Source organism: Cellulomonas sp. NPDC055163, from assembly GCF_053607065.1.
Genome location: NZ_JBSGSU010000010.1, coordinates 115,344 through 167,474, shown reverse-complemented (window position 1 = coordinate 167,474; position 52,131 = coordinate 115,344). Strand labels below are relative to the sequence as shown.

Annotated in this window: 40 protein-coding genes and 1 tRNA gene (1 of these 41 cut by a window edge); 16 read left to right on the top strand and 25 right to left on the bottom strand. The window is 75.6% G+C overall.

Going from position 1 to position 52,131, the window contains the following annotated elements; all coding sequences use genetic code 11:
• The first annotated feature begins 255 nt into the window (after positions 1-255).
• The 7 genes from ACWFNE_RS18610 (at position 256) to ACWFNE_RS18580 (ending at position 9,091) form a co-directional block, all read left to right on the top strand.
• Positions 256-328, top strand: a tRNA-Arg gene (locus tag ACWFNE_RS18610).
• Between the two features lie 448 nt (positions 329-776).
• Positions 777-2,930: a DEAD/DEAH box helicase gene (locus ACWFNE_RS18605; RefSeq protein WP_452123906.1), complete on the top strand. Its 2,154-nt coding sequence runs from the start codon at positions 777-779 to the stop codon at positions 2,928-2,930.
• Between the two features lie 233 nt (positions 2,931-3,163).
• Positions 3,164-4,774: a beta-1,3-glucanase family protein gene (locus ACWFNE_RS18600; RefSeq protein ID WP_452123905.1), complete on the top strand. Its 1,611-nt coding sequence runs from the start codon at positions 3,164-3,166 to the stop codon at positions 4,772-4,774.
• Between the two features lie 180 nt (positions 4,775-4,954).
• The gene (locus ACWFNE_RS18595; RefSeq protein ID WP_452123904.1) at positions 4,955-6,643 is read left to right on the top strand and encodes a cation:proton antiporter domain-containing protein; all 1,689 of its coding nucleotides are present in this window, start codon (positions 4,955-4,957) and stop codon (positions 6,641-6,643) included.
• 110 nt (positions 6,644-6,753) lie between these two features.
• Positions 6,754-7,704, top strand: coding sequence for a DUF808 domain-containing protein (locus ACWFNE_RS18590; RefSeq protein WP_452123903.1), 951 nt, complete (start codon positions 6,754-6,756; stop codon positions 7,702-7,704).
• 85 nt (positions 7,705-7,789) lie between these two features.
• Entirely contained in the window at positions 7,790-8,224 is a 435-nt protein-coding gene (locus ACWFNE_RS18585) for a hypothetical protein (RefSeq protein WP_452123902.1), read from the top strand.
• A gap of 105 nt (positions 8,225-8,329) precedes the next feature.
• Positions 8,330-9,091, top strand: coding sequence for a deoxyribonuclease IV (locus ACWFNE_RS18580; RefSeq protein ID WP_452123901.1), 762 nt, complete (start codon positions 8,330-8,332; stop codon positions 9,089-9,091).
• Between the two features lie 154 nt (positions 9,092-9,245).
• On the opposite strand, the gene dinB is transcribed toward ACWFNE_RS18580, so the two are convergent.
• The 3 genes from dinB to ACWFNE_RS18565 form a co-directional block, all read right to left on the bottom strand.
• Entirely contained in the window at positions 9,246-10,505 is a 1,260-nt protein-coding gene (gene dinB / locus ACWFNE_RS18575; protein WP_452123900.1) for a DNA polymerase IV, read from the bottom strand.
• Positions 10,506-10,595: 90 nt separating this feature from the next.
• A complete protein-coding gene (locus ACWFNE_RS18570) occupies positions 10,596-11,096 on the bottom strand; it encodes a type IV pilin protein (protein ID WP_452123899.1) in 501 nt (166 codons plus the stop codon).
• Positions 11,097-11,279: 183 nt separating this feature from the next.
• On the bottom strand, positions 11,280-11,813 hold the full coding sequence (locus ACWFNE_RS18565) for a hypothetical protein (protein ID WP_452123898.1): 534 nt from the start codon (positions 11,811-11,813) through the stop codon (positions 11,280-11,282).
• Positions 11,814-12,037: 224 nt separating this feature from the next.
• On the opposite strand from ACWFNE_RS18565, the gene ACWFNE_RS18560 reads away from it, so the two are divergent.
• The 3 genes from ACWFNE_RS18560 (at position 12,038) to ACWFNE_RS18550 (ending at position 16,177) form a co-directional block, all read left to right on the top strand.
• On the top strand, positions 12,038-12,697 hold the full coding sequence (locus ACWFNE_RS18560; RefSeq protein WP_452123897.1) for a TetR/AcrR family transcriptional regulator: 660 nt from the start codon (positions 12,038-12,040) through the stop codon (positions 12,695-12,697).
• Between the two features lie 93 nt (positions 12,698-12,790).
• A complete protein-coding gene (locus ACWFNE_RS18555) occupies positions 12,791-15,388 on the top strand; it encodes an MMPL family transporter (RefSeq protein ID WP_452123896.1) in 2,598 nt (865 codons plus the stop codon).
• A 57-nt stretch (positions 15,389-15,445) separates the two neighbouring features.
• Positions 15,446-16,177: a hypothetical protein gene (locus tag ACWFNE_RS18550; RefSeq protein ID WP_452123895.1), complete on the top strand. Its 732-nt coding sequence runs from the start codon at positions 15,446-15,448 to the stop codon at positions 16,175-16,177.
• A 75-nt stretch (positions 16,178-16,252) separates the two neighbouring features.
• On the opposite strand, the gene ACWFNE_RS18545 is transcribed toward ACWFNE_RS18550, so the two are convergent.
• On the bottom strand, positions 16,253-18,982 hold the full coding sequence (locus ACWFNE_RS18545) for a glycoside hydrolase family 3 protein (protein ID WP_452123894.1): 2,730 nt from the start codon (positions 18,980-18,982) through the stop codon (positions 16,253-16,255).
• Positions 18,983-19,387: 405 nt separating this feature from the next.
• Between ACWFNE_RS18545 and ACWFNE_RS18540 the strand changes: the two genes are divergently transcribed.
• On the top strand, positions 19,388-20,536 hold the full coding sequence (locus tag ACWFNE_RS18540) for an MFS transporter (protein ID WP_452123893.1): 1,149 nt from the start codon (positions 19,388-19,390) through the stop codon (positions 20,534-20,536).
• Between the two features lie 13 nt (positions 20,537-20,549).
• Here ACWFNE_RS18540 and ACWFNE_RS18535 read toward each other — a convergent pair whose 3' ends face one another.
• The 4 genes from ACWFNE_RS18535 to ACWFNE_RS18520 all read right to left on the bottom strand — a co-directional run bounded on the left by ACWFNE_RS18535 (position 20,550) and on the right by ACWFNE_RS18520 (position 24,666).
• Positions 20,550-20,876, bottom strand: a complete 327-nt coding sequence (locus tag ACWFNE_RS18535; protein WP_452123892.1) for a hypothetical protein — start codon at positions 20,874-20,876, stop codon at positions 20,550-20,552.
• A gap of 33 nt (positions 20,877-20,909) precedes the next feature.
• Positions 20,910-22,436 carry a SulP family inorganic anion transporter gene (locus tag ACWFNE_RS18530; RefSeq protein ID WP_452123891.1) on the bottom strand — a complete coding sequence of 509 codons (1,527 nt, stop codon included), beginning with the start codon at positions 22,434-22,436 and terminating at the stop codon, positions 20,910-20,912.
• A 193-nt stretch (positions 22,437-22,629) separates the two neighbouring features.
• The gene (locus ACWFNE_RS18525) at positions 22,630-23,706 is read right to left on the bottom strand and encodes a right-handed parallel beta-helix repeat-containing protein (RefSeq protein ID WP_452123890.1); all 1,077 of its coding nucleotides are present in this window, start codon (positions 23,704-23,706) and stop codon (positions 22,630-22,632) included.
• Between the two features lie 237 nt (positions 23,707-23,943).
• Positions 23,944-24,666 (bottom strand): DUF4386 domain-containing protein, encoded by a 723-nt coding sequence (locus tag ACWFNE_RS18520; RefSeq protein WP_452123889.1) that lies wholly within the window; start codon positions 24,664-24,666, stop codon positions 23,944-23,946.
• A gap of 112 nt (positions 24,667-24,778) precedes the next feature.
• On the opposite strand from ACWFNE_RS18520, the gene ACWFNE_RS18515 reads away from it, so the two are divergent.
• The 3 genes from ACWFNE_RS18515 to ACWFNE_RS18505 all read left to right on the top strand — a co-directional run bounded on the left by ACWFNE_RS18515 (position 24,779) and on the right by ACWFNE_RS18505 (position 27,203).
• Complete coding sequence (locus ACWFNE_RS18515; protein ID WP_452123888.1) at positions 24,779-25,501, top strand: TetR/AcrR family transcriptional regulator; 723 nt, start codon at positions 24,779-24,781, stop codon at positions 25,499-25,501.
• Between the two features lie 129 nt (positions 25,502-25,630).
• Positions 25,631-26,617 carry a DMT family transporter gene (locus tag ACWFNE_RS18510; protein WP_452123887.1) on the top strand — a complete coding sequence of 329 codons (987 nt, stop codon included), beginning with the start codon at positions 25,631-25,633 and terminating at the stop codon, positions 26,615-26,617.
• A 4-nt stretch (positions 26,618-26,621) separates the two neighbouring features.
• Positions 26,622-27,203: an N-acetyltransferase family protein gene (locus ACWFNE_RS18505; RefSeq protein WP_452123886.1), complete on the top strand. Its 582-nt coding sequence runs from the start codon at positions 26,622-26,624 to the stop codon at positions 27,201-27,203.
• An 89-nt stretch (positions 27,204-27,292) separates the two neighbouring features.
• Here the strand turns inward: ACWFNE_RS18505 and ACWFNE_RS18500 are convergent, their stop codons facing one another.
• Entirely contained in the window at positions 27,293-29,116 is a 1,824-nt protein-coding gene (locus ACWFNE_RS18500; protein WP_452123885.1) for a D-alanyl-D-alanine carboxypeptidase family protein, read from the bottom strand.
• 191 nt (positions 29,117-29,307) lie between these two features.
• On the opposite strand from ACWFNE_RS18500, the gene ACWFNE_RS18495 reads away from it, so the two are divergent.
• Positions 29,308-32,463: a BTAD domain-containing putative transcriptional regulator gene (locus tag ACWFNE_RS18495; protein WP_452123884.1), complete on the top strand. Its 3,156-nt coding sequence runs from the start codon at positions 29,308-29,310 to the stop codon at positions 32,461-32,463.
• Here the strand turns inward: ACWFNE_RS18495 and ACWFNE_RS18490 are convergent.
• From ACWFNE_RS18490 to ACWFNE_RS18435, 12 genes are read right to left on the bottom strand one after another with little or no spacing between them, the layout of a single operon-like run.
• Entirely contained in the window at positions 32,384-33,616 is a 1,233-nt protein-coding gene (locus tag ACWFNE_RS18490; protein WP_452123883.1) for an NADase-type glycan-binding domain-containing protein, read from the bottom strand. The genes ACWFNE_RS18495 and ACWFNE_RS18490 overlap by 80 nt on opposite strands.
• Positions 33,610-34,197: a phage tail protein gene (locus ACWFNE_RS18485; RefSeq protein ID WP_452123882.1), complete on the bottom strand. Its 588-nt coding sequence runs from the start codon at positions 34,195-34,197 to the stop codon at positions 33,610-33,612. Before ACWFNE_RS18485 ends, ACWFNE_RS18490 begins: the two co-directional genes overlap by 7 nt.
• Position 34,198: 1 nt before the next feature.
• Positions 34,199-36,154: a putative baseplate assembly protein gene (locus tag ACWFNE_RS18480; RefSeq protein ID WP_452123881.1), complete on the bottom strand. Its 1,956-nt coding sequence runs from the start codon at positions 36,152-36,154 to the stop codon at positions 34,199-34,201.
• Positions 36,151-36,576: a GPW/gp25 family protein gene (locus ACWFNE_RS18475; protein ID WP_452123880.1), complete on the bottom strand. Its 426-nt coding sequence runs from the start codon at positions 36,574-36,576 to the stop codon at positions 36,151-36,153. Before ACWFNE_RS18475 ends, ACWFNE_RS18480 begins: the two co-directional genes overlap by 4 nt.
• A gap of 31 nt (positions 36,577-36,607) precedes the next feature.
• Positions 36,608-38,404, bottom strand: coding sequence for a VgrG-related protein (locus ACWFNE_RS18470; protein WP_452123879.1), 1,797 nt, complete (start codon positions 38,402-38,404; stop codon positions 36,608-36,610).
• Positions 38,391-39,221, bottom strand: a complete 831-nt coding sequence (locus tag ACWFNE_RS18465) for a CIS tube protein (protein ID WP_452123878.1) — start codon at positions 39,219-39,221, stop codon at positions 38,391-38,393. Before ACWFNE_RS18465 ends, ACWFNE_RS18470 begins: the two co-directional genes overlap by 14 nt.
• Before the next feature lie 7 nt (positions 39,222-39,228).
• A complete protein-coding gene (locus ACWFNE_RS18460) occupies positions 39,229-39,714 on the bottom strand; it encodes a phage tail protein (RefSeq protein ID WP_452123877.1) in 486 nt (161 codons plus the stop codon).
• A complete protein-coding gene (locus tag ACWFNE_RS18455) occupies positions 39,704-43,489 on the bottom strand; it encodes a hypothetical protein (protein ID WP_452123876.1) in 3,786 nt (1,261 codons plus the stop codon). The genes ACWFNE_RS18460 and ACWFNE_RS18455 overlap by 11 nt, the downstream gene beginning before the upstream one ends.
• A 4-nt stretch (positions 43,490-43,493) precedes the next feature.
• Positions 43,494-43,652, bottom strand: coding sequence for a DUF6760 family protein (locus ACWFNE_RS18450; RefSeq protein WP_412868893.1), 159 nt, complete (start codon positions 43,650-43,652; stop codon positions 43,494-43,496).
• Positions 43,649-44,101 (bottom strand): hypothetical protein, encoded by a 453-nt coding sequence (locus ACWFNE_RS18445; RefSeq protein WP_452123875.1) that lies wholly within the window; start codon positions 44,099-44,101, stop codon positions 43,649-43,651. Before ACWFNE_RS18445 ends, ACWFNE_RS18450 begins: the two co-directional genes overlap by 4 nt.
• Before the next feature lie 28 nt (positions 44,102-44,129).
• The gene (locus tag ACWFNE_RS18440) at positions 44,130-44,573 is read right to left on the bottom strand and encodes a phage tail protein (RefSeq protein ID WP_452123874.1); all 444 of its coding nucleotides are present in this window, start codon (positions 44,571-44,573) and stop codon (positions 44,130-44,132) included.
• Between the two features lie 44 nt (positions 44,574-44,617).
• Positions 44,618-46,201 carry a phage tail sheath family protein gene (locus ACWFNE_RS18435; RefSeq protein ID WP_452123873.1) on the bottom strand — a complete coding sequence of 528 codons (1,584 nt, stop codon included), beginning with the start codon at positions 46,199-46,201 and terminating at the stop codon, positions 44,618-44,620.
• 181 nt (positions 46,202-46,382) lie between these two features.
• Here ACWFNE_RS18435 and ACWFNE_RS18430 point away from each other — a divergent pair, with 181 nt between their 5' ends.
• A complete protein-coding gene (locus ACWFNE_RS18430) occupies positions 46,383-47,615 on the top strand; it encodes a globin domain-containing protein (RefSeq protein WP_452123872.1) in 1,233 nt (410 codons plus the stop codon).
• A gap of 27 nt (positions 47,616-47,642) precedes the next feature.
• Here ACWFNE_RS18430 and ACWFNE_RS18425 read toward each other — a convergent pair whose 3' ends face one another.
• From ACWFNE_RS18425 to ACWFNE_RS18410, 4 genes are all read right to left on the bottom strand, one after another.
• On the bottom strand, positions 47,643-48,389 hold the full coding sequence (locus ACWFNE_RS18425) for an eCIS core domain-containing protein (RefSeq protein ID WP_452123871.1): 747 nt from the start codon (positions 48,387-48,389) through the stop codon (positions 47,643-47,645).
• A gap of 142 nt (positions 48,390-48,531) precedes the next feature.
• On the bottom strand, positions 48,532-50,649 hold the full coding sequence (locus ACWFNE_RS18420; RefSeq protein ID WP_452123870.1) for an ATP-binding protein: 2,118 nt from the start codon (positions 50,647-50,649) through the stop codon (positions 48,532-48,534).
• Positions 50,646-51,362: a DUF4255 domain-containing protein gene (locus ACWFNE_RS18415; protein ID WP_452123869.1), complete on the bottom strand. Its 717-nt coding sequence runs from the start codon at positions 51,360-51,362 to the stop codon at positions 50,646-50,648. The genes ACWFNE_RS18420 and ACWFNE_RS18415 overlap by 4 nt, the downstream gene beginning before the upstream one ends.
• Before the next feature lie 265 nt (positions 51,363-51,627).
• Positions 51,628-52,131, bottom strand: partial view of a LuxR C-terminal-related transcriptional regulator gene (locus ACWFNE_RS18410; RefSeq protein ID WP_412868887.1) — the 3' portion only. Its footprint extends 120 nt past the window's final position; the window shows 504 of its 624 coding nt (coding positions 121-624); its start codon lies beyond the right edge, outside the window; the stop codon is at positions 51,628-51,630.

The window sequence follows — 52,131 nt, the reverse complement described above, 5'->3', positions numbered from 1 at the left end:
CCCTTGTAGTTCGTTCCTCCCCCCCCTCTCCCCCCCCCCCCCGCCCCTTCCCCTCCCCCCCCCCCCCCCCACGTCCGGGCTCCGCTCGCGCCGGTCCCCGATGTCCGTCTCTTCTGCGACGCAGTCCGAGCGACGCGGTCCGGCCCACGCTGTCCGGGCGAGCAGTTCGCGCGAACCCTCGGCGCTCGGCGCAGCACGTCGAGCCGGTAGGCTCGTCGGCGTCCCGCCGCGGCAGTCCGCGCGACGGAGGCCCCCGCGCCTGTAGCTCAGGGGATAGAGCACCGCTCTCCTAAAGCGGGTGTCGGCAGTTCGAATCTGCCCAGGCGCACCGACGGTGCAGAACGCGGCGGCTGGCTCGGCCGGCCGGAGCGTCACCGTCGCCGGGCGGCGCGCCGTCGCCGACCGGCCGCGACGTGTCCCACGTTGCCGATAGTCTGTCGGTGTACGTGGGCGGCCTAGCGGTCGACGCCGGTCGGCTCGCCCCGGACGGACGAACGACTCCCCGCGCCGATCCCGTCGAGCGCAGGTGGTCGTCGCCCGCGAGTCCCGGGCGTCGTGACGACACCCGGACCACCGCCGCCGGCCGCGTCCTGCGGACCTGTGTCGTGCACCCGACGTGCGCGTGCGGTCGGTCACGCGGCGGAACGGGGGCCGACCTGTCCCGGCCCGACCGGGCGGCGCGGAACCCTGCGTCGGCGACCGCCGTCGTCGCCGGAGGTGCAGGGCAGTGCAGTGCGGTGCAGTCGCCCGCACCGCGAACGCTTGAAGGAGGACATGTGGCCCGAGCAGGCCAGCGCCGGTCCGGTCGTGCGCGCCCCGAGCCGGCCGCGGCACCGCGTCGCCGTGGCGCCCAGCGCCCCACCGAGGAGGGCCTGATCCCGGTTCTCGCGGGGGTCGCCCGGGAGGTCGACAGCGCCGTGCAGCGGCCGCCGACCAGGCCCGCGATCCGCACGAAGTTCCAGGTCGTGGCGCTGTTGGTCCGCGAGGAGCGGACGCGGGTCAAGGGTGACTCCACGCTCGGCGAGGCGAAGCGGACCCAGGAGCTCAAGCGGCTCGACGGGGTCGCGACGATGCTCGCCAAGACCGCCGCCCGGGACACGTCGCTGCTCGCGCTGCTCGCTGAGGACGCCAAGGTCACCGAGGCGGCGCGCGCGTTCAAGGCGACGGTCCTGCGCGCCGGGGGGATCGAGCCGCCCGACGAGCCCGAGCCCACGCCACCGCCCGCGCCGGTCGCGGGTGCGGAGAACCGCGTCGTCCCGCGGTCGGTCATCTCGCGTCAGCTCGCGAACCCGTTCCTCGCGCCGGACTTCGAGGCCGCGGCGCAGCGGACGGCGGCCCGTCCCCGGCGGCTCGCCGGCTGGGAGCTGCTCGAGCCGCTGTTCCGGTCGTTCGCCGAGGCTGCCGCCGGCGCGCCCGCGTGCATGCCGCTGCCCGAGCCCCGCGCCGTGCGCGTCCCGCTGGGCCGGGAGCTCATGCCGCACCAGGCGCAGGTCGTCGCCGCCACCGCGCGTGGCCACCGCACGTTCCTGCTCGCCGACGAGCCCGGTCTGGGCAAGACCGCGCAGGCGCTGCTCGCCGCGCAGGCCGCCGACGCGTTCCCCCTGCTCGTCGTGGTCCCGAACGTCGTCAAGACGAACTGGGCGCACGAGGTGGGCATGTGGATGCCGCACCGGCGGGCCACCGTCGTGCACGGGGACGGCGAGCAGGTCGACGGGTTCGCGGACGTCGTCATCGTGAACTACGAGCTCCTGGACCGGCACGTCGGCTGGCTCGGTGACCTGGGCTTCCGCGGGATGGTCGTCGACGAGGCGCACTTCATCAAGAACAAGACGTCGCAGCGCTCGCGGCACGTGCTGTCCCTCTCGGAGCGGATCCGCGAGCGCGTCGCCCGCCCGCTGCTCATGGCGCTCACGGGCACGCCGCTCATCAACGACATCGAGGACTTCCGGGCGATCTGGCAGCTGCTCGGCTGGATCGACGACAAGCAGCCGCTCGGCGCGCTGATGACGGCGCTCGAGGAGACCGGGCTGACGCCGGCCGACCCCGGGTTCTACGCGGCGGCGCGCGAGAGCGTGATCGAGATGGGCATCGTGCGCCGGCGCAAGGCCGACGTCGTCGCCGACATCCCGGCCCGCCGCGTCGCGGACCTGCCCGTCGAGCTCGACGGCGCGGTCGGCCGCTCGATCCGCGTCGCGGAGGCCGCGCTGTCCCGCCGGCTCGTCGAGCGCTACCGGTCGGTCGTCGAGTCGCGCGCGGCGGAGGGCGTGCCCGACGGGATCGACCTCGAGCTCGCGCGCCGCGTGGCCGCGTCGGAGCTCAAGGACTCGAGCTCGAAGGCCGGCGGCGAGAACGTCTTCACGATGGTGCGCCGCATCGGGCAGGCGAAGGCGGGGCTGGCCAGCGACTACGCCGCGCAGCTCGCCCGCAACGTCGGCAAGGTCGTGTTCTTCGCCAAGCACGTCGACGTCATGGACCAGGCGGAGCAGACGTTCGCGGACCGCGGCATCCGCTACGCGTCGATCCGTGGGGACCAGACGCCCCGGGTGCGCGCGAAGAACATCAAGGCGTTCGTCGAGGACCCGGACGTGCAGATCGTCGTGTGCTCGTTGACGGCCGCGGGTGTCGGGCTCAACCTCCAGGTCGCGTCCAACCTCGTGCTCGCGGAGCTGTCCTGGACCGACGCGGAGCAGACGCAGGCCATCGACCGGATCCACCGCATCGGCCAGACCGAGCCGGTCACCGCGTGGCGGATCATCGCCGCGCAGACCATCGACGCGAAGATCGCCGAGCTCATCGACAGCAAGTCGGGGCTCGCGGCGCGGGCGCTCGACGGCGCGGGGGAGGACGACGGCTCGTCGTCCACGGACGTGCAGCTCGAGGCCCTGGTCGCGCTGCTCACGGACGCGCTCGAGGCGGAGGGCATGGGCTGAGTCCCGTGGCGGAGCGCCTGGCGCCGGACGCCGAGGCGATCGCCGGATAACACAAAACCGTCCCCACCTTCGGGCGATAGGCACTTACCGACCTGTATGTCAGTATCGGTGACCACGTGCCCGACGGCGTCGTCCGCACCGGACCACGCCGTCGCGCCAGGGTGCGCAGCGCCGCGTACCCGCACCCGCGTGCTGGACCGCGCGCGGGCTCACCAGGGGGCGAAGGGAAGACGATGCATCAACTTCGGAAGTGGCTGACCGTGCTGGTCGCGGGGGCCGTCTGCGTCATGGGGGCCGCGACGCCGGTCGCCGCGCTCGGGCCCGACCGGCTGCCGATCACGGTCGCGAACCAGTCCGGGCGGGGCGAGCAGGTGTTCGTGCACGTGCTCGGCACCAACCTTGCGACCGGCAAGCTCGGCTGGGTCGACGGCGGCGGCACGTTCCGCGCCTGGCCCGCGGGCAGCAACCCGCCCTCGCCCGCGCCGGACAGCGCGATCGCCGGACCCGCCAACGGCGGGGCGGTCACCGTGCAGGTCCCGCGCGGCTTCTCGGGCCGCATCTACTTCTCGTTCGGTACGAAGCTGCCGTTCTCGCTGACGCCGGGCGGCGTCGTGCAGCCCGCGCCCTGGGCGGCGGGCGACCCCACCCGCGACATGCTGTTCGACTGGAGCGAGCTCACCTACAACGACTCCGGGCTGTGGCTCAACAGCTCGCAGGTCGACATGTTCGCCGTCCCGCACTCCGTGAGCGTCACCGGCGCCTCGGGGGCCACGCGCACGACCGGCAAGCTCGTCGCGAACGGCCGCCAGCAGGTCATCGACGCGCTCCGCGCCGACGCCGCCTTCGCGCGCAGCGTCGTCACGCGCTCCGACGGCACCGTGCTGCGCGTGCTCGCCCCCGGCAAGGCCGCTGGCGCGGGCCTGCTCAGCGCGACCTACCTCGACGGGTACATCGCGTCGGCGTGGAACGCGTACACCTCGCGCACCCTCACGGTGCAGCCGTTCGGCGACCGCCCCGAGGTCCGCTACACGGGCCGCACGTCCGGCACGACGCTGCGCTTCACCGACACCTCGGGCCGTGAGGTCGCCGTGTTCCCGCGGCCGTCCTCGTCGGACGTCTGGGGCTGCGACGGTGCGCTGCACGCGCCGAACGACCAGGTCGTCGGCCCGATCGCCCGCACGCTGTGCGCCGCGCTGTTCCGCGGGACGCTCGGCGCGAGCTCGACCGAGCCCGTCCTCGACGCCGGCCAGTTCTACCGCTCGACGCCCCCGAACCTGTACGGGCGCGTCATCCACGCGGCGATGACCGACGGCCGCGCGTACGCGTTCGCGTTCGACGACGTGGGCGCGTTCGAGTCCCTCGTGCACGACGGCGACCCGCGCAGCGCGCGCATCGACCTCACGCCGTTCGGTGCGGGCACCGGTGGCGGCGGTGGCGGTGGCGGTGCGACGACCGGGACCGGCGCCGTGACCTCCGGCGTCGCGGGCAAGTGCCTCGACGTCGCGAGCGCCAACAGCGCCAACGGCACCGCGGTGCAGCTCTGGGAGTGCAACGGCACGAACGCCCAGCGCTGGACGTTCGGCACCGACGGCACGCTGCGTGCCCTCGGCAAGTGCCTCGACGTCGCGGACTGGGGCACGGCGAACGGTGCCAAGGTCCAGCTCTGGGACTGCGCCCCCGGCCAGTCGAACCAGACCTGGGTGCGGGACGGCAGCTCGTACCGCAACCCCGCGTCGGGCAAGTGCCTCGACAACCCGTCGAACGGGAGCGCGAACGGCAACCGGACCCAGATCTGGACCTGCTACAACAACGACGCGCAGCGCTGGTCGGTCCCGGGCGCCTGACCGGACCGACCGACCCCGGCGGCAGCGTCGCCGGGCACGACCGCCGGCCCCGACCCCGGGCCGGTGCCACGCGAGGACGCGGCGGCCGCACGTGCGACCGCCGCGTCCTCGCGCGTCCGGGCGGGTGGGTACCCGGTCGGCGCGCAGCCGCGCGACAATGACGCACCGAGGGGGGTGCGCATGGAGCTGGGCCTGTATCTCGCGGCGGCCGTGGTCGGCGGCCTGCTCGCCACCGCCGTACGGCTCCCGCCGCTCGTCGGCTACCTCGTCGCCGGGTTCGCGCTCGGCGCGGCGGGGGCGCCCGTGCCCGCGGGGCTCGACGAGGTGGCGCAGCTCGGCGTCGTGCTGCTGCTGTTCGCGATCGGGCTGAAGTTCGACGTGCGGACGCTGCTGCGCCGCGAGATCTGGCTCACCACGAGCGTCCACATCGTCCTGTCGACCGCCGTGACGATCGGCTTCCTGGGGCTGCTCGCGCTCGTCGGCCCCGCGCTCGTGGCGGACGAGCCGCTCGGCGGGCTCGCGCTCGTCGGCTTCGCGCTGTCGTTCTCCTCGACCGTGTTCGTCGTCAAGGTGCTCGAGGACCGCTCCGACGCGACGTCGCTGTACGGGCGCATCGCGGTGGGTCTGCTCGTCATGCAGGACGTCGTGGCCGTCGTGTTCATGTCGCTCTCGGGCGGCGAGGTGCCGAGCCCGTGGGCGCTCGCGCTCGTGCTCGTCGTGCCCGCCGCGTGGCCGCTGCACCGGATCTGGGACCACATCGGGCACGGGGAGCTGCAGGCGCTCTTCGGGGTGACGGTCGCCGTGGCGATGGGCTGGGGTCTGTTCGAGGCGGCGGGGGTGCACGGCGAGCTCGGGGCGCTGCTCATGGGCGTGCTCCTCGCGAAGCACCCGGGCGCCTCGGAGATGTCGCGGTCGCTCATGACGTTCAAGGACCTCATGCTCGTCGCGTTCTTCCTCCAGATCGGGCTGCACGGCCGCCCGGGCGTCACCGAGCTGCTGCTCGCCGTCGCGCTGCTCGCGGTGCTGCCCCTCCAGGTCGCGTTCTACGCCGTGCTGCTCTGGGCCATGCGGCTGCGACGGCGCACCGCGTTCCTCACCGGGCTCGTCCTGGCCAACTTCTCCGAGTTCGGCATCATCGTCGCGGTCGTCGGCGCCGCGGGCGGGCTGCTCGACGAGCGGTGGGTGGTCGTCGTCTCCCTCGCCGTCGCCATCAGCTTCGCGGTGTCCGCCCTCGTCAACCGCCGCGGCGTCGAGCTCGCCACCAGCATGGTCAAGCTCCTGCCGCACCACAGCACGCACGAGCTGCACCCCGACGACCGCCTCGTCGACGTCGGGCACTCCGACGCCCTCGTCCTCGGGCTCGGGCGCATCGGCGCCGCGACGTACGAGCAGCTGCGCGACGGGTACGGGCTCTCGGTCGTCGGCGTCGAGCACGACCCGGCGCGGGTCACCGAGCTCTCCGCGCGGGGCTTCGACGTGCTGCGCGCCGACGCGACCGACCTCGAGTTCTGGGCGCGCGTGCGGCGCGCGGGGCGCGTCCAGATGGTCGTGCTCGCGATGCCGTTCCACAACGCGAACCTCATCGCGCTGGCCCGGCTGCAGAAGGCCGGGTTCACGGGCAGGGTCGCGGCCGTCGCGCGGTACGACGACGACGTCGACGAGCTGCGCCGGCACGGGGCCGACGCCGTGTTCCACCTCTACGGCTCCGCGGGCACCGCCCTGGCCGACCACGCCGCCGAGGCGCTGCTGCACCGCGACGCCGCGCGCACGCACGACCCCGAGGTGCTGCGGGTGCCCGACCCCGACGCCCAGGCGCCCGAGCCCGCCCCGGACACCGTCCCGAGGGTCGCCCCGAAGGTCGCCGACTGAGCCGGCGGCGCTCGTCGTCACGTGCACCGCACGGCACCGGACGGACGCGCCGACCCGCCCGCCGGGTGGCACGCTAGGCCCCCACGGCACCACGAACGAGGGAGACCCCCATGCCCGGCGGTTTGGCTGCACTGCTCGACGACATCGCGGCGCTCGCGAAGCTCGCGGCGGCGTCGGTGGACGACGTCGGCGCCGCCGCGGGCCGCGCCAGCGCCAAGGCCGCGGGCGTCGTGATCGACGACACCGCGGTCACCCCGCGCTACGTGAGCGGCTTCACGCCCGACCGCGAGCTCCCCATGATCCGGCGCATCGCCGTCGGGTCGCTGCGCAACAAGCTCCTGTTCATCCTGCCCGCCGCGCTGCTGCTCAGTCAGTTCCTGCCCTGGCTGCTCACGCCGATCCTCATGGTCGGCGGCACGTACCTCGCGTTCGAGGGCGCGGAGAAGATCTGGGAGCTGGTCAGCGGCCACTCGAAGCACGAGACGGCGGCCCCGGCCGTCGACCAGGGGCCCGACACCGAGAAGAAGATGACCGCCGGCGCGATCCGCACCGACTTCATCCTGTCCGCCGAGATCATGGTCATCGCGCTCAACGAGGTCGCCGACGAGCCGCTCGTGTCGCGCGCGCTCATCCTCGTGGTCGTCGCGCTCGCCATCACGGCGCTCGTCTACGGCGTCGTCGCGCTGATCGTGAAGATGGACGACATCGGGCTCAGCCTCGCCCGCAACAAGAGCGGCGGCGTCGCGTCGTTCGGGCGCTTCCTCGTGCAGGCCATGCCCAAGGTGCTCGCGGTGCTCTCGACCGTCGGGATCGTCGCGATGCTCTGGGTCGGTGGGCACATCCTGCTGGTCGGGGTCGACGAGCTCGGCTGGCACGGGCTGTACGACCTCGTGCACCACGCCGAGGAGGCCGTGCACGGCGTCTCCGGGATCGGCGGGTTCCTGGCGTGGCTCGTCAACACCCTCGCGTCGGCGCTCGTCGGGCTCGTGGTCGGGGCCGTCGTCGTCGCGGTCATGCACGTGATCCCGCGCAAGAAGGGCCACGCGGCGGCGGCGCACTGACGGGCGGGTGGGCCCGGTCCGCCCGGTTGCCCGCACGCGCCGGCGCGTCGCTCAAGTCGCGCGCCCGACGCGTCGACAGTCACGCATGGGCTTCTTCCGACGGAACCGTGACCGCACCCCCGCACCGGCCACCGAGCCCTCACCCGAGGTCCAGGCGCTCGCGTCCTTCGCGCTCGGGCACGCCGTGCACTCGATCGTCCCCGAGGGCGGACCGCTGATCCCGTTCTGCCTGCTCGAGGACGCGGACGGCGGGCGGTCGCTCCACCGGTTCGTCGGCGAGCTCGGCGAGTCCGTCGAGCGTGCCCGCGAGCACGTCCGGGCGTCCGGTGCGGTGCGGGCCGCGGTCGCGTGGGACGGGTACCTCACGGCGGACGGGACCCGGACGGACGCGCTGTTCGTCGAGGCGTCCGACGCCGGGCGGTCGAGCGTGGTCCTCGCGCAGCGGTACTCGCCGGTGCCGGGCCGGACGGCCCCGGTGGGCGAGCCGGTGACCGTCGAGCGGGGCGCGCCGCTGCTCTGAGCGGCCGCCCGCCGCCCGGGAGGTCGACGGCACCTCTCCCGCGCGGCGCGGAGTCGGTGGCAGCGTCTAGCCTGGCGCGAGACCCCGCCGACGGAAGGACCGCGCATGGCGCTGATCGGAGCACACGTCCGGGACGACGACCCCGTCGCCGCTGCCGGGGAGGTCGAGGCGGAGGCCGTGCAGTTCTTCCTCGCCAACCCCCAGGGCTGGAAGAAGCCGGTGCCGCGTGACGACGCCGAGGCGCTCACCGGCTCCGACCTGCGCCTCTACGCGCACGCGCCCTACCTGGTCAACGTGGCGTCGACCAACAACAAGATCCGCATCCCGAGCCGCAAGATGATCGCCGACCACGCGGCGGCTGCGGCGGTCCTCGGGGTCAGCGGGCTGATCGTGCACGGCGGGCACGTCGCCGACGGGGACGACATCGCCGTCGGCGTCGACAACTGGCGCAAGACGTTCGAGCGCGCGACGTTCCCCGTCCCGGTCCTCGTCGAGAACACCGCCGGCGGGGAGAACGCGTGCGCGCGCACGCTCGACCGCCTCGCGATGCTGTGGGACGCGATCGGGGAGTACGAGGTCGGCTTCTGCCTCGACACGTGCCACGCGTGGGCCGCGGGGGAGGACCTCGAGACGCTCGTCGAGCGCGTCCTGGCGATCACCGGGCGCATCGACCTCGTGCACGCGAACAGCTCGCGCGACCCCGCCGGGTCGAGCCGCGACCGGCACGCGAACTTCGCGACGGGGACCATCCCGCCCGAGCTCATCGCGCACGTCGTCCGCGAGGCCGGGTGCGACGCGGTCGTCGAGACGCCGGCCGAGCGGCAGGCGGAGGACATCGCGTTCCTGCGGGCGGCGCTCGCGGGCTGACCGCGGCGCCCCACCGGAGGCAGGTGGGCGCGGAGCGACGCTGCTCTGCCGGCGCGTGCCGGGCAGTCCGCCGCTGTGTGCCCGTGCGTGCGTGCTGGTGACTCGCGCGAGAGTCGGGGCAGGGGACCGTGGGCCGGCCGTCGGCAGCGGTCGCTCAGAGGTCGTGCTCCGCGAGCTCGCGGAACTCGTCGGGCACCGCTGCCCCGCGCCGGAGGACGGCGGGCAGGTAGCCGACCGCGTCGCCGCCGAACCGCGTCCGGATCCGGTCCATCGACCCGTCGACGGCCCGCCGGGCCGAGCCGGTCGGTGACCCCGGGCGCCACGGGTCCTCGGGGCGCAGGTCGAGCTCGGGCTGCACGATCAGCTGGTCGACGACGTTCGACACCGAGATGCCGAGCAGCGTGATCTCGGTGCCGGGGGGTGCGTCGTGGATCGCGGACCACGCGAGGTGCTCGGCGACCTCGGTCATGGTGAGCGTGCTCGCGACGGGCTGCGACAGCGTCCGGGAGCGGGTCACGGACGTCATGCCGGCGAACCGCACGCGCACCGTGACCGTGCGCCCGGCCCGGTCCTTGGCCCGCAGGCGGCGCGAGACGCGGTCCGCGAGGTGCGCGAGCACGGCCCGGACGTCCTCGACCTCGGGCGTGCGCCGGCCCAGGGCCGACTGCGCGCCGACCGAGCGCGCGCGGCGGTCCGTCACGACGCGGCGCGGGTCCTCGTCGTGCGCCATCGCGCTCAGCTTGTGACCGACGGCGTGCCCGAGCAGGTGCTCGACCGCCGACGACGGGGTCTCGGCGAGCTGGCCGATCGTGCGGATCCCGCGCTCGGCGAGCCGCTGCTGGTGCACGGGTCCGACACCCCAGATGAGCCCGACGGGCAGCGGGTCGAGGAACTCGCGCTCCGTGCCGGGATGCACGACGACGAGCCCGTCGGGCTTCGCGACCTGCGACGCGATCTTCGCGAGGTGCTTGGTCCGCGCGGCACCCACCGAGATGGGCAGCCCGATGTCGCCGCGCACGCGCTCGCGGATCAGCGCGGCGATCGTCTCGGGCGGCCCGAACAGGTGCGTCGCGCCGGACACGTCGAGGAACGCCTCGTCGATCGAGATGCGCTCGACGAGCGGCGTGACGTCGCGCAGCACCTCCATCACGGCGTCGCCGAAGCGCTGGTACTCCCCGAAGTGCCCGCGCACGAACGTCAGCGCCGGGCACAGCCTCGCCGCGCGCCAGCCGGGCATGCCGCCCTGCACCCCGAACGCCTTTGCCTCGTAGGACGCGGCGAGCACGACGCCCCCGTTCGGCCCACCGCCCACGGCGATCGGGCGGCGGCGGAGGGCGGGGTCGAGCAGCTGTTCGACCGACGCGTAGAACGCGTCGAGATCAGCGTGCAGGATCGTCGCGCCGCCGACGGGCATGGCACCACGATAGTCGAACAGGTGTTCGAAGCCGAGTGCCGCGTCGGGTGATCCCGCCGCCGCGCGCGTCGCCGGGCGGTCCGCCAGCTGTCAGCAGGGCTGGTCGGACACCCCGGCCGGCGTCGCCCAGTGCGTCGGCTCCTCGTCTCCCGCGCCCGCGGCGATGCAGTACGTGTCCGTCGTCGCGCTCCGCACCCACGTGTAGGTCTCGGTCCCCGCCTCGAACCCGGCGGCCGCGAGCGCCGCGGGGTCGTCCGTGTAGGTGCCCTGCGCGACGCGGACCGTCTCCTGCGCGATCATCGCGCTCTGCAGCACCGCGTGCAGCTCCGCGTCGACGGCCTTGTCGCGCTGGTTGAGGAACACCGGGATGGCGACGGCGGCGAGGATGCCCAGCACGATCGGCACTCCCACGGCGCACGCCAGCACGATCGCGACGATCTTGCCGGTCGACGGCCCGCTCCGCGGTCCCCGCGCTCCGTGCGCCGCGACGGGCTGCCACTGCGCGCCGTCCCACCACCAGCGGCCGTCGGGGCTCAGCGCCGGCGACCCTCCGGGGTGGTGCGGGTTCTGCAGGCCGGTCGGGTAGGTCACGGGTGCACTCCTTGCTCGACGCCGCCGGGGTGGCGGCCCCGGGGTCATCGGCGAGGGCGCCGGTGCGCGTGAGCGGCGACGGGGTAAGTCACCCGGACGCGGCTCCGGCGCGCCTGACCGCGTGGCACGGCGCCGGCCGCGAGCCCGCGCGGGGCGGGCGTCGCGGCCGGTGGTGGGTGACGGTCAGTCGCCGACGTTGCCCTCGTCGATCCGGACCACCTTGGAGTCCGTGATCGCCATCAGGTCGAGGTCGTCGTCGCCGCGCGCGTAGTAGACGCGGGCGCTGACGCCGATCTCCCGGTAGGTCGAGCTCACGAGGCCGCGGCCCTCGTCGAACGTGAGCTCGGGCGCCGGGACGGAGTTCGTCACGGTGATCTCGCCCGGGAGCGACCGGGTCGCGAAGTCGACCGTGTAGTCGGGCGGGATCGAGAACGTGCTCTGGCCGACGGGGGAGGAGTCGTCGCTGAAGCCCTTGAACCACGAGACCGTGACGCGGTTCGTCTGCTTCGACTGGTTGGTGACCGTGACCACGGTGGCCGACCGGACGCGGCCGCCCGTCTGGGAGTTCATGTACGTCACGAGGTAGCGCGGGCCGCCCCGCACGAGGATGCCGGTGAGGTCCTCCAGGTGACCCAGCTCGATCGCCTGCTCGAGGCGGCGCGCGGCGCGCCCCTCAGTGGGTGCGTGCGGACCCTTGGTGTTCAGCTTGCTCGCCATCTGTCCTGCTCCTTCGGGTGCGGCCCGGCGGGGTCTCACCCGGCGAGGGCCGCTGTGCCGGGGGAGCAGGCGGGCGGCGTCGTGTGCTCCGCGCGCTGCCTGGACCGACGGGCGAGCGGCGCCGCTGATACGCGTGAGCGCCCGGTTCGTCCCGATTTCATCCGCGCAGGCTTCATCCGCCTCGTGGGTGCACTCGGTGCAGCGTTGCACCTAGTGTAGGAACCGTGACCGACCCGTCGACCGACCGCCGCGTCGCGCTCAAGGCGCGGCACCGGCAGGCCATCGTCGACGCTGCGGCCGCGCTCATCGCGGAGACCGGCGGGCTCCGGTTCACGATCGACGACCTCGCCCGCCGCGCCGACGTCTCGCGTCGCACCGTGTTCAACCACTTCGCGTCGGTCGACGACATCGTCGCCGAGGTCTTCGGCGACGTCATCGGCACGCTCGTCGCGAGCTACGAGCGCGAGAGCGCGGCGTCGACCGCCGGGCGAGGCGCCGACGGCCGTGCCGTGGTCTTCGACGAGCTCGACCGCGCCGTCCGCTCGACCGACCTCGTCGCCCCCATGGCGTTCCTCACGCAGTCGTTGCGCTCGCACGACGAGCACTCCCCGGCGATCGCGACCGTGCTCCTCCGCGTCCTCGACGCGGCGCGCGGACGCCTCGCCGCCGCCGTCCTCGCGCGGCACCCCGGCGCGGACGTGCTCGACGTGCACCTGCTGGTCAACGCGGTCGTCTCCGGCGTCCTCGTGCTGCACCGGCACTGGGACGCGGCGACCGGGGCGGTCGACGACGCACCCTCGCGCGCCGTCTGGGCCGCCCTCGTCGACCGCCTCCTCGACCGCACCGGCCACGGCTTCGCGGCGGACGACCCCGCCACCTCCTGACCCACCCGCACCCCGCACCCCGCCCCTCCGGCCGGCACCACGCCACCACCGTGACCGACCTCCCGCACGACCGTCCGAAAGGCACACACCCTCATGGCCGAACTCCTCCTGCGCCTCGGGAGCTGGTCCGCCCGGCGCGCCCGCACCGTGGTCACCGCCTGGTTCGTGATCCTGGCGGTCGTCGGGGGTGCGTACGCGCTCCTCGGCGGGACCCTCGCGAGCAGCGTCTCGATCCCCGGGACCCCGACGGCCGAGGTCACCGACCGCCTCGCGCGCGAGCTGCCGGCCGCTGCGGGCGGCACGGCGGGCATCGTGCTGACGACGGACTCCGGGGACGAGCTCACCGCCGAGCAGCGCGAGGGCATCTCGGCGATGGCCGCGGAGGTCGCGGACGTCGAGGGCGTCGAGACGGTCGTCGACCCGTTCGCGACCGAGGCGCAGCGTGCCGAGCAGGCCGCGCAGCTCGAGAACGGCCGCGCGCAGCTGGAGCAGGGCCGCGCCCAGCTCGAGCAGGGGCGTGCGGAGGCCGAGCGGGGCCGCGCCGAGCTCGCGCAGGGGCAGGCGCAGCTCGACGCCGCGCGGGCGCAGCTCGAGGCTGCGGGCGGCGCCGCGCAGGGCGGGGCCGCGGGCGCCGCCCAGCAGGCCGCGCTCGAGGCCCAGCTCGCCGCGCTCGACGCGCAGCAGGCGGCGATCGATGCGGGGGTCGCGGCCGTGGAGGCCGGTGCCGCCGAGATCGAGGCCGGGGAGACCGAGCTCGAGACGCAGGGCGAGCAGCTCGAGCTCGGCGAGGCGCTGCTCGACATGGCCGCGGAGATCCGCACGGTGTCGCAGGACGGCACCGCGGCGGTGCTCACGGTCGTGTTCAGCGCGTCGCAGTTCGAGATCGAGAACGAGACCCGGGAGGCCGTGGTCGAGGCCATCGAGTCCGCAGCCGTCGACGGGGTCGTCGTCGACTACTCGGCCGAGCTCACGAGCGGGGTCCCCGAGCTGCTCGGTGTCGGCGAGGTCGTCGGCGTCGTCGTCGCGGGCGTCGTGCTCGTCGTGATGCTCGGCACGCTCGTCGGTGCCGGGCTGCCGATCCTCGCCGCGCTCGTGGGCGTCGGCATCGGGGCGCTCGGCGCACTGTCGCTCTCGGGCGTCGTCGAGATGAGCTCGGTGACCCCGATGCTCGGCGTCATGCTCGGCCTCGCGGTCGGGATCGACTACTCGCTGTTCATCGTCAACCGGCACCGCCGCCAGCTCAAGGGCGGGTACGACGTCGCGGAGTCCATCGGGCTCGCGAACGGCACGTCCGGCAACGCCGTGGTGTTCGCGGGGATGACGGTGCTCATCGCGCTGCTCGCCCTGAACATCACGGGCATCCCGTTCCTCGGGCAGATGGGCACGGTCGGTGCGATGTGCGTCGCGATCGCGGTGCTCATCGCGGTGACGTTCACGCCCGCGCTGCTCTCGATGCTGGGGCTGCGGGTGCTGAGCGGTCGTGAGCGCGCCCAGCTCGCCGCCGGGTCGGGCGCAGCGGGCACCTCCGCCTCTCCCGCGCCCACCGCGTCCCCGGCCCGGCCGATGTCGACCCCGGGTGCGGTGCTCCGCGCGGTGCTCGCCGTGGCCGCGCTCGTCGTCGTCGCCCTGCCCGCCCTCGAGCTGCGCCTCGGCCTGCCCGACGGGTCGTCCGAGCCGCACGACTCGACGCAGTACCGCGCGTACGCGACCGTCGCCGAGAAGTTCGGCGCGGGTCAGGCCGGCACGCTCGTCGTCGTCGCGGACCTGCCCGGCTCGCCCACCGAGGAGGATCTCCTCGCGTACCAGGTGCAGGTCGGCGAGCAGCTCTTCGCGCAGGACGACGTCGTCGCCGTCGCACCCGTCGGCGCCTCGGAGGACCGGACGGTCGCCGCGTTCCAGGTCGTCCCGGCCGAGGGCCCGACGACCGAGTCGACCGAGGAGCTCGTGCACACGCTCCGCACGCTCTCGCCGCTCGACGGGGACGTCCGCATCGCCGTCGCCGGTCAGGCGAGCGGCAACATCGACATCTCCGACAAGCTCGCCGGCGCGCTGCCCGTGTACCTGGCCGTCGTCGTCGGCCTCTCGATGCTGATCCTCGTGCTCGTGTTCCGGTCGGTGTTCGTGCCGGTCATCGCGACGCTCGGCTTCATCCTGTCGTTCTTCGCGGCGCTCGGTGGCGTCGTGGCGATCTACCAGTGGGGCTGGCTGGGCGGGGTCTTCGGCGTCGAGACGCCCGGGCCGGTGCTGAACTTCCTGCCGACGATCCTCGTCGGCATCCTGTTCGGCCTCGCGATGGACTACATGCTGTTCCTCGGCACGGGCATGCGGGAGGCCTACGCGCACGGAGCCCCGGCGCGCGTCGCCGTCGTCGAGGGCGTGCGCGCCGGCCGGGCTGTCGTGACCGCGGCGGCGATCATCATGGTCTCGGTGTTCGGCGGGTTCGTGTTCTCGCACAGCGCGATGATCCGGCCCATCGGGTTCTCGCTCGCGTTCGGGGTGCTCGTCGACGCGTTCGTCGTGCGCATGACGCTCGTGCCCGCGCTCATGCACCTCGCGGGCGACAAGGCGTGGTGGCTGCCGCGCTGGCTCGACCGGCTGCTGCCCGACGTCGACGTCGAGGGGTCGGCGCTCGAGCGCCGGCACCCGCACGTCGCGCACACGCCGGAGCCCGCGCCCGTCGACGCGCGGTAGGCGGCGCGCCGCCCCGGTCCGGGACGCGACACCCCGGGCCGGGGCAGAATGTCGGGCGTGCCCCACTTCGTGCGCCGGACAGCCACGCCCCCCGCCGCCGGACTCGTGGCGCTCGCGGCGCTCGTCGTGCTCACCGGCTGCACGGGCGGGGACCCGGACGCGACGCCGACGCCGAGCGTCACCGCCACCCCGACGCCCGCCCCGACGCCGACCGCCACCCCGACGCCCACGCCGACGCCCGCCGTGCCCTTCGAGCTCGGGACGCCGGGGGTACCCACCCCGGAGAGCACGCGGCTCGCGCGTGGCGACGAGGCGGTGCTGCAGAAGAACACGGGACTCGACCCCGCGGGCGAGCGCTACACCGAGTCGCAGTGGGCGTCGACGGTGGTCGACGTCGTGGCCGCCGACCCCGCGGAGATCGCCACCGTCGCGGGCCCCGAGGCGTTCGACCCGGCGACGCAGCAGGCGTACTACGTCCGCACGAGCCACCGCCTCGTCTGGGCCCGCGGCAACAGCGACGCGACGAGCCTCGCACCACCGCACGTCCTGGGCTGGGGCGCCGACGGCGCCGGCGCGGGCGACCTGCTCCCGATGGGCCTGTTCGCGCCGTGCCGCACGGACGTGCTCGCCGAGCCGGCGGTCGACGCCGTGGTCGCCGCGTGCACGATCGCGGTGCTGCCCGCGGGCCAGCCGATCGGCTACGTGGGTGTCGACGGCAACCCCCAGGTCACCCGGGACGCGAACGCGCCGGTGACGTCGGACCCCGTCGTGTGGGTGCTCGAGGGCTGACCGCGCGACGACGGCCGTCCCGCACAGCACGCCGCCCGGTACCCGACCCTGCGGCCGGGCACCGGGCGGCGTCCGTCAGCTCACGCGCGCCGAGGCGACCTGCACGAGCAGGTCGGCGGCGAGCCCGACCTCCCCGACGAGCAGCGCGTGCTCGGCGTCGGCGAGGTCGGCGGCCCAGCCCTCGGGCGCGTCGGTCCCCGCGTCGACGACCCGCTGCTGCGCGACGTCCCGCAGCACCGACGTGAGCGTGTTCAGCTGCTGCCACGTCACGGCGTCGCTCCCGTCGAGCCGGTGCGCGGCCCGGGAGAGCGTCCGGAGCACCGCCCGCTCGTTGCCGACCGCGCCGGTCTCCGTCCAGTCGCCGCGCGCGATGGCCTGGTCGATGTCGCCCACGGCGCGGCGGACCGCCCGGTCGCGCGACGACTCGAGCTCGGCCCGCAGCGCCTCGAGCCGGGCGAGCGCGGAGTCCGTGCGCAGCCCCCAGCCGAACGGCAGCTCGGGGTCGTACTCCGCGTCGCCGACGTTGACCGGCTCCTGGTCCTGCGTGCGCGGCCACGTCTGCCCGAGCCGGCCGGTGAACGCCGCGTCACCGAACAGCACGTCCGCGACCCCCGCCCCCTCCGAGCCGGGCAGCCAGGACGCGACCAGCGCGTCGACCTGGCCGTACGGGTCGGCCACGACGTTCGGGCGGCCCGAGACGACGAGCACGACGCACGTCTCGATCGCGGAGCACACGGTGTCGACGACCGCCTGGTCGCCCGGCGTGAGCGTGAGCTGCTTGTCCGGCTCGCGCGGCACACCGCCGTCCGACGGGTCCCACGGCCAGCCCGGCCCGCCGACGTCGCCGTAGCCCTCGGAGTACGGGGTCTCGCCCACGACGACGATCCCGACGTCCGCGCCGTCGGTCGGTGCGGAGGCGTCCGCGCTGAACGTGACCTGCGCGTCCGGTGCGACCTCCTCGATGCCCGCCCGGATCGTCGCGCCCGGGATGAGGTCCGGGACCGGCTGACCCTGCCACGTGACGGTCCAGCCGCCTGCCTGGATGCCGATGTTGTCCGCCGCGCGGCCCGCGAGGTAGACGCTCGTGTCCTTCGCGAGCGGCAGCACGCCGCCGGTGTTGCGCAGCAGGACCTGCGACTTCGCGACCGCCTCGCGCGCGACCGCCCGGTGCTCCGCCGAGCCGATGTCCGCCTGGCCCGCGCGGTCGGTGTACGGGTGCTCGAACAGCCCGAGCTCCAGCTTCTGCTGCAGGATGCGGCGCACCGCGTCGTCGATGCGCGCCACCGGGACCCGGCCCGCACCCACCTCGCCCATGAGCGTCGCGACGAACGGGTCCGGGGTGTTGGGCTCCATGAACATGTCGACGCCCGCGTTGACGCTCGTGCGGACCTGCGTCGGGTAGTCGCCGGGGATCTGCTCGATCGCGTTGTAGTCGCTGATCACGAATCCGTCGAAGTCCTGCTGCCCCTTGAGCCAGCCCGTGATCAGCTCCTGGTGCGCGTGCATCTTGAGCGGGTCGCCGACCCCGTTCTCGGTCCAGTCGACGCTCGAGTACGACGGCATGACCGTGCCGGCGCGGTGGTCGCGCACCGCGGGCACGTACGGCGCGAGGTGCAGGCGCTCGAAGTCACGGCGGCTCGTCACGGCGACGCCCTGGTCGATCGTGAACTCGCCGCTCGTGCTGCTGCCGAACTCGGTGCCGCCGTCGCCCGCGAAGTGCTTGACGGACGCGAGCACCCGGTCGGGCTGGTCGATCTCGCTGCGCCGCGGCCCCTGGAGCCCGTCGATCGCCGTCTCGTTGAGCACGACGAGCGCCGGGTCCTCGCCGAACGACTCGTACGTGCGGCCCCACCGCAGGTCGCGCGCGACGCAGATGCACGGGGCGAACGACCACTGCGGCCCCGTGGCGCGGGTCTCGGCCGCGGTGACGTGCGCGGCCTCCTCGACGAGTGCCGGGTCCCGCATCGCGCCGAGCCCGATGTTGTGCGGGAAGACGGTCGCGCCGACGAGGTTGCCGTGGCCGTGCACCGAGTCCACGCCGTACAGCAACGGGATCGACAGCCGGGTCGACAGGGACTGGGTCTGGAAGCCGTCGACCATGTCGGCCCACGCCTCCGGCGTGTTCGGCGTCGGGGTCGAGCCGCCGCCCGAGAGCAGCGAGCCGAGCCCGAGCGACGCGACGCGGCCGGGCGTCGCGGTGACGTTCGCCCGCTCGGCCTGGGTCATCTGGCCGACCTTCTCCGCGAGCGACATGCGCCCGAGCAGGTCGTCGACGCGCTCCGCGACCGGCAGGTCGGCGTCGAGGTACGGGAAGCCGTTGGCCTGGATCGCGACGGTCGCACCGCCGGACACCGTGACGTCGGGCGTCGTCGTGCTGAACGCGAGCGGGACCGTCTCGGTCGTCTCCGCGTCGTCGTCCGCCGTCAGCGCGACCGTCACCTCCTGGGTCGCACCCGACTCCGCACCCGCCGCGAACGTCACCGCGCCGCCCGTCTCGGTGTAGTCGGTGCCGCCGGTCGCGGTGCCCGTCCCGGTCGAGAAGAACACGGTCGCGTCGGATCCGAGCGCGCTCCCGTCCGCGGTGGTCGCCGTCAGGGTCACCGACGCGGTCTCGCCCTCGGTCGCCGTGACGAGTGCCGACGGCGTGACCGTCACCGGGCCGGCCGCCTGGGCCGCCGGAGCCCCGACGAGCACGAGCGGGACCGCGAGGGCCGCCGCGCAGAGTGCGGCGACGCGCCGCCGGACAGACGTGAGCACGAGCATGAGCCCCCCAGCCCTCGACCTCGCGCGCACGTCGTCGGGCACGCGGTGCGGCGTACGCACCCGCCCCATGTTTCGGGGCGCGCGTGGGGGTGTCAACGGTCGAGGCGCGCCGACGCCCGCGTGGGCAGCCGCCCGGTCGCGCTGCTGCCGGGCGGCGTCGCACACGGCCCGCGGTGACGTCGAGGGAGCTCGTGCGCCGACGTAGGCTCGAGGGAGCCGTCGGGCGAAGCACGCCGACGCCGGGGAACGCCGTCACCGCCGCACCCCGCAGCACCACCTGCCGCGACGTCGCAGCCGGACCGGCCTCGTCGGCCCGTCCGGGCGCGCCGGCAGGCGACCGGAGGAGCCCCGCTGGACGCCCGCCTGCCCGACCAGATCCACGCCGTCCCGTCCGGGGCGGTGGCACCGGCGCCGGGAGAGCGCGCGGCGGCCCGACGCGACCGTGCCGTGCGCGTGCTGTTGGTCGCCGGCGTCGTGACCGTCGCCCTCAACCTGCGCCCGGCCGTGGTCGGGCTCGGGCCCGTGCTCACCCGGGCCGGTGCGGACACCGGGCTGGGCGCCGTCGCGCTCTCGGCCCTGGCCGCGGCGCCGGTGCTCTGCTTCGGGGTCGTCGGCGCGCTGGGCGGTGCGCTCGTGCGACGGCGTGGGATCGTCGCGACGCAGGTCGCCGCGCTCCTCGTCCTGGTCGTCGGATCTCTGCTGCGGCTGTCGCCCACGGCGACCGGGCTCGTCGCCGGGACTGTCGTCGCCGCCTCCGGGATCGCGGTGCTGAACGTGGTGCTGCCCGTCGCGGTGAAGCGGTACTTCCCCGGGCGCATCGGGCTCATGACCGGCGTCTACTCGACCGCGCTCGGGCTCAGCGCGGCCGTCGCGGCCGGCGTGACCGTCCCGTTCGCCGACGCGGTCGGGTGGCGGCCGGCGCTCGCCGTGTGGGCCGTGCCTGCGGGGATCGCCGCGGCCGTGTGGCTCCTCGTCGGCCGCGCCCGGGTGCGTCCCGCCGAGCCGGGACCTGCGCCGATCCCGGTCGCGGCGCTCCTGCGCGACGCCGTCGCCTGGCAGGTGACGCTGTTCATGGGTCTGCAGTCGTCGCTGTTCTACGCGACGCTCAGCTGGCTGCCCAGCATCCACGCCGCCGCCGGGCACAGCGCGCGGGAGGCCGGTCTTCAGCTCGGCGTCGTCACCGCCGTCGGGGTCCCGATGGCGATGCTCGTCCCACCGCTCGCCGCCCGGATCCGGAACCAGGGGGTCGTCGCGACGGTGCTCGTGTGCTGCACGGGAGCCGGGCTCGTCGTGCTGCTCCTCGGCGCGCCGTCGGTCCTGTCGAGCCTGCTCCTCGGGATCGGGCTCGGCGGGAGCTTCCCCCTGGCGCTCACGCTCGTCTCGCTGCGGAGCCGGAGTGCCGCTGACGCGACCGGGCTCTCGTCCATGGCCCAGGGCATCGGGTACCTGGTCGCGGCGGTCGGCCCGCTCGGTGTCGGCGCTCTGCTGGGCGCCACCGGGTCGTGGGAGCCCGCCGTCCTCGCGATGCTCGTGGTCGTCGGGCTGCAGCTCGTCGCCGGGCTGCTGGCGTCGCGCCCCCTGCTCGTCGGGCGGTAGGCGTCGTCCGTCGTCAGCCGCGGACGCGGATCGTCTCGATCCCGCACCGGACGGGGAGCGACTCGGCGCAGCCGTCGTCGACCCACACGTCGACGTCGTCTCCGTCACGCAGGTCGGCGGTCGTGATCTCCTCGCCGTCTGCGGCACGGACGGTGGTGTCGTCGTCGCCCGCGAGCGACATCTGGTCGTAGTACCGGTCGGAGGCCTCCGCCAGCGCGAGCCCGAGCACGGTCCCGGTGACGTCCGGCTCACGACCGGGCAGCCCTCCCGAGGTGCAGGCCGCGGTCAGCGGCAGCAGTACGAGCAGGGCAGCGAGAACGGCGCGGGGTGTCCGGGGCATGTGCGGATCGTCCCGCGGTCGGGCGCGTGCGGGCTAGTGCCCCGCGCCGAGCTGCCCCGCGAGGCGCTCGTGGCGGCGCGCGCTGTCCTCGTCCAGGTTGACGATCGTGACCGTCGTGCCGCGGGCGGCGTACTTCGTGGTGATGGCGTCGAGCGCGGCGACCGTCGAGGCGTCCCAGACGTGCGCGTCGGCGAGGTCGATGACCACGTTCGGGGGGTCGCCCGCGTAGTCGAACTGGTAGACGAGGTCGTTCGACGACGCGAAGAAGAGCTCGCCGGACACGGCGTAGGTGCGGGTCCCGTCGTCGCCGGTGTCGACGACCCTGACGTCGGTGAGGTGCGCGACCCGCCGGGCGAACGCCACCATGGCGACGAGCACGCCGCACACGACGCCGTACGCGAGGTTGTGCGTCGCGACGGTCACCACGACGGTCGAGAGCATGACGACGAGCTCGCTGCCCGGCATCCGGCGCAGGGTCGACGGGCGGACGGAGTGCCAGTCGAACGCCGCCCAGGCCACGAAGATCATGACCGCGACGAGCGCGGCCATCGGGATCGCCCCCACGAGGTCCCCGAGGCCGACGACGAGGACCAGCAGGAACACCCCGGCGAGGAACGTCGAGAGTCGCGTGCGGGCACCCGACGCCTTCACGTTCATCATCGTCTGCCCGATCACCGCGCAGCCGCCCATGCCGCCGAACAGCCCGGTGACGACGTTCGCGACGCCCTGGCCCCACGCCTCGCGGGTCTTGTCCGAGTGGGTGTCGGTGAGGTCGTCGACGAGCTTCGCCGTGAGGAGCGACTCGAGCAGCCCGACGACCGCCATCGCCAGCGCGTACGGGGCGATGACACGCAGCGTCTCGAGGGTCAGCGGCACGTCGGGGAGCAGGAGCGTCGGCAGGCTCTCGGGCAGCTCGCCCTCGTCCCCGACCGTCGGGACGCTCACGGCCGCGGCGACCGTCACCACCGTGAGCACGAGGATCGCGACGAGCGGTGCCGGGACCACGGTCGTCAGCCGCGGCAGCCCGAAGACGATCACGAGCCCGGCAGCGACGAGCGCGTAGACGGCCCACGGCACGTCCACGAGGTACGGGAGCTGGGAGAGGAAGACGAGGATCGCCAGCGAGTTGACGAAGCCGACCATGACCGAGCGCGGGACGAACCGCATGAGCCGCGCGACGCCGAGCGCCCCGAGCGCGACCTGCACGAGCCCGCCGAGGATGACGGTCGCGATCAGGTAGTCCGGCCCGTGCACCCGGGCGACGGGTGCGACGACGAGGGCGACGGCGGCCGTCGCGGCGGAGATCATCGCCGGGCGCCCGCCGACGAACGCGATCGTCACCGCCATCGTGAACGACGCGAAGAGTCCGAGGCGCGGGTCGACGCCCGCGATGATCGAGAACGAGATCGCCTCGGGGATCAGGGCGAGCGCGACGACGAGCCCGCCCAGGACCTCGGTCTTCAGCCTCCGCGGCGACCGGAGGGCGCTCCGCACCGAGTGGGTCGTGCCGGCCTCCGGGACGTGGGGCCGTGCGGGGGCGGTGGGCGCAGGGGAGGTCACGGGGTCCTTCGTCGTTCGGGGCGCGAGGCGCGGGCACCGGCCCGGCGGAGGTGAGCCGGGCGGTGTGCGGGGTGCGCGGGGAGCTCGCGGGGGAGCGGCGCGGGCGGTACGCCGCGCGACGGCCGACGTCGAGTGTAGTGCCGGCGAGCGGCTCGCGCCCGGGCGGCCGGCGCGGCGGGTCCTGACCGCTCGCTCAGCTCCGCGGCCGGGTGCAGACCACGCCCGTGCACTGCGGGGAGCGGCCGTTCCCGTACGCGACGTTGCCGCCCAGGTCGACGGCGCCCGGTGCGTAGATGCCCCAGCCCGTGTTCCCGAGGACGACGTTCCCGCCGAGCTCGGTCTGGGCGCCGTCCGTGACGACGATCGCGTCGCCGTTGCGCTCGAACCGGTTGTCGGTCAGGAGCGTCGCACCGCCCCAGGGCTCGGGCGCCGATCCCGAGGCGGTGAACGCCGTCCCGTTGTCCTCGAACACGTTCTCCCGGAAGGTCCCTTCGCCGGAGCCCGCGTCGATCGCCGTCCCGTTGCCGAGGAACGTGTTGCCGACGACCACCAGCCCGAACCAGATGGCTCCCTCGAGCGCGAGGTCGGCCCCGCTGATCGTGCTCTCGCTCAGGAACAGGCTCGCCATGGCGGAGACGGCGGCGAAGCGGCCGTTGTCGACGAGCGTGCTCCGGTGGATCGACACGTTCGTCCCGTCGCCGAGGAACCCGACGACCTCGGCGTTCCGCTCGAGCACCGAGTCCGTGACCCTGACCGTCGACGTCATGCCGAGCGCGAAGACCGCGCCGTTGTCGTGCACGGAGCACCCGTCGACCACGAGGGGGCCACCCCAGTCGTTGGCCGTGAACACCACGTCCGTGTCGGCGAGCTCGCAGGCCTCGAGCCGGAGGTTCCACGACAGGCCGCTCGGGTCCGCGTGGAAGCCCGTGCTCCAGCCGCTGACCCGGCCGCCGGTGACGGTGAGGGTCCCGCGGTCCTCGGTCTCCCACGGGAGCGGGAGCCAGAACGCGGTGCCGGAGCCGCCGCCGTCGAGGGTGTGGCCCGCGAGGTCGAGCGTCACCACCCCGACGACCGTGAAGCCGACCCCGTCGCACGCGAGGTCGCCGGTGAGGTGGTGAGCGCCGTCGGTGAGCGTCTGGCCGCACGCGGTGACCGGCGTCGACCCGCCCCCCGGGTAGGCCGGCGCGGGTGCCGCGACGACGGTGGCGGTGACGAGCGCGACGAGCGCCCCCAGCACCCGGAGCGCAGCGGTGGACGGGCGGAGCTTCATGACGGTCTCCCCGGGACGACGAGGCGCGCTGCGAGGCCCGCCGGGTGCGCCGCAGGGGACGCTCCGGTGGGCCGGGCGGTGCGGACGGCCGCGACGGGCCGGTGCGTCCACGCTTCTCCCCGGCCGAGCGCGACCGCAAGGCCGGGGCGGCGGTCCTGCCCTCGTTCGTGCCTCTTGGGGAAACCGGCGATGTCGGGCGCCGGGGGCCGTGCTCGTCGACCTCCTGCGCCGCGCGGGTCAGACGCCGGCCGGCTGCGGCTCGCGGCCGGACGTCACCGCACGCTCGTCGGGCGTCGCGGGGAAGGGCCGGAAGCCGCGGGTGATCAGGTAGACCGCGAGGCAGATCTCCCACGCGAAGATCGGGACCGCGCCGAGCCCGGTGAGCACCGAGACCTGGTCGTACAGGCCGAACATCACGCCCGCGTTCGTCGCGAGGACGAGCGGGCCGCCGACGAGCCCGAGCACCGCGATCGGCCGTGGCACGAGGCCCGACCGGAGGAGCAGCGCTGCGAGGACGACCGTGTTGGTGCCGCAGACGAACCCGGGGCCGACGAGGAACGTCCAGTCGTGCAGCGCGACCAGGCCCTCGGCGAGCGCGACCGTCTCGGGGCCCGGCGCGCCGGCGAGCGACTGCCGGACGGTGACCAGCGCGAGCAGCGGCACGACGCCGATCGTGATGACCGCGGCCTCGAGGGTCCGCAGCGCCGCGTACCCGAGTGCCGCTCCCTCGTGCTGCCGCCGGACGACGGGGTACAGCGTCACCGCGGTGCCGATCACGGCGAGGGCCAGGACGACCTCGAGCAGCGAGCCGAGCAGCACCGGACCGTCGGCCCCGGTGCCCGCCAGGAAGCGCTCGGGCTCGCCGATGTCGCGGTAGAGCAGCACGGCGGTGATGGAGGTGACGTGCGTGAGCAGGTACAGCACGCCGGCGGTGACGGCAGCTCTTCGGGTGGCGGGCACGGTGTTCTCCTCGGACGGAAGGTGTACTGCGTACACCTTGATGTCGACGAGGCTAGGCGTACGCTGTACACCCGTCAAGGGCGTCGCACGCGCCCGGCGGAGAGGAGGCCTCGTGGCCGAGGGGACGGACACGGCACGGCGTGAGCGCCTCGACCGGGACCGGGTCCTGCGGGCGGCCGTCGCGCTCGCCGACGAGGACGGCATCGACGCCGTGAGCATGCGACGGCTCGCGCAGGTGCTCGGGGTCGTGCCGATGGCGCTCTACAAGCACGTGGCGCACAAGGACGCGCTGCTCGACGGCATGGTCGACGCCGTCCTCGGCGAGATCGACCCGCCCGACCCCGCCGCCGACTGGGCGGACGCCGTGCGCGGGCGCATCCTGTCCGCCCGCGAGGTCATGCTCCGCCACCCCTGGGCGCGCCGGGTCATGGAGTCGCGGGCCGCGCCGACGCCGGTCGTGCTCGCGTACATGGACTCGACGATCGGGGCGTTCCTCGCGGGCGGGCTGTCCGTCGACCTCGTGCACCACGTGATGCACGCGCTCGGCAGCCGGATCTTCGGGTTCACCCAAGAGCTCTACGACACCGCCCCCGGGCCCACGCCGGACGAGCTCGCGGCGCTCGGCCCCGAGGCGCAGGCCGCGATGCAGCAGCTGGCGGCGATGTTCCCGAACGTCGCCACGGTCGCCACGAGCCGGCCGCACGACCCGGGCAGCATCGTCGGCCCCGGGTGCGACGACCGGTTCGAGTTCGAGTTCGGGCTCGACCTGCTCCTCGGCGGGGTCGAGCGGCTCCACCGGCGCGGCTGGTCGTCGAGCGGCGCTGTGCCGGCCTGAACGTCGCGGTCGCCGGCCCGCGGACACCGCTGCCCGACGGCGGCTCTCGGTGCCGGGCGCTCGCGCGGCGGCAGACGCGCCGTCCGATCTGCGCCAGCCACCCGGCGCGCGAGCACCTAGGGTCACGGAGTGACGTCACCGCGCGAGACCGAGGCCCCCGCCGACCGAGCCGCGCCGGCGCCGGGCCCGGCACCGGCCGCGTCCGGCGGGTGGCTCGGCAGCTACGCGCTCCTCGCGGTCATGTGGGGCTGCTCGTTCGCGTTCATCGCGCTCGCGCTCGACGCGCTGCCGCCGATCCAGGTCGCGTTCTGGCGCATCGCGGTCGGGGCCGTGACGCTCCTGGTCATCGCGGCGGTCACCCGCACGCCGCTGCCGCGCGACGCCCGGACGATCGGTCACCTGACCGTGCTCGCGCTGCTGGTCAACGCCGTCCCCTTCACGCTGTTCGCGCTCGGGCAGCAGTCGGTGTCCTCGGTGCTCGCGGGCATCATCAACGCCGCGACGCCGCTCATGACCCTGCTGTGGGTGGCCCTGTTCTTCCGCGCGGAGCGGCCCGGGCCGGCGCGGGCGTCCGGGCTCGTGCTCGGGTTCCTCGGGCTGCTCGTCGTCATGGGGGTCTGGCACGGGCTCGGGACCGGGCAGCTCGGCGGCGTGCTCGCGTGCGTCGGCGCGATCACCTGCTACGGCCTCGGCTTCCCGTACACCCGGAAGTTCCTCTCCGGGACCCGATACCCGCCGGTCGCGCTCGCGGCCGGGCAGATCGGGATCGCCGCCGCCGTCATGACGCCCGTGGTGCTCGTGAGCGGCGTCGCGCCCGTGGGCGAGGTGACGACCGCGGTCGTCGTGGCGGTCCTCGCGCTCGGCGTGCTCAGCTCGGGTGTCGCGTTCATCCTCAACTTCCGCGTGATCGCCCGGGCCGGGACCACGACCGCGAGCTCGGTGACCTACCTGACGCCGGTCGTCGCCGCGGCCGTCGGGGTCCTGTTCCTGGGCGACCACGTCACCTGGAACCAGCCGGTCGGCGCGGTCGTCGTGCTGCTCGGCGTCGCGATCGCGCAGGGCCGGCTGCGCAGCCGAGCCGCCCGGCCCGGGCGTCGGAGCCCGTCGCTACGGTGACGTGATGGGGATCGAGGTCGTTCCTGCGCTGGGCCGCTACGCCGACGCCGCCCTCGTCGTCGGCACGCAGAAGCCCGGCGCCGGCGCCTGCTGGTGCCAGAGCTACCGCGACGCACGGCTGTCGAACACCGAGCGCCCCGACGCGCTGCGCCGCCAGTGCGCGGACGGACCCGGCCCCGGCGTGCTGGTCTACGTGGACGACGCCGTCGCGGGCTGGTGCTCGGTCGCCCCCCGCAGCTCGTACCGGCGACTCGTGCGCTCGCGGACGATCCCGCTGCTCGACGACGCCCGCGACCCGTGGAGCGTCGTGTGCTTCGTGGTGCGCGCCGGGTTCCGCCGCCGTGGGCTGATGCACGTGCTGCTCGCCGGCGCCGTCGAGCACGCCGCCGCGCACGGCGCCGAGGTCGTCGAGGGGTACCCCGTCGAGACCGGGGGCACGCGGGTCGACATCGTGTCGGGGTACGTCGGGACGGTCGAGCTGTTCGAGGCCGCGGGGTTCCACCGCGCCGCCCCGACGAGCGCGCACAGCGGGCACCGCGAGCGCTGGCTCGTGCGGCGCGAGCTCACGGGCGCGGCGCCGGGCTGAGCGTCGGCGCAGGCTTCCCTCGCTCGGCTACCCGCCGGCACCCGCCTCGGTCTCGTCCGCGAGCGTGGCCGCCCGACTGCCTCGCTCGGTCACCCGCCGGCGCCCGCCTCGGTCTCGTCCGCGAGCGCGGCCGGTACATCGGCGTCCTGCTGGGCGTCGGCCGGGGTGTCGGCCGGGGGCACGTCGGCGGGGTCGTCGGCCGGCGGGTCGGACGGCTCCGGGGCCGGCGGCGCGGGGTCGGCCGGCGGCCCGGACGTGGGTGTCGGCTCGGGCGTCGTGGGGCCTGGGGCCGCGGGCGCGGGCGCAGCGGGCCCTGGCGCCGGGACGGGCGGCGCCACCGGGCCAGGAGCCGGTGCGACGGGCGCCGGGGGAGCGGCGGGCATGTCCTGGGGGCGTGCCGGGCGCAGGGCGCCGAGGACGCCGCCGGGCGCCCCACCGAACTCCCAGTGCCACGGCTCCGCGGGCCCGACGCCGCCCGGGCCGGCCCACTGCGGGTGGTACCAGCCGTGCTCGGTGGCGTGGGCCCTCATCCACAGGTACCCGGGCCGGTCGAACTGCCCGACCCCGCCGAAGCCCGCGAGGTCCACGGCGACGCCGCGCCCGTGGTTCGACCGCCCCGGCGTCGCCGCCAGGCCCGGCTTCGCCGCCTTGACCGCGACCTGCGCGGCGAACGTGCGGTAGCTGTCGGTCACCCGCAGCGGCTCCCCGAGGTCGCGTTCGTACGCGGCGGCGAGGCGGTCGAACGCGGCGGCGGCGTCGCAGCGCAGCAGCGCGCGGGGGTTCGACACGAGCGGGCACAACGTGTGCAGCGGGATCGCACCGTTCGGGTACGGGTCGCCCGACGGGTCGATCCCGCCCGGCAGGTACGTGCCCGACGATGCCGTCGCCGGTCCGGGTGCGCGCAGCGCGGCGGGGGGCTGGGCCGTCGCGAGCAGGGCGTCGATCGCGTCGAGCCGTGCGGCGGCGTCGCGCGCGGCGGCCTCGACGACCGACCGCAGCAGCGCGACCCGCTCGGCAGCGGCCTCGACCCGCAGCGTGAGCGCGGGGTACTGCGCCCGGAGCTCGAGCGTGTCGGGCGTCCCCGCACGGGTCGCCGGCGCAGTCGCGGGGGGCACGTCGCTGCGAGCGCTGCCCCCCAGGACCGTGCCCCCAAGAACTGTGCCGCCAAGAACCGTGCCCCCACGAACCGTGCCCCCGAGAAGAGTGCCGCCGGGAACCGTGCCCCCGAGGGCGACGGCTCCGGGGCCCGCCGCGACGAGTGCCGCGCCGCCCGGCGTCGTCCCGGCGGGGACGGCCCCGCCCGGCAGCGGACCCGCCGTGTCGGACGAGACCGCGACCGCACCGCCGCCCGACCCGCGGACAGCGGCGCGTCCGGCGCGCGTCCCGAGCAGGGCCGGTTCGGGGACCTCGGCCGTCGCCTGGAGGGTGCGCGCCAGATGCGCGACGGCGGCGTCCAGCTGCGCGACGAGCTGCGGGTCCACCCCCGGGTAGGCGTGCACGGAGGCGCTCTCGACGGACGCGAGCGTCGCGAGGGCCGTCGCCCGGGCCCGCGCGTGCTCCGCCCTCGCGTAGGCGGCTCCCTGAGCGGAGAGCCGGGCCGACTGCGCGTGCGCGGACCGCGCGTCCGGCTGGCCCGCCGCCACCCGGCGGGAGTCCGCCCCGGTGGTCGACCCCGACGGTCCTCCGCCGGCCTCCGCCGGTCCTGTGAGCCACGGCCAGCCGCCTCCACCGAGCACGATCACGACGAGCACGGCGAGCACCGCAGCGCGGACGCGGACGCCGGCGCGCGGCAGCCCGACCCGGCCCGTGACGGCCGCGAGGCCCGGGGTGGTGCGGTCCGCCGCCGGAGGCGAGCCCCGGCCCGGCCCCGGTGGGGGCAGCGGGCGTGCGGGTCGGCGCGGGACGTCGGTCATGGTGTGCCCCCCGGGCGGACGGGTGCGGCGGGTCGGCGCCGCACGAACTTCCTTGACACCCCGGAGCGCCGCCCAGACGATGAAGGATCGGGCGCGGTCGGCCCGCTCCTTCCGGGGGCGTGATGGGGGACGTGGGCACAGGGGGCACGACGCTCCCGCAGGCACGACGGTCGGTGCCGCGGGTGGCCGGGGTGCGGCGCCCCCGTCTGCTCGCCGCGCTCGACCGGGTGCTCGTGACCCGGCTCGGCCTCGTCGTCGCGCCGCCCGGTGCGGGCAAGACGACCCTGATGGCGCACTGGGCGCACACCGTCGGGGCGGACGTCGCCTGGCTCCGGGTCGAGCGTGAGGACGAGGCCCCGGGCCGGCTCGTCGACCGGCTCGCCCAGGCGCTCGGCGAGGTCCTCGACCTGCCGGCGTCCGGCGCGTCCTCGCCCGAGGAGCTCGCCGTGGCGACCGAGCGTCGCACCGCACCGCTCGTGCTGGTCCTCGACGACCTGCACACGATCGCCGGCTCGCCCGCCGAGGCGGTGGTCGAGCGGCTCCTGCTGCTGGCGCCGGTGCACCTGCACGTCCTCATGGGATCGCGCCGGAGGCCCGGGTTCAACCTGGTGCGCTCCGAGCTCCCGACGGCCGTGCTGGTGACCGGCGAGGACCTCGCGATGCGGGCGCCCGAGGTCCAGCAGCTCTTCCGCGACGTCTACGCCGTGCCGCTCGCGGCGGACGACGCGGCGGCCCTCGCGCGGCGCACCGCGGGCTGGCCGGCGGGGCTGCACCTGTTCCACCTGGCGACCGCCGCCCTCGGGGCGACCGAGCGGAGGACGGCCGTCGCCGCGCTCGCCCAGCGGTCCCGGTACGCCGAGGAGTACCTCGCGCACGAGGTGCTGCAGACGCTGCCCGGGCAGCTGCGGCGCTTCCTGACCCGGACCTCGGTGCTCGAGACCCTGACGGCGGACCGCTGCGACGGGCTGCTCGGCACCCCGGGGACGAGCCGGCGCCTGCTCAGCGAGCTCGAGCGCCTGACGTCCGCGGTGACGCGGGACGGCGACGGGGTCCGGTTCCGCTGCCACGAGGCGCTGCGCCGCCACCTCGAGACCCAGCTCCAGGAGCAGCTCGGCTCGACCCAGGCGACCCGCTGGTGGCAGCAGGCCGCGCGGGTGTGCGAGGGGGACGGTGCACCCGCCGAGGCGCTGCGGCTGCACGCGCTCGCCCGCGACTGGGACGCCGTGCGCCGGCTCCTGCGCGTCGGGGGCATGCCGCTCGTGCGGTCCGCCGCGGACGGCCTGGGCGACTCGCTGCCGGTCTGGCTCCAGGAGGACGACCCGTGGGCGTCGCTCGTGTTCGCGAGCCGGCTGCTCGAGGACGGGACCCTCGCGACGGCCGCGGCGGTCGCCGACCGGGCGCGGACCCGGCTCGTCGAGGACCCCGTCGGCTCGGCGTGGGCGGTCCGCGTGGCTGCTGCCGCCCGCACGTGGCTGCCGGGCGCCGGGCGCGAACCCGCCCCGGAGGACTGGGTCGGTCTGCTGCGGGAGGCCACGCGGCGCGCGCCGCAGGAGGCCGCCGCGCGCGCCGGTCCGCTCGACGACGAGCACCGCGACCTCGTGCGCGGGCTCGCGCTCGTGCTCGCCGGGGACCTCGTGGAGGCGCGACCGCTGCTCGAGGAGTGCGTGCAGCGACCCCACACCGACGTGCGCACGGGGCTCACGGCCCGGCTCGCGCTCGCGACGCTCGACGCGCTCGGCGGCCCCGGCCTGCTCGCGGGTGCCGCGCTGGACCGGGTGGTGTCCGCCGCGGACCAGGACGGGCTCGCCTGGTGGGTGCGCGTCGCGCACGGGATCGCGGTCGCGCTCGTCCCGACGCGGGGGGTCGACGCGGCGAAGGTCGTGCGCGCGCTCGTCGAGGAGGCCGACCGGCGCGGGGACCCGTGGGGAGCGGCGGTCGTCGCCTCCGCCGCCGTCGCCGCGCAGCTGCGCGCCGCCCGGCTGCGGCCCGCGCAGCTCGACCAGGGGCTCGACGAGCTGTGCACGCGGTGGCGCGCCCTCGACGCGGGCGTGCTCGAGGCCTGGGCACGGTCGCTGCACGCCGTGGTCGCGGCCACCGGGGACCTCCCGAACGCCGAGCCGGCCGCCGAGTCGGCCGAGGCGTTCGCCCGTGCGGCCGGCGTCCCGGGCGCGCTGTGGGTCGCCTACGGTGCGCTCGCCCTCAGCCGGCCCGCCGAGCGCGAGGAGCTCCTGGAGCTCGCCGCCGCGTCCGCGTCGGCGAGCGGGTTCGGCCCGCGGCCCGCGGGCTGGGAGACGGCGCTGCGGACCGTCCTCGACCCGCCGCCCGGCAGCGTCCTGCCGAGCAGCAGCGTCCCGCCGGGCAGCAGCGTCCCGCCGACGGGCAGCGTCGCGCCGCCCGGCACCGTGCCGCCGCCCGGGCCCGAGCCCCCGGGGCTCCCCGCCGCCGGGTTCGCCGTCGTGCGGCCGGGTCCCGAGCCCGTCGCGACCGGGCCGTTCGAGGTGCGCTGCTTCGAGGAGTTCCGCCTGCTGGTGTCCGGGGTGCCCGTCGGGCTGACGCGGATCCGGCCACGGGCGCGCTCGCTGCTGCGGCTCCTCGCGCTGCACACCGGGCGCCTCACGCACCGCGAGCAGCTCGCCGACACGCTGTGGGGCGAGCTGGACCCGTCCGCCGCTTTGCACGGGCTGCAGGTCGCGCTGTCGAGCCTGCGGGCGCTGCTGGCCCAGGCGGGTGTCACGACGGCCATCGTCGTGCGCGACGGCGACGCCTACGGGCTCGTGCTGCCCGAGGGCTCGACGTGCGACCTGCTCGTGTTCGACCGGGCGCTCACCGCGGCGGCCCGGGACCGGTCGGCACCGGGCGACCGGTCCCGGGCGAGGCGTGAGCTGCGCGCCGCGCTCGCCGTGTACACCGGCGAGCTCATGCCCGAGGAGGGACCGGCGGAGTGGGTCGTGGGCGCGCGGGAGCAGTACCGGGTCCGGGCCGCGGAGGCCGCGGCGACGCTCGCGACGCTCGAGCTGGCCCGCGGGGACGCGACCGCTGCGGCCTCGGCGGCGGCGCGCGGCGTCGAGATCGACCCGTACCGGGACGACGCGTGGCGGACGCTGATCGAGGCGAGCAGGCTCGCGGGCGACCACGCGACGGCCGGCCGTGCGCAGCTGCGGTACGACGAGGTGCTCGCGGGCCTCGGGCTGCCGCCGACGTCCGACGTGGCGGTCCCGGCCGTCCCCGGCGGCTCGCGAGAACCGGCCCCGTCCGACCGCGCGCACGTCAGGTCCTCCCCAGGAACTCGACCTCGCCCAGCGACACCGACGCCCCCTCGGGTACCGGGTACGCCGAGACCACCGTGACCCGCGCGGCGACCACGTCGTCGGCGCCGACCGGGAACTCCTGGCCGCCCGCCGCGTCCGCGAGCTGCAGCTGCTCGGTCGTCTGGGAGCCGTCGGCCTTGAGCAGCGTGAGGGCGACCTCCTCGGGGCGGCCCTCGGCGAGGAACTCGGGCTGCTCCGTCGAGGCCCCGGAGAAGATGCGGACGTACGCGAGGCGGAACGGCTCGTCGAACCGCATCTCGAGGAACTCGCCGGTGCCCTCACCGGGCTCGGCGGGCGCCCAGGACTGGTTCGTCGCGCCGTCCATCGCGGCCGCGGCGCCCCGGCCGTCGGCGGAGCTCGACGCGACGACCTCCGCGGGGTTGACCGGGCCGTTGCCGACGACGCGGTCGACGACGGTGTCGTAGAGGTCCGAGAGCCGCTCGCGCTGCGACCACAGCCCGCCCACGAGGAGCACGAGGATCGCGGGGACCACGACCCAGCGCGCGCGGAACGGGCGGCGGGGCGCGCGGGGCCGGGTGCCGGCCACGAGCTCGCGCGGGCGCCGCGTCGTCACCCGCGTCCACCAGGACGCCCGCGGGACGACGGGCGCGTCGATGAGGCTCTCGCCGCAGCGCCGGCAGAACTTGCGCGACGCGGCGTTGCCCGCGCCGCACTGCCCGCAGACCTGGTCGCCGGGCGCCGGCGGCGGCTCGTCGGCCGGTGCGGGGCGGGCCGTGCGGGGCTTCGGGGCGCGGGCGCCGGGCAGCACGGGCGCCGGGCCGTCGTTGCGGGCGCGCGGGGCCGGCGGCGGGTCCGCCGGGGGCGCGAGGAGCGCCTCGGCGCGGGACCGGGTCGTCGACGACGGCGGCCCTGCCTCGGGCACCGGGGTGGTGACGGGTGGCGCGGCGGACGCGGGCGCCGCGCCGTTCGCCGCGACGGTCGACGGAGCGGCCGTCCGGGGCGCGGACGAGGGCGCAGCGGTCGCCGGGGTCGCGGCCGGCTCGGCCCTCCCGGTGGCGGGGGCTCGGACGGTCGCGGTGGGCGCGGGAGCAACGGCGGGCGGGGCGACCGGGTCGGCGGCGGCCGGGGTCTCCTCGACGCGCTCGCCCTCCCACGCCAGGTAGGCGCCGCACTCCGCGCAGAAGTGCTCGTCGTCCTGGTTGCGCGTGCCGCACGTGGTGCAGATCAGCACGGTTCCTCCTCGGTGCAGGGCTCGACGACCACGGTGTGGGGGACGTGCGCGGGCTTGACCGCGCCGACGACCCGGTCGAGGCGACGGATGTCGACGGTGGAGGGGTCGGGGACCCGCACGCGGACCGTCAGGGACAGCTCGGGGGAGCCCGGGAGTCGGCCGTCGGGCCGGGCGGACCAGACGGTCCCGCCCGAGTCGACGACCTCGACGTCGCCGCGCGCGCCCTCGCCGCCGGACAGGCCGAGGCCCAGCGCGAGCCGCACGGCGTCCTCGATCCCGGGGCGGGTCCCGCGGCGCCGGTGCAGCGACGAGGCGCCCGCGACGATCTCGCGGCTCTGGGCGAGGTCCCACGCGTCGTCGAGCTCGATGCCGACCCACTCCCCGACCCAGGACAGGAAGTCGGGCGGCGCGAGGCGCGGGTCCAGGTAGCACTCGAGCCGGTCGATCGTGAGCAGCACCGGGGCGAGCACCTCGTCGAACGCGCCGACGAAGCGCCGCACGAAGTCCTCGTCCTGGTAGACGGCCGGGAGCCGGTCGACGAGCGCGACCGGGTTGATCAGCCCCGGCACCGTGCCCCGCACGTCACACCCCCGCCGTGACGCGCACGCGGTGCTCGAACGAGAACACCAGGGCGTGCGGGTCGAGCTCGAGGCGCTGCACGGGCTCGCCGCGCTCCCCGGTGAGCGGGTCGGCGGCGAACAGCTGGACGTCGTCGACGATCTCGGTGCCGGGCAGGCGCTGGAGCACCGCGTACACCTCGCCGGCCTGGACGGGCCGCCCGAACGGCCACCCCACGCCGTCGGGGCCGCCGGTGAGCGGGTCGAGGTAGCGGTGCAGCGCGATGAGCGCGGCGGCCCGCAGCGCGTCGGTCGCGACCCGCGGCCGTGCGGTGAGCCGCGCCACGACCGTGACGCCCTGGTAGTACGGGGGCTCGACGAGCACGCGCGCGCCGACCGGCCGGCGCTCGTCGAGGTGCTGCGCGACGACCGCGAGGGCCTCGTCGGAGGGCACGAGGTCCTCGAACCGCAGGACCCCCGCGTCGTCGGGCACCGCGGACGGCACCACCAGCACCCGCAGCCCGTGCGCGTCGGGTCCGGCGGTCGCGGGGATGCAGCGCACCCGCGCGATGCCGGGCGCGGCGCGGCGCGCGAGCTGCTCGTAGTCCTCGGCGGTGACCGCACGGTCGCGGGTGCGCAGCGCGAGCGGGCCGCGCTCCTTGGCCTGCTCGACGGTCTCCCCGGCGACCCCGCCGAGCGCCGCCCGGCGGTTCTCGACCCGGTCGACGAACGGCACGGGCGTGCGCAGGACCGCGATGACCCGGGCGGCGACGTTGCCGTCCGGACCGCCGCCGGTCCGGTACGAGGGCACGCGCAGCGGGACGCCCTTGGGCGGGACGGCGCCGTACGCGCGCAGGGTGCCGTCGGCCTCGCGGACCGCGGGCGGCAGCTGCACCTCGCCCGTCGCGCGGTCGACGCGCACCACGCGGTCCTCGGGGCCCGAGCCGGCGAACGAGTCGACCTCGGTCCACTCGCCCCAGCCCGACCCGTCCGCGACCTCGACGACGAACCGGCGCCCGTCGGGGACCACCGGGTGGTGCTCGAGCGCGAAGACCTGCCCCGGCACGCCCTCGGAGAGGCCGAGGACCTCGTCGAGCACCGTCGAGGCGTGCACCGCGGGGACCGTCCCGCCGATCGTGAACGCGCTCGCCGCCCCGATCGTCGGCGAGGCCCCGTACGCCGGGTAGCCCTCGACGGGCGCGACGACCCGGCAGCGCAGCCAGCCCGCGCGCAGCTGGCGCACGACCGACGCGGTGTGGCTCGCGGGCACGTGCAGCACGACGTCGCCGCGCTGGTTCAGGCCGCCGGTCGCGTCGCTGTCGACCTCGCAGCGCCGCCACACCGAGCCGTCCCACGCCTCCCAGACGAGCGGAGGGTGCCGGGGGTCGACGCCGACGCCGTGCACGTCGCAGTCCAGCCGCACGACGACCGCGCAGCCGGGGGCCGCGTCGTCGAGGCCCAGCAGCACGACGTCGTCGACCTGCGGGGTCGGGGCGAACGCCGCGAAGTCCACGTCGGAGGCGAGGTCGTCGTCGTGGCGCACGGGCTCGGCACCGGCCGTCTGCGTGAGCACGTGCACGAGCCGGCGCGGCGGCACGGTCAGGCGGGTGCGCGTCGAGAAGACGACCGCCTCGTCGTCCTCGGTCCGCTGCGTCGAGACCGCTGTCCCGGGCTGCACGACGACCGGCTCGGGCTGCGGCGCGGACAGCCAGAACGTCACGTCGACGGTCGCGGCCGTCGGCGGGTGCAGCTGCACGCCGAGCAGGTCGAGGAACGTCACGTACAGCCGGTCGGGGACGCGGTTGAGCCGGTACACGAGCTGGTCGACCATGAACGCGAACGCCTCGATGAGCGTCACACCCGGGTCGGAGACGTTGTGGTCGGTCCACTCGGGGCAGCGCTGCTGGACCAGGCGCTTCGCGTCGTCGACGAGGTCCTGGAACCGCCGGTCGTCGAGGTCGGGGGCGGGGAGCACTCTCACGCACCACCTTCGTGCTCGGGGATCACGTAGAACGGGAAGACGAGGTTGCGCGGGTCGTTCGTGCCGCGCAGCGCGTAGTGGATCTCGATGAACAGCACGCCGTCGTCGACCGCGTCGAAGCGCACGACCACGTCCTCGAGCTCGATGCGGGGCTCCCAGTGCTCGAGCGCGACCCGCACCGCGTACGCGATGTCCCCGGCGGTCGCGGCGTCCGCGGGGGCGAACACGTAGTCGTGCACCGCGCAGCCGAACTCGGGGCGCATGGGCCGTTCGCCCGGGGACGTCGCGAGGATCAGGCGGATGCTCTCCTCGATCTCGCGCTCGCGCGTCACGAGCGCGATCCGCCCGGTCGGGTCGGTGCGCACGGGGAACGCCCACCCGGCGCCGACGAACTCCTGCCCCACGTCCTCGTCCCCCTCCACGGCGGCCCCCCGGTGACCGGGGGCGGCGCCGTCAGTTGATCTTGACCAGCGAGCCCTTGACGGTGGTGATGCCGCTCGACGAGAGCTCCGCGGTGCCGTCGGCCGTGACCTTGACCGTGGCGCCCTTGAGCTCGAGCGCACCCGTCGCGGTGAGCGAGACCTTGACGCCCTTGACCGTGACGTTCCCCGACCCGGTGCTCACCGCGACGTCCTTGTCGGCCGTCACCGAGACCGAGCCCGTCGAGACGATCGTGATACCGGCCTGGGGCTTCTGGGTGAGCGTGATCTTCTGCGCCCCGCCGTCGGTGCTCACCGTGAGCTCCTCGCCGTCGGGCGACTCGAGGAACTCGACGAGCATCCCGGTGCGCGAGACGAGGGCCCGGCGGGTCACGGCGCCGTCCGTGGACCCCACGTGGTCCGACCACGGCTTGTCCGGCTGGTCCTTGCCGTTGTAGAGCCCGCCGAGCACGTACGGCTGCTGGAAGCTGCCCTGCCCGAACGCGACGAGCACCTCGTCACCGACCTCGGGCAGCAGGACCGCGCCGCGCTTCGCACCGGCGCCGGGCTGGACGGTGCGCGCCCACCAGCTCTCGTACGTGTCGGAGAGCACCGGGAAGCGGACCTTGACCCGGCCCCGCCCGTCGGGGTCCTTCAGGTCCGTGACCTGGGCCGTCACGACGCCCGCGAGGGGCCCGGGCCCGCCGGACCTGCCGGACCCGCCGAGCGCCCCCGTCGCGACCCCGTAGAGCGAGCGCTCCGAGGTGTTCCCGGCCGTGAACGAGGTGAGGTACCCGGCGTCCTGGGAGAAGTCGTGGCGGGTCGCGCTCAGGGTGTACCGCCCCTCGAACGGTGCACCGACGTTCGCGAGCGACACCGCCGTGCCGGCACGGAGCCGCGGGTTGCCGCGCACGACGCCGTCGAGCTCCGCGAACCCGCCGGCGAGGTGGTCGGCGAGGGCCGCCGCCGCGGCGTCGCACTGCGCCTGCTGCCCGAACGTCGACGCCGCGACGACGTAGCGCGGGCTGGAGAACGTCGCGGCGAGCGACGCCGGTGTGACCCCGCCGAGCTCGGCGCTCGCGCTGCGGGCCGGGGCGACCGCCACGAGCTCGCGCTTCGCGGCGACGTCCCACCCCCGCACCTCGACGTCGGGGACCTGACCCGCCGAGGTGACGGTCGCCCGGAGGTGCACGAGGTTCACGCCCTGCTCGATCACGAGGGGGTCCTGCCGTGCGCCCGCCGAGCCGGTCGGCGCGTCGGACGCCTTCGTCGCCGACGTGAAGCTCAGCTTGCCGTCGACGACCGCGAGGACGGCGCCGACCTGGTCGGCGAGCCCGCGCAGGAACGTCCAGTCGTCGATGCCGTCCTGCGCGACGTGGTCGAGCACCGGGCCGCGCGCGTCGATCGTGCCCGTGTCGATGCCCGCGCGTCGGGCGACGGTGCGCGCGACGTCGGCGGCGGTGACGTTGACGTACGCCTCGACGCGCCGGCCCCGGAAGAGCCGGTGCGAGGCGTCCAGCCCCCGCACGACGGTGTGCGTGCCCGCCGCCGACACCTCGAGCTCGAGCGCCGTGACCTCGCCCGTCAGCAGCGGGACGGGGCCGCCGGGCGCGCTGGTCTGCACGAGGATGCGCAGCTTCGCGCCGATCGTGATGCCGGCCTTCGTCAGCACGACCGTGCCGGGGTCGCTGAAGCGCAGCACGAACAGGTCCGGGACGTTCGAGCTGTCGTCCACGTACCCGGAGACCAGGAGCGCGGCCACGTCGTCGGGCAGGGGCCGGCCGGCGACCTCGACGATCGGCGTGTTCGCGTGCTCCTCACCGTGCGGCACGGGCGGGCTCCTTGCTGTGCGGGTGGCCCTCGGGCGCACGGGACGGCGACGCGGCGCCGCGCGGACCGGCGATCTCGTCGAGGGACGGCAGCAGGAGGTGCCGGCCGGGGCGCAGCCGCATCGGGTCGTCGATCCCGTTGACCTGCGCGACCGCCCGCCACAGCGCTGCGTCCCCGTACTCGCGGTACGCGACCCCCGCGAGGGTGTCCCCGTCGACGACGACGTGCAGGCGCCGGGGCACGAGCCCGCCCGACGTCGGGTTCTGCCCGGGCTTCTCGCCGGCGAGCTCGTCGAGCGTGACGGTGCAGACCGCCCGGATCGGCATGCCCTTCGCGGTGAAGAGCGTGTACTTCGCCTGCACGCTCGAGATGTAGGCGAGGAAGCCGGTGAGCGGCCCCCACCGCAGCAGCACGAACGGCGGGGAGCCCTTCTTCTGCTGCTGCGTCGTCTTCGTCGGCACGCAGCACTCGAACAGCAGCTCGACGTTCTTGACCACCTTGTCGTCCTGCGTGGCCGACGCGTCGAAGAACATCTCGAGCGTGAGCTTCGCGGGCTGGGGGCCGTTGTACTGCGGCGGCCCGCTCTTCTTGCTGTTGCGGCTCGTGTCGCGGCCCCACGACGCGCTCTTGGCGAGGGTCAGCTCCTTGGGGTTGAACTGGAACATGAGCTTGTGCAGGCGGGGGCCGGGCTTGGTCAGGGAGCCGTCGGCCGCCGGCTCGCAGATCTCGAGGTACGCGTGCTGCAGGTTGCCGGGCTCCGTCTCGAGCGCGGTGAGGCCGCCACCACCGGCGGCGGAGAGCACGGTCGCGGCGCTCATGACGGCCTCAGTTCTGCGCCGGGGCCGCGACGAAGCCGTGGTGCGCGATCTCCACGGTCTCCATCAGGACCTTCGGCTGGTCGGGGGTGAACGAGGGACCGGTCCACCGCACGGGGACCACGTCGCGCAGCTCCCACGTGGCGACCGGCTTCCCGTCGGCCGTCTGCGCCTGGATCGTCCCGGTGGAGAGCTTGTACCCGGTCGCCATGCGGGAGAACAGCGCCGAGACGTTCATGCTCCCGGCGCCGAGCGGGCGGGAGAGCTTGATGTTCGGGTACTTCAGGCGCGTCGGCAGCTGCCAGACGAGACCGTTGTTGCCGCCCTCCTCACGCGTCTCCATGACGACCTCGCAGCCGAGGCCCTCACAGCTGGTGAACGCGCCCAGGGACTCGGCGTCGATGCGCACGACGAACCGCACGCTCACCGCGGTCGAGGTGTCGTCCAGGACCAGCGGCTGGGCGGGGATGTGGGTCACGCGGGGGCTAGCGCTCATCGGTCCGTCGTCCTCGGCGTTCGCGGTCGACCAGCAGGTCGGCCTTGATCTGGCGGGTCAGCGGGCCCACGAGCCGGCGCACGAGGGCGTCGAGCTGCTCGGGGGACGCCGCGTCGGGCGGCGCACCCCCGGCCGCCGCGGACGCGGACGGTGCGGGGCCGGGCGGGGGCGCGGGCTCGGGGGCTGCCGCGTCGGCGGGGGAACGCTGGACATCCGCGCCCGCGCCGGAAGGGACGGACGGGCTCTCGACCGCCGCGGCGACCGGAGCGGGCCCGGCCTGGGCGGGCGTCACGAGCGGCAGCGCCGACGTGCGGTCGGCGCGCTGCACGGAGCCACCCGGACCGACGACGGGCCACGGCGCGTCGCTCACGGTGTCCCGTGTCAGGGCCTCCGGTGCGGGACGGGTCGGTGCGGCGGGCGTGCTGCCGGTCGGTGCGGCGGGCGTGCGCCATGTCCCGCCGGACTCCGCGGTGCGCTGGAGCGCGGGTGCGGTTGGCGCGCTGCCGGTCGCGCTCGTGCGCCATGTCCCGTCGGGGTCCGTGGTGCGCTGGAGCGCAGGCGCGGTCAGGGTCGCCGTCGCGCCACGGGGACCCGGCACGCCCGGCGCGCCGACGAGCGGGGCCGTGACGAACGGTGGCGTGAGGAGCGGTGGGGTGAGGAGCGGCGCGGTCCAGGTCGGGAGCGTCGCCGCGCGACCCGCGGTCCGCTGCGCGGTCGGTGGCGCCGGGAGCGCACCGGTGGCCGCTGCGGTCGCGTCCCCGGGTGTCACGGCCCCAGGCGTCACGGCGCCGAGCAGCGGGAGCGACGGGAGCGCAGGTGCGCCGCCCTGCTCCGGGGTCGACGGCGTCCCGCGGGGGTCGGCCGGAGCAGCGGCCGTCGTGTCCGGGCGGCGCTGGACCGCCGGGGGCAGCGGGACGGCTGAGCGGAGCTGGGGTGTGTCCGCCGTGCCGCCGCTCGCGCGCACGCCGACCGCACCGGTCCCCGCGCCGCCCGGATCGCGCTGCACCGTGCTGGCCAGGGGTCCGTCGGCGAGCGGTCCGGCGGCGGCGAGGCGTCCGTCGGCGACCCGCCCGGTGGCGCCGGCGAGGGGGGTGCTCGTGCTGCGCTGGACCGCTGCCGGGCGGGGGACGTCCCCACGGCCGGGGGAGGACCCGGACGGGCCGGTCGCGTCGAGGGCTCCCGGTGCCGGCCCGGACGTGCTGCGCCAGACCGTCAGGGGCGACGGACCGGGTGCCGCGTCCGCCGGCTGCGTCGCACGGAGGTCGCGGAGGAGCGGCATGGACGGTGCCTCGTCGGGCGGCCGGGCGCCGTGGGGGTCGTCGGACGCCTGGCTCGGCCGCGTCGCTGCGATGTCGCCGACGCCGACGCCGACACCGAGGACGCTGCGGCTCGCGACCGGTCCCGGCCCGCCGGTGGACTCGGCGGCGGGTGCGGACGGCGGGGGACCCGCGGGGACCACGGCCTCGGGTTCGGCCGCGGCGGCAGAGCCGTCGCCGGCGTGGGTGCCGGAGGGGTCGTCGTGCCCGGGCCCAGCGGCGGCGGCACGGGCGACGACGGGGCCCCACGGTGCGGCGGAGCGGCCGACGACCGGCAGCGAACCGACCCCGGCGGTGGCGAGGGGCAGTGCGTCCGCCCCGGCGGTGGCGACGGGCAGCGGACCTGTCTCGGCGGTGGCGACAGGCGGCGCGTCGGCCCCGGCGGTGGTGACGGGCAGCGCGTCCGTCCGGGCGGTGGTGACCGGCAGCGCGTCCGCCTCGGCGGTGGTGACGGGCAGCGCGTCGGCCCCGGCGGTGGCGTCGGGCAGCGCGTCCGCACCGGCGCCGGCGAGCGGGAGGGCGCCTGCCCCCGTGCCGTCGACCGGCAGTGCACCCGCCCCGGCTCCGACCAGCGGACTCGCGAGGCGTCCCGCGCCCGGCGTCCCGTGCCCGCCGAGGAGCTCGGCGGTGGTGCCGGAGTGCGTGTGGTCCGCGGCGTCCGGGTCGGGTGCCCCGACCACGAGGTCGGCCGGGTCCGGGTTGGCGGCGCTGGCCGGCTCGGCAGCCGCGGTCGGCTCCGACCCGCCGGTCGCGGTCGGTGCGCCCCGTGCCTCGCCGCCCGGGCCTGGGTCCGCGATCCGCTGGGCGACAGGCGCGTCCGGTCCGGTGAGCGCTCCCGGCCCGGACGCCGCGTCGTCCACCGTCGGCGTGCCGGTCGTGTCGGGTGTGCGGGTGGCGCCCGGCTCGTCGGGCGTGCTGATCGTGCTGGTCGTGACGGGTGTCCTGGTCGCGTCGGGCGTGCGGGTCGTGCGGGGCGAGGCGGTGGCGGCGACAGGCATCGCGACGACGGTCGGCTCGGTGGCGGACCGTGCGATGGTCGGTGACCCGGCGGCGAGCGTCCCGGCGCTCGACGGTGCGGCGGCCGACGGCGTGGAGGCGGGCGGCCCGACGACGGACCGCGCGACGACGGGCGTCCCTCCGTCCGGCGTCCCTCCGTCCGGTGGCGCGCCGGTCGGCGCGGCCGGGGTCGGCGCGGCCGGTGCCGGTCCACCGCCCGCACGCCGGTCGGCGGGACGTCCCACCGGGGCGCCGGGGTCGGGAGCACGCTGCACGGACCAGGGCGAGGCACCCGTGCTCGGGTCGGACGGTGCCGGAGCGGCGGTGCCAGGCGTCCCGGTGAGCGGGGATCCGAGGCCGAGGCGTCGGGGCACTCGCGGTGGCGCGGAGGGTGGCGCCGAGGGCGCGGAGGGCGCCGAGCCGTCGACACGGCGCTGCACGAGCGCGGCGGGCGTCGCCGCGGACGGGGAGGGCACCGAGGGGACCGTCACGTGGGGGACGGCCACGGAGGTGAACCCGTCGTCGGCAGCAGCCCGCGCGGCCCGCGACGCACCGACGCCCGGCGTCGAGCCGCCGTCGGTCGCGCTGCCCCCGCCCGTGGATCCGAGGAGCGGGACCGGCGACGCGGCCCCGTCAGCCCCGTCAGCCCGGTCGGCCCCGTCGCCGGCCGGCGACGACGGGTCGCCGAACGCGAGCCCGAACCCGAGCCCGATCCCGGGACCGACCTCCGGACCCGCCCCGGACGCGACCGCGTGCGTCTCCGTGCCGGTCGCGTCCACCGGTCCCGACGCGCCGCTCCCGGGCACGTCGTCGGACACCCCCGCACCGGGGACCTCCGCACCGGGGACCTCCGCACCGGGGGCCGCCGCCGAGGCGTGCCCGACGAGCTGCAGCACCGGCAGCTCCAGCGAGGCAGCGCTGACGAGAGGTGCCGGCGCCGGGACCGCCGCACCGCGCGAGGCTCGTGCCGGGCTCGTCGCAGGAGAGCCCGGCGCCGGCGGGACCGCGGAGCGTTGCACAGGGGGTGCCGCGGTCCCGCCGGACGACTGTGACGCGGTGCGTACCGCGCCCTGGGCCCGCCCGGGGCCCAGCAGGGGGAGCTCCGGGGCGGGCGAGGTCGTGGCCGGAGCCCCCGTGCCCGGCGTCGCGTGCGCGCCGAGGCCGAGCCCGTCGCCGTCGACGAGGCCCGCCGCCGCGTCGACGGCCACGGCGTGCGACATCCTCTGCAGCGACGACGGGTCGCCCCACGTCGCGAGCCCGTGGCGCGCCGTGGCGATCCCCGAGACCGTCGGCATGGGGCCGAGCGTGCGCTGCAGCGCCGGGACGAACGCCCACCCCGCGACCGGCGGCGGTGCCGGTGGGGCGCCCGGAGCCGCGCCGGGGGACGTCGCGGGGTGCTCGCCCTCGCGCTGCCCCGCACCGCCGGGCGCCGGGTCCCTGTCGCGCTGCCACGGCCACCGCACGGCGTCACCGCTCCTGAGTCAGGCGGGTGTTGATGCTCGCGATCTCGGCGACGTACCGCAGCCGCTGCCCGTGCTCGAGGTCGAGGATGGCGTCGAGCGGCCAGTGGAAGTGGTAGGCGACGTACGCGACCTCCTCGTGGATCCGGTCGGGCGCGTACGTCACGATTCCCCCAGGCGGCCACCCGCGAGGTCCACGGTCATCCGGTGCTGGCACGCCGTGCACGTGACGGCGATCCGGGTGTGGCCCTCGGCGTTGACGCGGCGGTAGAGGTCCTGCAGGAACGCGACGTCCGAGGCGAACATGTTCTCGACGACGTTCGCGGTGATCGCCGGGACGGTCCCGAGCGACGTGACGACCCGGGCGAGCAGCACGACCGTGGTGTACGCGGCGTTCTCCTGGACCCGCGCGTCGTACAGCGGCAGGAGCTCGTCGCGTGCGGTCGCGAGCCGCATGACGCCCGAGCGGTGCACGACGCCGTCGCCGTCGACGTACCCGCGCGGGAGCTCGAACGCGAACTCGGTGCGCAGCACGCCGTCGGCGGCGGCCTCCCGGCCGTGCCCCTCGCGGACGTCGGGCCGCTGCTCCTGGACGTCGAGGACACCGTTGCGCATGCGCTGCATCACGTCGCCCGTCGCCGTCTCACGCGATCGTGGACTCGTCGTAGCAGACCGTGAACTTCTCGGTGGCCTGCTCGGCGGCGCCGGCCTTGAGCGAGTTGATCTCGACCGACCGCACCCAGCAGTTCACGAAGTTGTAGGTCTTGATGGTCGCGCCCTGGTAGTCGAGCAGCGCGACCGACGCCGTCTTGCGGGAGCCCTTGACGTCGCCCTCCATGACCTTCTTGAGCCAGTCCGTCACCGTCTTGGACTCGGTGAGCCCGCGTGTCACGGTGAACTCCCCGGGCTTGGGGCGGCCGATGAGCTGGCGCACGACGTACTTGCCGTCGGACGTCTGCTGCTTGAGCTCGATCTTGTCGACCTCGTTCTTCAGGCCGCTGACCTCGGTGACCTTGGGGATCTGGATCCCGTCGATGGTCACGATGAAGCCGTTCGCCGACGACGAGTCGAATGTGTCGAGAGGCATCGCTGGTCACTCTCCTTCTGGTGTCGAGCGGGTCGGGTCCGGCGTCACTCGTTGACGAGGCTCGTGCCGCCCGAGAACTGGGCGAGCTGGAAGATGACGAACTCGGCGGGCTTCACGGGCGCGACGCCGATCCGGCAGACGACCTGGCCGGCGTCGATGCCCTCGGCCGGGTTGGTCTCCCCGTCGCACTGGACGAAGAACGCCTCGTCGGGGGTGGTCCCGAACAGCGCGCCCTTGCGCCACTCGTTGACCAGGAACGCGCTGATCGTGCGGCGGATCCGCGCCCACAGCGCCGGGTCGTTCGGCTCGAACACGCACCACTGCGTGCCGATGAGGATCGACTCCTCGAGGTAGCTGAACAGCCGGCGCACGTTGAGGTAGCGCCAGGACGGGTCGCTCGAGAGCGTGCGCGCACCCCAGACCCGGATCCCGCGCCCGGGGAACGTCCGGATGCAGTTGATGCCGTTCGGGTTGAGCAGGTCCTGCTCGGCCTTCGTGATCTGGGTCTGCAGGCTCACGGCGCCGCGGACGACCTCGTTCGCCGGGGCCTTGTGCACGCCCCGCTCGTCGTCGTTGCGTGCCCACACCCCGGCCATGTGGCCCGACGGGGGCACGAACCGGTTGCTGCCGGCCGAGGGGTCGAACGTCTTGATCCACGGCCAGTACAGCGTCGCGAACCGTGAGTCGAAGTTCGTGTCCTCCATGCGCCACTTCTTGATCTGCTGCGGGCTGAGGTTCGCCGGGGCGTCCAGGATCGCCATCCGGTTGCCCATGAGCTCGCAGTGGTCGATCACGGCGCGCTGGACGGCGATGACCGTCTCGAGGTCGATCGCCTCCTGCTCGTAGGCGGCCATGAGGTCCGGGACGGCGACCATCGTGACGCCGTCGATCGCCTCGAGACCGCTGAAGCCGGTGCGCGCGGCGGCGTCGCCCACGTAGTCGTCGGCGCCGAGCGCGGCGACGGTCGGTGCCTCGGGCTCCGGCTCGGGCGCGAGCAGCCCGAACGTGCCCTTGTCGGGCTTCATGAGCGCGCTGCCGGCGAGGACCTCCTCGAGCGTGACGACCTTGGACTCGGCGTTGACCTTGGTCGCGACGTTCTCCGGGCCGCGCTTGGTCGTCACGTGGTCGAACGTCTCGGCGACCTTGCCGTCGGCGTGGACCACGAGCTTGAAGTGGTCCTCGGGCGGCTCGGAGCCGCCGGCGTCCTGGATCTCGACGCTCACCGACTTGCTCGACGCGGACGGCTGCGCGGTCACGCGGTACCCGCCGACCATCGCCACGGCCGGTCCGGTGACGGCCTTGCGGGACTTCGCGGAGCTCGCGGCGGCCGAGCCGTTGCCCGCGCGCCCGTTGCCGTTCGACGACGCGCCGCCGATCCGCACGACGTAGCAGTTGCCGCCGCCGTTGAGGAAGTACCCGTACACCGAGTGCGCGAGGTACGAGCCGGGCAGGAAGTCGCCGAACTTCTCGGTGAACTGGGTCCAGTTCGACACGAGGGTCGGCTCGTTGAGCGGACCCTGCGTGGCGAGGCCGACGAACGCGGCGACGGCGGTGCCCACTCCCTCGATCGGGCGGGATCCCGCCTCGACCTCCTGGACGTAGACGCCTGGGGAAAGGTAGGTCGGCATGCTGGTCCCTCCAGAGCACGGTGAGCGCCACTGCGACGCCGAGACCAGCGTCACCGGGCCGCCGGGGCGTCGGCACGTGCGTCGGGCCGTCGTGGAGGGAAGACGTGGCTGCCCGATCGAGCACCGGGTCTAGCCTGGTCGGAGCGGGCGCAGGGGGTGCCCGGCGGGCGAGGAGGCCCTCATGCTCTCGGACCGGTCCCGTGACGTCGTGCGGGCGACCCTGCCGGTGGTGGGCGAGCACCTCCCGGAGATCGCCCGCCGGTTCTACGGCCACATGTTCGCGGCCCGGCCGGAGCTGCTCGACGGGGTGTTCAACCGTGGCAACCAGGCGCAGGGCACCCAGCAGGTCGCGCTCGCGGGGTCCGTCGTGGCGTTCGCGGCGGCGCTCACGCAGGACACCGAGCAGCTGCCCGAGCACCTCCTGCAGCGGGTCGCGCACAAGCACGCCTCGCTCGGCATCCACCCGGACCAGTACGCGGTCGTGCACGAGCACCTGTTCTGGGCGATCGTCGACGTGCTCGGGGACGCGGTCACGGCCGACGTCGCGGCGGCGTGGGACGAGGTCTACTGGCTCATGGCGTACGCGCTCGTGAACCAGGAGCGCGGGCTATACAGCGCGCGCGGCGTCGGCCCGGGCACGGTGTGGCGCGAGTGGCGCGTGGAGTCCCGGCGCGACGAGACCGAGGACGTCGTGACGTTCGTGGTCCGCCGGACCGACCACCGCTCGGTCCGCACGTCGCTGCCCGGGCAGTACGTCACCGTCAAGGTCCCCATGCCCGACGGCGTGCACCAGCCCCGCCAGTACAGCCTGACGCGCGCCGACGACGGCGAGACCCGGCAGTTCTCGGTGCGCCGCGTGCGCGGCGGAGGGGAGCGGCCCGACGGCGAGGTCTCGACCCTGCTGTGCGCGACCGTGCAGGTCGGCGACGTCCTGACGATGTCCGTCCCGTTCGGCGACGTCGTGCTCGACGACTCCGGGCGCCCGCTCGTGTTCGCGAGCGCCGGCATCGGGGTCGCGCCGATGGCCGGGATGCTCTCGCACCTCGTCGCGGCCGGCTCCCGGCTCGAGGTGCACGTGCTGCACGCCGACGTCGAGGAGCGCACGTTCGCGCTGCGCGAGCAGGTGCTCGCGGACGTCCGGCGGCTCCCCGGCGGCACCCTGCACACCTGGTACGAGCGCGGCGCGGTGTCGGCGCTCGCGGTCGACGGTGTGTTCGAGGGGCTCCTCGACGTCGACGACGTCGACCTGCCTGACGGCGCCGGCTACTACCTGTGCGGGCCCCTGCCGTTCATGAGGTCGGTCCGCTCGCGGCTGCTGGCCCGCGGCGTGCCCGCCCGTGACGTCCAGTACGAGGTGTTCGGCCCGGACCTGTGGGCCGCGGACCTCGTGACCGAGGTGTCGCCGGACGCCTGACGCGCCTGCGCCCCCCAGCCGGCCCGCTCAGCCGGCGGGCGCCTCCTCCTCCTCGGACTCCTCGCGCTGCACCGCGGCGCCCGCCTCGAACGCGCCCTGCACCGGCGCCTCCTCGGGGGCTTCCTCGTCGCCCTCCTGCCGCTGCACGGCCGCCCCGCCCGGCGCGCCCCCGCCCCCGGTGACCGGCGCCGTCTGCACCGGCGGCGCGGACATCACGCGCTCGGCGTTCGCCGCGGCCTCGCGCTCGAACCGATCGGACGGGTCGCTCACGCGCACGCCGTCACCCGTCGCGGTGCCGTCGACCGGGCCGCTGCGCTGCTGCACGACGTGCGTGAGCTCGTGCGCCAGCATCGTGCGCCCCGCCGTGGAGCCCGGGTCGTACTGCCCGTTCTGGAACACGACGTCGGAGCCGACCGTGTACGCGTGCGCCTGGACCGATGCCGCCGAGCGGTGCGCCGCGTCGTCGGTGTGCACGCGCACGTCCCCGAAGTCGTGGCCCAGGCGGGACTCCATGTCGGTGCGGACGTGCGTGTCGAGCGGGCTGCCGCCCGAGCCCACGACGTCGAGCACCGGCGAGCGCTCCTCCTGCGCGAGACCGCGGACCCCCTGGTTGCCGACGGCGCGCTGCAGCCGCGCGAGGCCCTGCGGCCCGACGACGTCCGTGCGCCCGGCCGCGGCGGCCCGCCAGAGCGCGCTGTCGGGCCGCTCCTCGGTGCGCTCGGTGCGCGGGCGCTGCGCGTCGTCGTCCAGGTGCTCGTGCTCGTGCTCGCGCATGGTCGCTCCTCACCGGGCTCGCCGCCGGGCCGGACCCCGGTGCGGCGTCTCCTCCGAGGCTCGCCCGCGCACCGCACGCCGCCAAGGAGCGGTCAGCCGTCGTCCGGGGCAGTGCCGGTGCCCGATCGCGCACGCACCGGGTTCACGCGCCGGTCGGCTGGAGCATCGACCAGTACCGCCCGAACTCGCCGGGCAGGCACAGGCGGCCGAGCTTGCGGTACTCGTGCTCGACGGCGCTGATCACGTGCGTCATGCGGACCGTGCCGCCGTCGTCGGCCGCGAGGTACGCCGCGGTGACCGCCGACGAGCGGATCGCGCCGCCCGCGAGCTCGAACGCCCCCGCGACGAACTCGAGGTCGACGTCCCCGTCGCGCGGCACGAGCTCCCCGAGGCTGCGGTCCCACAGCGCCCGCCGGTGCTCGGGGTCGGGCAGCGGGAAGTCGACGAGCACGTCGAGCCGGCGCGTGAACGCCTCGTCGATGTTGGCGCGCAGGTTCGTCGCGAGGATCGCGAGCCCGTCGAACGACTCCATGCGCTGCAGCAGGTAGGCGCTCTCGATGTTCGCGTAGCGGTCGTGCGAGTCGCGGACCTCGGAGCGCCGGCCGAAGATCGCGTCTGCCTCGTCGAACAGCAGGACCCCGTTGACCTCCGCGGCGGCGCTGAAGATGCGCTCGAGGTTCTTCTCGGTCTCCCCGATGTACTTGTCGACGACGGTCGCGAGGTCCACGACGTACAGGTCGAGCCCGAGCTCGTGCGCGACGACCTCGGCGGACATCGTCTTGCCGGTCCCCGAGTCGCCCGCGAACAGCGCCGCGACGCCGTGCCCCCGCCCGCCGCCGGGCCGCATCGACCAGTCGCCGAGCACGCGCTCGCGGTGGCGGGCGCGCAGGGCCACCTCGCGCAGCGCGACCATCGGCGCGCGCGGCAGCACGAGGTCCGCCCAGCCGACCGCGGGCTCGATGCGCCGGGCGAGCCCGTCGAGGGCCGAGCCGTTCTCCGCGCGGGCGCCGGCCCGCAGGTGCTCGGCGGTGACCCGGCCGTCGGGCTCGACGCGCGCCTGCACGAGGGCCGACGCCGCGGCCCGCGCCACCTGCTCGGGGCGCAGCCGGAACTGCAGGGTCGCCGCCTCGACGGTCGCGTCGTCCATGCCCGCGGCGGCCGCGTCGCGCTCGTCGTGCGCGCCGGAGCCCAGCGCACGCAGCCACATCGTGGAGCGCTCGCCGGTGGTGCTCGCCGGCACAGTCTGCAGGAGCGGGGGGTGCGTCGTCCACGCGGGGTCCCACGCCCCGCGGCCGACGAGCAGCAGCGGCTCGGGCTCGCACGCCAGGGCCGCGAGCAGGCGCGGGCGCGCCGCGACGGCCTCGACCGGCCCGGCGACGAGCCCGGCCCCGCGCAGCCGGGCCTCGCGCGCGGCGGACCGGGCCAGTGCGTGCGCGTCCGGCTCCGCGGCGAGGGCGTGCAGGTCGACGACGACGGCGTCCCGGCCGAGGGCGTGCAGCGCCTGGACGGCGAGCACGCGCGCCGAGCCCGTCGAGCCCTCGCGCAGGTAGGTCAGGGTCGTCCCGCGGTCGAGGGCCCGCGCGAGGGGACCGGCGTCGCCCCACCGGACGTCCGGGGCGACCACGAGCACCGGCGCGAGCGCCGCGTCGGGTGCGTCGTCGCCGAGCAGGTGCTCGACGACCCGGTCGGGGACCCGCAGCGCCCGGCCCGGGAACGGCCGGTCGCCGTCCTCGACCGCGAGCAGGCCGGCGGTCACGAGCGGCCCGTGCGTGAGCCGGGCCCGGCCGTGCGCGGAGGCGAGGTCGACGCCGCACAGCTCGAGCGCGACCGCCGTCGCGGGCCGACGCCGCGTGACGTCGTCGTTGAGGTACCCGAAGAGCTGCTCGAAGCGGGAGTCGAGGTCGCACACGAGTGCCACGAGCAGCAGGTCGACGTCGAGCGGTTCCAGCCCGCAGCGGCGCACGAGCTCACGCAGGCGCAGGCGGTGCCCCGCACGCTCGGCCTCGTCGGCGGCACGCTCGACCGCGCCGGTCCGCTCGTCCGCTGCGGGGTCGGGTGCGTGCCCGGGTCGGGGCCCGGCGAGCAGGCGGTCGACGGCCTCGTCACTCAGGTACAGCCCGCGGAACGGGTCGTCGGGCTGCGGGTCCACGGAGCGGCGGCGTGCGACGAGGGCGCGGACCCGCTCCTCGACGGTCGCGGCGCGCCCGAGCAGGTGCGCGAGGCTGGCCTGCTCGGACCCGCGGGCCGCGTCCCTGCTCACGGCTGCGCGCCGCGCTTCCGGGACCGCGTGGACGGGCGGGCCTTCGCGGGTGCAGCGGCGGTCGTCGCCGCGGGCGACGGGGGAGCCGCGACCCGGGGCGGCGGGGCGTGCCGGCGCCGCGGACCCGTGCCCGAGCCGCTGACGACGTCCTGCAGCCCGACGTACGGGCCGTCGGAGACCGGCGGGCCGGCGGGGTACACGATGCCGGTGGCGACGGGCGCGCTCACCACGACGTCGAGGGACGGCTTGAGCTCGCCGCCCAGCGCGGACCACACGTCCGCGAACGCCCGGTCCTCGGGCGGCGGCAGCCCCACGGTCACTGGGACGTCGAGCCCGGTCTCGGCGAGGTGACCGACGACGAGGTCGCGCGGCAGGGCCTCGTAGCGCAGGAAGCACGCGAGCAGCGAGTCGAGCAGCATGTGCTCGTCCTCGGGGCGCTGCGTCCACGCCGTCACGAGGTAGGACAGCTTGAAGAACCGTGGCGCGGGGCTCCGCGAGACGACCGCGCCGTCGGACCCGCGCCGCTCGGTCCACCCGCGCTCGCGGCGCTTGACGTCCTCGCGCAGGTCGTAGAGGTACAGGTTGACCGTGGGCGTGTTGCGGCGCGACGCCCAGTCCTTGGTCGGCGCGTCGAACACGACCTCGAGGTCCGTCCCCGTGACGGCACCGGTCCGCACGATGCTCCGCAGGGCCGCGTCGACCTGGGCGATCACCCGTCCACCCCCTCGCGCGCTCCCGCGCTCGTGCCGCTGACCGCTCCACCGTGCCGACCGCCCGCGCCGCGCGGCACCCGGCCCCGGGCAGCCGATCGGGCAACGCGCGCGGCCGTCCGGGCACCGTGCGCCCCGCCCCTGCGCAGTGCAACGGCGCAGCGCACCGGCGCCGCGCGGCCGCGACGGTGCTCCGCTCCGGCGCCGACCGCGGCTCACCACCGCCGAACCCCCGCGCGGGCACCGTTGCCCGCGCGGGGAGCTCCGATCAGATCAGGCCCTCCCGCACCGCGTACGCGACCGCGTGCGAGCGGTTGCGCAGCTGGAGGCGGGTCGTGACGTCGTGCAGCACGTTCTTGACGGTCCGCTCCGAGTACGAGAGCTGCCGGGCGATCTCGCTCGTGTCGAGCCCGTCGGCGACGAGCCGCAGCACCTCGACCTCACGCGTCGCGAGCCCGGTGAACGTCAGCCCGCGCGGGCCCAGCACGTGCCGCTGCAGGCGGCCCACCTGGTCGAGCAGCCGCCCGAGCAGGTCCGGGGGGACGCTGCCCTCGCCCGCGGCCGCGGCGCAGATGACCTTGACGAGCCGCTCGGGCGTCGCCTCGCTGCGCCGCACGAGCCCGAGCACGCCGGCCTCGACCGCCGTGACGAGGTCCTCGTCGTCGAGGCGGCCCGCGACGAGCACGGTCCGGGCGATGCCCGCGCGCTGGCTGACCCGCAGGATCGTGGCCGTCTCGTCGTCCACCTGGTCCACCACGATCACGGCGACCTT

Coding starts and splice junctions, on each gene's coding strand:
- ACWFNE_RS18600 (WP_452123905.1), top strand. CDS start 3,164: ATGCATCAACTTCGGAAGTGGCTGACCGTGCTGGTCGCGGGGGCCGTC.
- ACWFNE_RS18595 (WP_452123904.1), top strand. CDS start 4,955: ATGGAGCTGGGCCTGTATCTCGCGGCGGCCGTGGTCGGCGGCCTGCTC.
- ACWFNE_RS18590 (WP_452123903.1), top strand. CDS start 6,754: ATGCCCGGCGGTTTGGCTGCACTGCTCGACGACATCGCGGCGCTCGCG.
- ACWFNE_RS18585 (WP_452123902.1), top strand. CDS start 7,790: ATGGGCTTCTTCCGACGGAACCGTGACCGCACCCCCGCACCGGCCACC.
- ACWFNE_RS18580 (WP_452123901.1), top strand. CDS start 8,330: ATGGCGCTGATCGGAGCACACGTCCGGGACGACGACCCCGTCGCCGCT.
- dinB (WP_452123900.1), bottom strand. CDS start 10,505: ATGCCCGTCGGCGGCGCGACGATCCTGCACGCTGATCTCGACGCGTTC.
- ACWFNE_RS18565 (WP_452123898.1), bottom strand. CDS start 11,813: ATGGCGAGCAAGCTGAACACCAAGGGTCCGCACGCACCCACTGAGGGG.
- ACWFNE_RS18555 (WP_452123896.1), top strand. CDS start 12,791: ATGGCCGAACTCCTCCTGCGCCTCGGGAGCTGGTCCGCCCGGCGCGCC.
- ACWFNE_RS18535 (WP_452123892.1), bottom strand. CDS start 20,876: ATGCCCCGGACACCCCGCGCCGTTCTCGCTGCCCTGCTCGTACTGCTG.
- ACWFNE_RS18525 (WP_452123890.1), bottom strand. CDS start 23,706: ATGAAGCTCCGCCCGTCCACCGCTGCGCTCCGGGTGCTGGGGGCGCTC.
- ACWFNE_RS18505 (WP_452123886.1), top strand. CDS start 26,622: ATGGGGATCGAGGTCGTTCCTGCGCTGGGCCGCTACGCCGACGCCGCC.
- ACWFNE_RS18500 (WP_452123885.1), bottom strand. CDS start 29,116: ATGACCGACGTCCCGCGCCGACCCGCACGCCCGCTGCCCCCACCGGGG.
- ACWFNE_RS18465 (WP_452123878.1), bottom strand. CDS start 39,221: ATGAGCGCCGCGACCGTGCTCTCCGCCGCCGGTGGTGGCGGCCTCACC.
- ACWFNE_RS18460 (WP_452123877.1), bottom strand. CDS start 39,714: ATGAGCGCTAGCCCCCGCGTGACCCACATCCCCGCCCAGCCGCTGGTC.
- ACWFNE_RS18445 (WP_452123875.1), bottom strand. CDS start 44,101: ATGCGCAACGGTGTCCTCGACGTCCAGGAGCAGCGGCCCGACGTCCGC.
- ACWFNE_RS18440 (WP_452123874.1), bottom strand. CDS start 44,573: ATGCCTCTCGACACATTCGACTCGTCGTCGGCGAACGGCTTCATCGTG.
- ACWFNE_RS18435 (WP_452123873.1), bottom strand. CDS start 46,201: ATGCCGACCTACCTTTCCCCAGGCGTCTACGTCCAGGAGGTCGAGGCG.
- ACWFNE_RS18430 (WP_452123872.1), top strand. CDS start 46,383: ATGCTCTCGGACCGGTCCCGTGACGTCGTGCGGGCGACCCTGCCGGTG.
- ACWFNE_RS18425 (WP_452123871.1), bottom strand. CDS start 48,389: ATGCGCGAGCACGAGCACGAGCACCTGGACGACGACGCGCAGCGCCCG.